Source organism: Leifsonia sp. Root227, assembly GCF_001428745.1.
GTDB lineage: Bacteria > Actinomycetota > Actinomycetes > Actinomycetales > Microbacteriaceae > Leifsonia.
Map to the genome: position 1 here is coordinate 338,324 of NZ_LMIO01000001.1, position 56,738 is coordinate 395,061.

Sequence of the window (56,738 nt, forward strand, 5' to 3'; positions counted from 1 at the left end):
GTGGGTCGAGGAGAACATTCCGGACGTGGTGGGCTCGAACGCCATTGTGGACTTGACCTTTCCGCGGGATGTGCACTACTTTCAGTATACCCACGTAGGACATCAGACGTCCGATCTCAGGAGAGGCAGTTCAATGTTGAGAGATTCACTCCAGAAACAAACGAGCAGACGCACCTTCCTCGCAGCCACCGGCGCCGCCGGAATCGTCGCGGCTCTCGCGGCGTGCAGCGGTCCGCCCTCGACCACCGGAAAGGCCGGAACCGCAGCAGCAGCGGGATCGGTCGACAAGAACGGAACGATCACGGCGGGCATGTCGTACGCGCTCGGCACCGGCTTCGACCCGATGACCACCACCGGCGCGCTCACGATGGCCGCCAACTGGCACACCCTCGAAGGTCTCGTCGAGCTCGACCCTGTGACCCGCAAGGCGTACGCCGCCCTCGGCAAGGCCCTGCCGAAGCAGGTCGACAGCACCACGTACACCGTCGCCCTCCGCGACGGTGCGACCTTCCACGACGGAAGCAAGGTCACCGTCGACGACGTCCTGTTCTCCTTCCAGCGCGTGCTCGACCCCGCCAACGCCTCCCTGTACGCCGGATTCCTCCCCTTCCTCTCGGCCGACAGCGTCACCAAGGTCGACGACACCACCGTGCAGTTCAAGACGGCGTACCCCTTCCCGCTGTTCGCCGAGCGCATCTCGGTCGTGAAGGTCGTTCCGAAGGCCATCGTCACCGCAGACCCGAAGGCGTTCGACGCCCTCCCCACCGGCACCGGCCCGTACAAGATCACGGCGGCCACCGCGAACGACAAGCTCAGCTTCGAGCGCCACGACGCGTACAACGGCTCACGCCCCGCCCTTGCCGCGGCGATGACCTGGAACCTGCTGTCCGACCCGTCCGCGCGCGTCAGTGCGATGCAGTCCAAGCGCGTCAACGCCATCGAGGATGTGCCGTACCTCAACGTCGACGGGCTCTCCCGCGTCGTGAAGACCGAGTCTGTGCAGTCGTTCGGCCTGCTCTTCATGATGTTCAACACCACCGTGAAGCCGTTCGACGACAAGCGCGTCCGTCAGGCGCTGTTCTACGCGATCGACATGGACAAGCTGATCAAGAACGGGATGCTCGGCAACGCGGAGGCCGCATCCAGCTACGTGCAGAACGACCACCCCGACTACGTCAAAGCCAAGACCGTCTACAAGCACGACCCCGCCAAGGCGAAGTCGCTGCTCAAGGCCGCCGGCGTCTCCAACCTGTCGATCACGCTCCTGACCACCGACACCGGCTGGGTCAAGGACGTGGCGCCGCTCATCAAGGAAGACCTGGATGCGGTGGGCGTCAGCACCACGCTCGACATCGGCCAGTCGGCCGGGCAGTACAAGAAGGTCGACAACAACCAGTTCGAGGTGATGGTCGCCCCAGGCGACCCCTCGGTCTTCGGAAACGACGCCGACCTCCTGCTGCGCTGGTTCTACGCGGACAACATCTGGTCGCAGAAGCGCTACCGCTGGAACTCCGGCGCCGAGTTCGACACGCTCCAGAAGCTCCTCGACCAGGGCGCGCAGGAGACCGATCGCAAGCAGCAGCTCGCCACCTGGAGCGAGATCTACAACCTGGTCTCGGACGAGGTCCCGCTCTACCCCCTGCTGCACCGCAAGCTGCCGACCGCCTGGGACTCCAGCGCCCTCGCGGACTTCAAGCCGATCTCGATGACCGGCCTGTCGTTCCTCGGCGTCGGCCCGACGAAGTAGCGCCCAACGGTGGGGCCGGTCGACCCCGGCCCCACCGCCTCCCTCCAGCCCCCTTTAGGAGTCACGCATGGTCGCACTCGTGCGCCTCGCCGGACGGCGTCTGATCGCCCTGCCGTTCATGATCCTCGGGATCACCCTCTTGGTCTTCATCGTGCTGCAGTTCGCGCCGACCGACCCGGCCACGAACGCGCTCGGTGAGAGCGCGAGCGACGCGGCCAAAGCCACCTGGCGGCAGGAGAACGGATACAACGATCCGCTCATCGTCCGCTACCTCGCCTTCCTCGGCCACCTCATCCAGGGCAACCTCGGCAACACGGTCCCGCCGAGCCAATCGGTCAGCGGCCTGATCGGCACGGCGTTCCCGCTCACCCTGCAGCTCACCTTCCTTGGCCTCATCATCGCCATCGTGCTCGCCGCCGTGCTCGGCGTGACGGCCGCCCTCTACCGCGACCGCTGGCCCGACCAGGTGATCCGCGTCGTCTCGATCGCCGGGATCGCGGTGCCGTCGTTCTGGCTGGCGATCCTGCTCATCCAGCAGTTCGCCCTCACCTGGCCGATCTTCCCGACCGGTGGATACACGTCCCCCCAGGACTCGTTCGGCGGCTGGCTGCAGTCGATGTTCCTTCCCGCCCTCGCGCTCGCGGTGCCGGTCGCCGCATCCCTCACCAGGGTCGTGCGCACCTCGATGGTCGAAGAGCTCGACCGCGACTACGTGCGCACCGCGATCGGCAGCGGCCTCCCGCGCAGCGTGGTGATCGGCAGGAACGTCTTCCGCAACGCCCTCATCACCCCGATCACGGTTCTCGGACTGCGCGTCGGCTACCTGCTCGGCGGCGCCATCGTCATCGAGGTGATCTTCGACCTGCCGGGGATGGGCCAGCTCATCCTCAACGGCGTGACGGCGGGCGACACCAACCTGGTGCAGGGCGTCACCATCACGATCGCGCTCACTTTCGTGATCGTCAACACGATCGTCGACCTCCTCTACCTGGTGGTCAATCCTCGAATCAGGACGGTGTAAACGATGCGTCGCACACTCGCCGATCGCCTCTCCGCTCCCGGACTGCGCTTCAAGGCTCTCCCTCTGTCATCGAAGATCTCGCTGGTCTTCTTCCTCATCGTGGTGCTGGCGGCGATCTTTGCCCCGCTGGTCGCTCCGCACGACCCGCTGAAGTCGGGCGTCCCAGCGCAGCCGCCGTCGTTCGACAACTGGTTCGGCACCGACCGCAGCGGACGCGACATCTTCTCCCGCCTCATCTACGGCGCAAGGTCGTCGCTCGCCATCGGCCTCGGCGCAACAGCTCTCGCTCTCATCGTCGGCGGCATCATCGGCGCCGTCGCCGCCACGGCGCACCGCTGGGTCAACGAGGGCATCATGCGCATCCTCGACGTCATCATGTCGTTCCCCGGCATCGCGCTCGCCATCGTGTTCGTGGCCGTGTTCGGCAAGAGCCTGCCTGTGCTCATCGCGACGATCGCGTTCCTCTATGTTCCGCAGTTGGCACGCATCGTGCGCGCCAACGTCCTCAGCCAGTTCGGCGAGGACTACGTGGCGGCCGAACGCGTGCTCGGGGCGCGCACCTCGTACATCCTGCTCAAGCACGTCTTCCGCAACTGCGCGGCGCCCATCCTGGTCTTCGCGACCATCCTTGTCGCCGACGCGATCGTGTTCGAGGCGAGCCTGTCGTTCATCGGCGCCGGCGTGCAGGAGCCCGCCCCGTCCTGGGGCAACGTGATCTCCAGCGGCAAGAACCTGCTGCTGGCCGGCGGCTGGTGGGCGACCCTGTTCCCCGGCCTCCTCATCCTGATCACAGTGCTCGCCCTCAACGTGCTGGCCGAGGGGCTGACGGATGCGATGGTCAGGCCGAGCATCCGCCGCCGCGCCACAGCGCCGGAGTCCATCCCCACCGACGCCGGCACCGCATCCGTCGTCACCGCGGAGTCGCTGGACAACGTCGGAGCACTGGAGGAGGACGAGGAGAGCAGCATCGCGGCCGACCCGCTCGACCCTGTCGCCCCCGACCCCGCCCTCGTGCTGCACCTGCAGCACCTCGGCGAGGCGGAGCGCCGCCGGACCGACCGGCTGGTCTTCGACGCCGACGTGCCCCCGCTCCTGGAGGTGCAGAGCCTCAGCATCCGGTTCCCCGACCGCCACGGAGACGTGGATGTGGTCGACAGGCTCAGCTTCTCCGTCCGTCCGGGCGAGACGATGGCGATCGTGGGAGAGTCCGGATCGGGCAAGAGCCTGTCGAGCCTCGCGGTGATGGGACTGCTCCCCGCCAACGCCGAGGTGACGGGCCGCATCCTGTTCGAGGGTCGCGATCTGCTCACGATGACCGAGCACGAGCGCAACGCCCTCCGCGGCCACGAGATGTCGATGGTGTACCAGGATGCGCTCAGCTCTCTGAACCCGTCCATGCTCATCAGGGCGCAGCTCAAGCAGCTCATCCGGCGCGGAGGGACACGCAGTGCGGAAGAGCTCATGGAGCTCGTCGGACTCGACCCTGTGCGCACCCTCAAGAGCTATCCGCACGAGCTGTCGGGTGGTCAGCGGCAGCGCGTCCTCATCGCGATGGCGCTCACCCGCAGCCCGAAACTGGTCGTCGCCGACGAACCGACCACAGCGCTGGACGTGACGGTTCAGGCGCAGATCATCGACCTGCTCAACGACCTGCGCGCCAAGCTCGGCTTCGCCCTCGTGTTCGTCAGCCACGACCTCGCGCTCGTCGCCGAGGTGGCGCACTGCATCACCGTGATGTACGCGGGCCAGGTGGTCGAGAGCGCGCCGACGGCCGAACTGCTGCTGCACCCGCAGCACGAGTACACCCGCGGCCTCCTCGGCTCCGTGCTCTCCATCGAGTCCGGCGCCACCAGGCTGCACCAGATCCCCGGCACCGTGCCGACGCCGCGCGACTTCGCGAAGGGCGACCGGTTCGCATCCCGATCGGTGGAGCGGCCTGGGGCAGGGATCGACGTGCGGCCGGAGCTGCGGCTCGTCGACGGCACGACAGACCACTACGTCGCCTCCCTCCCGGAGACGGCGAACGCGCAGAAGGGAGCGGCACTGTGACAGGAGCCGACATCCTCACCCTGGACCACGTGCACGTCGTGCACACCGCCAGGACGGGCAAGCTGTTCAAGCCGGACAAGGTGCACGCCGTCAACGACGTGAGCCTGACGATCCGTCGAGGAGAGACCATCGGCATCGTCGGCGAGTCCGGCTGCGGCAAGTCCACGCTCGCCCGCGTGCTCGTCGGGCTGCAGCAGCCGACGGACGGCGACGTGCTCTACCAGGGGCGGAGCGTCCTCACCAAGGATCGCGCCACCAGGAAGGCGCTCGGCAAGGCGGTCTCCATCGTCTTCCAGGACCCGTCCACGGCGCTCAACTCCCGCATGACCATCCACGACATCCTGCGCGACCCGCTGGATGTGCACGCGATGGGCACCGGGGCGCAGCGCGAGCGCCGCATCCTGGAGCTGCTCGACCTGGTGGGGCTGCCGCGCTCGGCGGCGGAGGTGCTGCCGAGCCACGTCTCGGGCGGTCAGCGCCAGCGCGTCGCCATCGCCAGGGCGCTCGCGCTCGAACCCGACCTGATGGTCGCCGACGAGCCGACCAGCGCGCTCGACGTGTCGGTGCGCGCCCAGATCCTCAACCTGCTCAGCGACCTGAAGGAACGCCTCGACCTGGCGATGGTCTTCATCTCGCACGACATCCAGACCGTCCGCTACGTCTCCGACCGCATCGTCGTCATGTACTACGGCCGGATCGTCGAGGAGGGCACAGCCGCCTCGGTGTTCGACAACCCGAGCGACGACTACACCAGGAAGCTCCTCGGCGCGGCGCCATCGCTGCTCTGACCATCCATCCTTCGAGAACCACACCATCAGCACCACGAGCATCACCATTGGAGAGAACAGTGAGCAAGCCCAGTTTTTCCGGAGTCATCCCGCCCATCGTCACGCCGTTCGCCGAGGACGGCTCGCTCGACGTCGCCTCCTTCGAGCGCCTGATCGAGTCGCAGATCACCGCGGGCGTCAACGGGCTGTTCGCGCTCGGCTCGTCCGGTGAGGTCGGCTTCCTGACCGACGCCGCGCGCTCCGCCGTGCTCACGGAGGCGGTCAGGATCGCGGGGGGCAGGGTGCCCGTGCTCGCCGGCGTGAACGACATGTCGACCGCCCGCGTCATCGAGCAGATCCGCATCGCAGAGTTCGCCGGTGTGGATGCGGTGGTCGCCACTGTTCCGTTCTACGTGCGCCCGAACATCGTCGAGATCGAGTCGCACTTCCGAGCGCTCGCCGCGGCGACCAGCCTGCCGATCTTCGCATACGACGTTCCCGTCCGCGTGAACCTCAAGCTCGAACGCGACCTCCTCATCCGCCTGGGCCTGGACGGCGTGATCGCGGGGGTGAAGGACTCCAGCGGCGACGACGTCGCCTTCCGCCGCCTGGTCGCGGCAAACGAGGCGGCAGGCCGCCCGCTGGTGCTGTTCACCGGGCACGAGATCGTCGTCGACGGCGCGCTGCTCGCCGGGGCGGACGGTGTCGTCCCCGGCCTCGGAAACGTCGATCCAGCGTCGTACGTCCGCCTCTTCGAGGCGGCGAAGGCGGGGGACTGGGCGGAGGCCAAGCGCATCCAGGACCAGCTCGCCTCGCTGTTCGAGATCGTGTTCCAGGCGCAGGGCGTGAGTGGAGAGGCCGCAGGGCTCGGCGCGTTCAAGACGGCACTGCAGGCCATCGGCGTCATCGACAGCAACCGCATGGCGCACCCGGTGCCGACGTTGGAAGGCGAGACGGTCGACCGCATCCGCGCCATCGTGGAGGAGTCCGGGCTGCTCGTCCGATGAGCGGCACGGTGGGCGCGGGTGCGCGCGCTGGCGCCGGTGTGCGCGCCGGCGCTGGTATGCACGCCGGTGCGGGCGCTGACGCGGGCGCGGGCGCTGGCGCGGACGCTCCGGTGGCGGGCGGGAGGTTCGCGGTCGGCATCGACATCGGCGGCACCAAGACGGCCGCCGGCCTGGTCGACATCGCGACCGGCGCCGTCGTCGTGCGGAGCGAGGCTCCCACCCCTTCCGCCGCAGGCCCCGATGCGGTGCTCGCCACCGCGATCCGCCTCGCCGAATCGGTGATCGCCTCCGCACCGTCCCTGTCCCGCGTCGTATCGGCGGGCGTCGGAGCGGCCGGCGTCATCGACCCCGTCCGCCGCGTGGTGGTGTCCGCGACCGACACGTTGCCCGGCTGGGCAGGCACCCCGATCGGCGAGGCTGTCGAATCCGCCATCGGCGTCCCTGTCGTCGTCGAGAACGACGTGCACGCCCACGCCATCGGCGAGGCGCGCTCCGGCGCCGGCCGTGGCCGCGGAACGGTGTTGCTGGTCGCAGCCGGCACCGGCATCGGTGGAGCGCTCATCGCCGACGGTGCGCTCGTGCGCGGCGCCGGCCACGTCGCTGGGCACTACGGCCACCTGCCGTCCGTGGAGGCGCATGGCCTGCCGTGCACCTGCGGGCGGACTGGGCATGTGGAGATGATCGCGGCTGGGCCGGCGATCCTCGCGGCCTATCTGCGAGCGGGCGGATCGTCTGTGCCGGACACTCGGGCGGTATTCGCTCTCGCGGACGCCGGGGACGAGCTCGCTGCCGCGACGATCACGCTGGCCGCGACCGCCCTCGGCCGCACGATCGGCGGACTGGTGAACGCCATCGACCCTGACATCGTCGTCATCGGCGGCGGTTTAGCGGCGACCGGCGCCCGCTGGTGGAACCCGCTGCGCGCCGGAATCGACGCGGAGACGATCCCCGCAGCGACGGGCCTCCCGGTCGTCGCCGCCGAACGCGGAGGGGATGCGGCCATCGTCGGGGCGGCGCTGGCGTCGGCATCCATTCCTCCCCTTGTGCCGAACGAACGACCAGCTTCTGGAGAACCATGTTGAGAATCGCCCACACCCTCGAAACCCTGGCCGGCGGTCTCATCGTCTCCTGTCAGGCATACCCTGGCGAGCCCATGCGCAGCCCGGAGACCATGGCCCAGGTCGCCCAGTCGGCTGTCATCGGCGGCGCGGTCGGCATCCGCGCGCAGGGTCCGGGCGACATCGCGCTCATCCGCGACAGGGTGGACCTCCCCCTGATCGGCCTCTGGAAGGCGGGCGACGCCGACGTGTTCATCACGCCGACCCTTCGGCACGCAGTCAGCGTGCACGCAGCAGGCGCGACGGTCGTCGCGATCGACGGCACCCGCCGGGAACGGCCGGACGGCCTCACGCTCGCCGAAACGATCCACCGGCTCAAAGATCTCACCGGCGCCACCGTGATGGCCGACGCCGGCTCGCTCTCCGACGCCATCGCCGCCGTGGAAGCGGGGGCGGACTGCGTCGGAACCACGCTGGCCGGTTACACCGAGGAACGCCGGAAGACGGACGGCCCCGACCTCGAGCTGCTGGCGGAGGTGGTCGCAGCGGTGGACGTGCCGGTGATCGCCGAGGGCCGCATCCACACCCCGGCGCAGGCCGCGGCGGCGATGGATGCCGGCGCATACGCGGTCGTGGTCGGCACCGCGATCACGCACCCGGCCACGATCACCCGCTGGTTCGCGGACGCGGTCGCACGGTGACCGGAGTTTCTGCTGGGGTGTTCGTCGGCGCATATGCCGCATCCCCCGCCCACGCGACGTGGAATGCGGCACTCGAGTCGGAGTTCTTCGCCGGGCTGGACGCGCTGCCGGAGGTCCGCGGACTGGAGCTTCCGTGGATCGGCGGCCTCCACCCGCACGACGACGCGTGGCTGCTCCGCGCCTTCCCGCGCCGGTTCGATGCGGTGCTGACGAGCATCCCCGGCACGATGAAGCGGCTCGGCTCTGCTCCGTCCTACGGCCTCGCGTCCCGCGACCCGGACGGCCAGGCCGACGCTGTTGCGGAGGCCCGTCGCATGCGCGACGCCGTCCGCCGCCTGAACGACGCGGTCGGACGCCAGGCGGTGACCGCCGTCGAGCTGCACAGCGCTCCGTCCGCCCTTCGTGGAGACCGTGCGTCGCTCGCCGTGTCGCTGGCCGAGCTGGCCGGCGACGCGAACGCTTGGGACGGCGCAGCCATCGTGGTCGAGCACTGCGACGCGTTCCTGCCTCGGCAGCAACCGGAGAAGGGCTTCCTCGACCTGGCAGACGAACTCGCCGCCATGGACGGCCTCCCGCAGTGGGTCGGCCTCAGTATGAATTGGGGCCGCTCCGCGATCGAGCTGAGGGACGGAAGCCTGGTCACCGAGCAGCTCCGAATCGCCGCAACCTCCGGACGCCTCCGCGGCCTGATGCTCTCCGGCGCCTCTGCACAGCAGTCGCCGTTCGGCGCGCCCTGGGTGGATGCGCACCACCCGATGACCCCGACGCCCGACTTCGCATACGGCGAACCGACCTCGCTGCTCACCCCGGACCTCCTCACGGACGCCGTCACTGCGGCAGACGGCGTGGACTGGCTGGGCTTCAAGTTCGGCTGGGCGGAGCGCACGGCCCCGGTCGCGCCTCGCGTCGACATGATCGCGACCGCGGCTCGCCTGGTGATCGCCGCTGTCGCTGATGCCACCGCCTCTCAGGGAGCTGGAATGCAGGGCGGCGCGGTGCCGCCTAAGCTAGGGGGGTGAGTAAGGCCGACCTCAGTAAACAGCCCGCGCAGGTCGCCGCCATGTTCGATGAGGTGTCGACGCACTACGACAGGACCAACAACGTCCTCTCGATGGGCAACGCGGCTCTCTGGCGTGTGGCGACGACCAAGGCCGTCGGCCCAAGGGCGGGCGAGACCATTCTCGACGTCGCTGCGGGCACGGGGACCTCGAGCGCATCCCTCGCGAAGAACGGCGCGACCGTTGTGGCCGCCGACTTCTCGGAAGGAATGATCGAGGTCGGGCGCCGCCGCCAGGCAGACAACCCGTTCGTCCGGTTCGTCCAGGCGGACGCCACGCAGCTTCCGTTCGACGACGACCAGTTCGACGCCGTCACCATCTCGTTCGGCCTCCGCAACATCGTCGACCCGAAGAAGGCGCTCGCTGAGTTCTACCGCGTGACGAAGCCGGGTGGACGCGTCGTGATCTGCGAGTTCTCCCAGCCCCCCGCATCCATTGTGCGCACCGGATACTCCGCGTACCTCCGTTTCGGGATGCCCGTGCTGGCCAAGCTGGCGAGCTCCAACCCCGCCGCGTACGAATACCTGATGGACTCCATCGAGGCATGGCCGTCTCAGCCCGTGCTCGCCGACTGGCTCCGCGAGGCCGGATTCGAGCACGTCGCGTACCGCAACCTCACCTACGGAATCGTCGCCCTGCACCGCGGGTACAAGCCACGGGATGCGGGTGGAGCGCGCGCGACGGAGGCCGCCGGCGCGACGTCGTCGACCCCCGGCCCCACGCCCCCTGCCACCAAGCCCGCCGACGCGAAGTCTGCTGAAGTGAAGGCAGCGGCTGCCGCGAAGCCTGCCGCCGCCGCGAAGCCGGCTGGTGCGAAGCCTGCTGCTGCGAAGCCTGCCGCTGCTGCGAAGCCTGCCACTGCGAAGTCCGCTGCCGCGAAGCCCGCCACGGCAAAGCCCGCGGCCGCCAAGCCCAGCACGGCAAAGAAGCCAGCGCCTGCAAAGCCCACCACCGCGAAACGCACCACCGCAGAACCCACCACCGCCAAGCCCGCGCGCTCCAACCGAGCAGCGGGCGCCACGGGGTCGTCGGATTCGTCCGGCGTCCCACCCGAGGGGGAGTAGTGCCACCAAGCGTCCCCGCTGTGCGACGCACCGCGTCGCTGTCCAGCCAAATCGGCCTGACGGAGCGGATCTTCTCGTCCGGTCAGGACAGGGAGCTCGCTTCCGCTGTCGACGCCGGGCTCGCGCTCGTCGAAGAGGGTCTGCACGCCGAGATGCGGTTCGCCGACAATCTCGCCGACGTCACCGCCCGCTACCTGCTGGAGGCCGGCGGCAAACGGGTGCGTCCCATGCTGACCCTGCTCACGGCGCAGCTCGGGCTCGGCAACACCCCGGAGGTGCTGCAGGCAGCGGAGGCCGTGGAGATCACGCACCTCGCCTCGCTCTACCACGATGACGTCATGGACGACTCGCAGATGCGACGTGGTGTGCCGAGCGCCCAGTTCGTCTGGGGCAATTCGGTGGCCGTGCTCACCGGCGATCTGCTGTTCGCGAGGGCGAGCAAGATGGTCTCCACCCTGGGCGAGCGCGCCATCCAGTTGCAGGCGGACACGTTCGAGCGGCTCTGCCTCGGGCAGCTGCACGAGACGATCGGTCCGCAGGACGGCGAAGACCCCGTGGAGCACTACATCCGCGTGCTGGAGGACAAGACAGGTTCGCTCATCGCCGTCGCCGCCCAGATGGGCGTCGTGTTCGCGAAGGCGCCGGAGGAGTACGAGCAGCCCGTCGTGACGTTCGGCGAGAAGATCGGCGTCGCCTTCCAGATCATCGACGACGTGATCGACCTGTCGTCGCAGGGCGTCAAGGAGACGGGCAAGACGCCGGGCAACGACCTCCGCGCCGGCGTCGCGACGCTCCCCGTGCTGCGCCTGCGCGAGCTCGCAGAGTCGGACGCGGACGCGCGCGCCCTGCTCGACCGCCTCGAGCGCGACGTGATCGGCACGGCGGAGGACGGCGAGATCACTCCGGCCGCGACCGCCGCCATCGCCGCGCTGCGCGACCACCCGGTGACCGCGCAGACGCTGGAGGAAGCCCACCGCTGGGCACGCGAGGCCGTCGAAGCGCTCGAACCGCTGCCGACCGGGCCCGTCAAGAAGGCGCTGATCCGCTTCGCGGACACCATCGTCGAACGTTCCAGCTGAGCAAGAAAGACACAACGAATGACCAAATTGCGACTGGCCATCGTCGGTGCGGGCCCCGCCGGCATTTACGCGGCAGACATCCTCCTGAAGGCGGAGCGTGCCTTCGACGTCTCCATCGACCTGTTCGAGGCCCTTCCCGCGCCGTACGGCCTCGTCCGTTACGGCGTCGCTCCCGACCACCCGCGCATCAAGGGCATCATCACCGCTCTGCGCGAGGTGCTCGACCGCGGTGACATCCGCATCTTCGGCAACGTGACGTACGGCGAGGACATCACCCTCGACGACCTCAAGCGCCACTACAACGCTGTGATCTTCGCGACAGGCGCCGTGCACGACGCCGACCTGGACATCCCTGGCGTCGAGCTCGAAGGCTCGTACGGCGCTGCCGACTTCGTGAGCTGGTTCGACGGCCACCCGGATGTGCCGCGCACCTGGCCGCTCGAGGCCGAGTCCGTCGCCGTGATCGGCAACGGCAACGTGGCGCTCGACGTGTCGCGCATCCTCGCGAAGCACGCCGACGATCTGCTCCCCACCGAGATCCCGGACAACGTCTACGAGATCCTCAAGAACTCGCCCGTCACCGACGTGCACGTCTTCGGGCGGCGCGGACCAGCGCAGGTGAAGTTCACGCCGCTGGAGCTCCGCGAGCTCGGCGAGCTGCGCGATGTGGACATGATCCTCTACGACGAGGACTTCGACTACGACGAGCAGTCCAAGGCGGCCATCACCAGCAACAAGCAGGTGATGGTGATCGACCGCGTGCTGCAGCAGTGGCGCCAACGCGAGGTGGGGACCGCATCCCGCCGGCTGCACCTGCACTTCTATGCCAAGCCACTCGAGATCGTCTCCGACGGCGACGGCCACGTGGCGGCGTTCCGGTACGAGCGCACCGCCTCCGATGGCGAGGGCGGCGTGCGCGGCACCGGGGAGATCCGTGAGGTGCCGATCCAGGCGATCTACCGCGCGGTCGGCTACTTCGGCTCGCCGCTGCCGGGCATCCCGTTCGACAAGAAGCACGGCGTGATTCCCAACCACGAGGGCCAGGTGCTGCGCAAGGGCGACAACGAGCGCATGTACGGCGTGTACGCCACGGGGTGGATCAAGCGCGGGCCGGTCGGCCTCATCGGTCATACCAAGTCGGACGCCATGGAAACCATCAAACATGTGATCAATGATCAGGGGAACTGGTGGGCCCCCACCGATCCCTCCGAGGAATCTGTGGAGAACCTGCTGCGCGAGCGTGGTGTGGAGTACACGAACCTCGACGGCTGGCACAACCTCGACACCCACGAGCAGGCGCTCGGGGCGGAGCGCGGTCGCGCCCGCGTCAAGGTCGTGCCGCGCGACGAGATGGTCCGCGTCTCGAACGCGACGAACGCGACACCCACGGAGACGCCGGCGCAGGACTGACGCTCGCGCGATCCCGTCACGCCTGCCACGCTGGGGTGATGACGCACGCGCAGGGGTGGACGCAGGATGTGCTCGGGGATGCATTCGAACAGCTCACGCTGCCGTTGAAGCCGGATGCGGAGGGCGAGGTCGTGGCGACCCTGGTGCGCTACGTCCCGCCGCCGCACCTCGCCGACCTGCGCCTGCACAGGCCGGTGGCCGCCGACACGGATGTGCTGTACGTCCACGGCTGGTCCGACTACTTCTTCCAGAAGGAGCTCGCAGCGTTCTGGCACGAGAACGGCGCGCGGTTCTTCGCCATCGACCTGCGCAAGTACGGCAGGAGTCTGCGGCCGTGGCAGACCCCCGGGTTCGTCGACGATCTCGCCACCTATGACGAGGAGTTGGATGCGGCCATCGCCATCATCGCGGAGAGCGGCCAGAAGGGCCGCAAACTGGTCCTCCTCGGCCACTCGACCGGCGGATTGACGCTCAGCCTCTGGGCGGACCGCCACCCTGGACGAGCGGATGCGCTGGTCCTGAACAGCCCGTGGCTCGAGTTCCAGGCGCACTCGGCCGGGCGGGCGGCGCTCGCCCCGCTGATCGGCCTTCAGGCCCGCGTGGATCCCCGTGCCCCACTCCCGAACGTCGACCTCGGCTTCTACACCAGGAGTGTGTCGTCGACCATGGAGGGTGAGTGGGACTACGACCTGAACTGGCGCCCGGTCAGGGGTTTCGCCGTGCGCCCTGTGTGGCTGGCCGCGGTCATGGCCGGACACGCGCGCGTGGCGTCCGGTCTGGCGATCGACGCTCCCGTGCTCACGATGGTGTCGGCGCGCTCCACGATTCTGCCGAGGTGGACGCCGGAGATGCTGAGCTCGGACATCGTCCTCGTGGTGGACGAGATCGCCCAGCGCGCCCTCAAGCTGGCCCCGACCGTGACCGTCTCCCGCATCGACGGCGCCCTGCACGACATCTTTCTGTCCCGCGAGCCGGTGCGAAGGCACGCGTACGCTGAGCTGCGCCGCTGGCTGCACGGCTATCTGCGCTGAGCACCGGACGAACGGGATGCACGGGATGCGCGCGCCCGCCGGCGCAGGACACCGCGCATCCCGGACCGGCTAGCGGAAGTTGACGAACTGCAGGGCGACGTCGAGGTCGGCGCCCTTGAGCAGGTTCATCGTGGCCTGCAGGTCGTCGCGGCTCTTGGAGGAGACGCGGAGCTCGTCGCCCTGGATCTGCGACTTGACGCTCTTCGGTGCTTCGTCGCGGATGAGCTTGTTGATCTTCTTGGCGGCGTCCTGCTCGATGCCGTTCTTGATCCCGGCCTCGATGCGGAACTCCTTGCCGGACGCATACGGCTCGCCGGTGTCGAGCGACCGGAGGGAGATGCCGCGCTTGATCAGTTTCGACTCGAACACCTCGAGGACGGCTTTGACGCGCTCCTCGGTGTTGGCCTTCATCAGGACCTTTTCACCGCTCCACTCGATGGAGGCGCCGACGTTCTTGAAGTCATAGCGCTGCTCCACCTCTTTGCGCGCCTGGTTGAGGGCGTTGTCGGCCTCCATCTTGTCGACCTTGCTGACCACGTCGAACGATGAGTCTGCCATTCGTCGCCACCTTCCTGAGAGAACCACGGGTGCCGTGCGGCACCACACAATTCAAACAGGGTCGGCCGCGAACGCCAATACGGGGCGACTACGCGGTCTGCTGCAGTTCGGCCAGATAGGTCACGTGGCAGCCGTCTCCGCTGCACTCCACGCACACCGTGACCTCTTCGTCGTGCTGGAACGGGTCGGCGCCGGTTCCGTCGCACCGTTCGCAAATCTCCAAGGTTCTCATGCCGACGATTCTGCGCCGCACCACCGACATTGCGGGCAGTGGATGCGGGGTGTCGCGGATCGGCGCAGAGCCCGCAGTGCGCATCTCCTCCTCCGGTCGAACCGCACGTGGTACGAGGGTCCGACGACACGCCGCCGCGCGCTTCCTAGGCTCGGGGGCATGCGACTCACATACGACCCGGAGCTCGACGTCGCGCACTTCCGCCTCGACGTCCCGACCGATCCGTCCCTGCCAGACCGCTCCGCCGTTCCGGATGCTCCGGCAGCAGGGGCGCATATCGATGCGGAGTTCGACGCGGCCGGGTTCCTCGTGGGGTTCGAGGTGCTCGGGGCGCACCTCGTGCTGCGGCCGGACGTGCTCGCTGCGGCCGAGCGCGCGAGCCGCGCCTAGCTCGGGGACGCTCCACCCGCATCCATCGGGCGCACCAGCGGCAGGTAGATGGTGTCGATGATCTCGGCGACCGTCTCCGGCGGCACCGGCTTCAGCGTCATGATGGCGTCGTGCCGGAAGAGGTCGAACGGCAGCGCAGCGATGCGCGGCGTGAGGCGTGCAGGGTCGATCTCACCGCGGGCGATCGCCCGCTCGAGGATGACGTCCATCGCCGTCGTGCTGCCACCGAGGAGGACCTCGCGCAGGTCGGCGAGGCTCGTTCCCGTCTCGGCGAAGTAGCCCCCGAGGTGCACGCTGAGCGCTGCGGCGAACCCGAGCCTCGTCCGGTTGGCGATGTCCAGCAGCGCGATCAGGTCGCCCCGGAGACTGCCCGTGTCCGGGGTGGCCGGACGGTCGCGGGTGCCGGCGCGGGCGATGGCGGCCCGCACGAGTTCCTGCCTGGTCGGCCAGCGACGATACACCACGGGGCGGCTGGTGCCGGCGCGGGCGGCGACGGCGTCGATGGTGAACGCGGCGTAGCCGTTCTGCACCAGCTGGTCCCAGGCGGCGTCGAGGATCGCGTTCTCCAGCTCGACGCCTCTGCGGCGGCGAGCGGGTGCTTCCTGCTCGACAAGATCCATTTGCGTATCTTATCGCGTCGGCCTATGATCGCCATAAGATACAGTCGCGTACCTTAAGGAGACATGGTGGCGGAGAAGACCAAGCTCGATCCGGGGGTTGTCCGCATCGCGGTCGTGGTGATCGTCGGCGCGCTCGCCGTGATCTTCGACACGACGATCGTGAGCGTCGCCCTGCACACGCTCGCGACGGAACTGCACACCTCCGTCGACACCATCCAGTGGGTCAGCACGGGATACCTGCTCGCCCTCGGCGTCACCATCCCCATCGTCGGCTGGGCACAGCAGCGCATCGGCGGCAAGCGGCTCTGGATCATCGCCCTCGCGATCTTCCTGCTCGGCTCCGTGCTCTGCAGCCTGGCCTGGGACGCGCCCAGCCTGATCGGGTTCCGCGTGGTTCAGGGGATCGGCGGCGGCATCATGCTCCCGCTGATGTCCACCCTGGTGATGCAGGCGGCGCACGGCCAGAACCTGGGCCGCATCATGTCGGCGGTGAGCCTCCCCGCGGTGCTCGGCCCGATCCTCGGACCGGTGCTCGGCGGCCTCATCCTCAGCTTCCTCGACTGGCGCTGGCTGTTCTGGGTGAACGTGCCGTTCTGCGCCGTCGGAATCGTCCTCGCGATCCGGATGCTGCCCAGGGACACGCTCGGCGCGCGTCCCAAGCTCGACTGGGTGGGACTCGTGCTTCTCTCACCGGCGGTCGTGGGACTGCTCTACGGGCTCTCGAACGTGAGCAAGGACGGCGGCTTCGCGCGCGGCGACGTGCTCGTGCCCGTGATCGCCGGCGCGCTCCTGCTCGCTGCGTTCGCGTTCTGGTCGGCGCACCGTGCCGGCGCAGCGCTCGTGGACGTCCGGCTGTTCCGGCACCGCCCCGTCTCGTCGGCGTCGGCTCTGCTGTTCCTCTCCGGCGCATCCCTGTACGGCGCGATGCTGCTCCTACCTCTCTACTTCCAGGAGGTCAGGGGGACGGACGCGCTCGGCGCGGGCCTGCTTCTCGTACCGCAGGGAATCGGCACGCTGTTCAGCCGGGCGGCGGCAGGGCGGTTCACGGATCGCTTCGGCGCCCGCTGGGTGTCCGTGATCGGGTTCGCGATCGTCGGCATCGCGACGGTGCCGTTCGCATTCGCCACACCGACGACGAACGAGTGGATGCTCATGGCAGCGCTCCTCGTCCGCGGCTTCGGGCTCGGGGCGGTCACCATCCCGCTGATGACGGTCGCGTTCGTCGGGCTGGAGCGCTCGGACGTTCCGCACGCGAGCATCCTGACCAGGATCGCGACGCAGCTCGGCGGATCGTTCGGGGTGGCGCTCCTCGCGGTCGTCCTGCAGGGCGCCGCGGTGGGGGCGCACTCGCTGGCCGGGATCGCAGACGCGTTCGACCAGGCGTTCTGGTGGGCGATCGGGTTCACGGTGGTGGCGATCGGACTGTCGCTGCTGCTCCCCGGCAGGCCGGCGGCAGCAGACGTGGCGCCCACCGCGGCCGCCGTCGCCACCCCGCCCGCCGTAGCCACCGCCCCCGCAGCCCCGGCGCAGGCACCCGTACCCACACCCACCGGGGATATCCCCCTGCGGTAGGGGGCACGAAGTACCGCCGGGTGACGCGCCGCGCATCCCGTCTTCCTAGCCTCGGATATGGGCGGAATCCTCCGTCCGTATCCGAGGGGAGCACGGGATGGACGCAGTCAACGAGCTGATCGCACAGACGGTGTCATCGCCGTGGATCTATCTGGTGGTCGCCGTCGTCGTCTTCGTCGACGCGTTCTTCCCTCCGGTGCCCAGCGAATCCGTGGTGATCGCGGCGGCCGCCGCGAGCATCACGCTCGGCCAGCCGAACATCGCGCTCATCGTGGCGTGCGCCGCGGTCGGTGCGATCGTCGGCGACAACGTCACGTTCGCGATCGGCCGGGGCGTCGGGGTCACCCGCTTCGGGTGGATGCGCCGGCCCAGGATGCAGGCGGCCGTCGGCTGGGCGCGCGCCGGTCTCGACCGCCGCGCCGCCGTGCTGCTGCTGACCGCGCGCTACATCCCGGTGGGCCGCGTCGCCGTGAACTTGGTGGCGGGGGCGTCCGGCTTCCCGCGGCGCCGGTTCTTCGGGCTTTCCGTCCTCGCCGGGCTGTCCTGGGCGGCGTACTCGGTTACGGTGGGACTGCTCGCAGGGCACTGGCTGCACGGCAACCCGCTACTCGGGATGCTCGCAGGCATCGCGATGGGAATGGCGACCGGTGTGCTCGTCGACGTGGGGATGCGGGTGGCCGCACGCAGGCGGGCGAAGCGGGCGGGCCGGACGGCGCCGGAAACGGAAACGGAGACGGAGCCGGGACTGGAGCCGGTCCCGGGCACCCGCCCCGCGGCAACGCCCCCCGGCGCACACGCAGGGGACCGCACGACGGGGTGGCAGCAGGCGGAACTGACGTCAACGCGACGTGCAGGACAGACGGAACGACGATGAGCGGATTGACGATGACGACCAACCAGCCCCCTCTGCGCAGCAGACTCGACGGCCCGCTCGTCCTCCTCTGGGGCGTCGGCTCGACCGCCGCGGTGGTGATCCTGGTGCTGACCTCCGCGCTCGGCTCCGCCGTCTATGGCATCCCCGTCGTCCTCGCGCTCGGTCTCGGCCTGGCGCAGGCGGCGTCCATCGTGCTCGCGATCGTCGCTCCGCGACCGGCCGTCGTGGTCTCCGTGGTCGCCTTGGTCGCTGCCGCCTTCGCATCCGTCCCCGACGGCGCGAGCCCATGGCCGATCGCCGTCCCATCGATCGTGGCGCAGTGCTTCGTGCTCGCGATCGCCACGCTGCGCTCGGATTGGCGGGTCGGCCTGGTCGGCTGGGCAGGGGGAGCCCTCGGCGGCATCCTGGTCGCGCTCATCGCGGCGCGGCCCCCTGCGACGTCCGGTTCTGTCATCGCCGACCTCATCGTGTTCGGCTCGGTCAGCGCTGCCGTGCTGCTCGGCGCGGTTCTCGTGACGAAATGGCAGGATGTCCGCCGCGAGCTGATGAGGGAGCAGCGGATCTCTGCCGCTGAGCTGTCGCGCCGCGAGCTCGCGGAGGAGCGCACCAGGATCGCCAGGGAACTGCACGACGTCGTCGCCCACGGCATGTCCGCCATCCAGGTGCAGGCCTCGAGCGCCCGTTACCGCATCCCGTCGTTGAGCGAGGAGGCGGCGGAGGAGTTCGACGACCTCGCGGCGACGGCCAGGGCCGCGATGGCCGAGATGCGCAGACTGCTCGGCGTGCTGCGCAGCGAGGACACCGTGGTGGAGACGGCGCCGCAGCCGGGGATCGGCGAGATCGCCGGCCTGGTGAGCCGCGCATCCCGTGCCGGCGGCAGCGTCGTCTTGGAGGACCGCCTGCCGGACACACCGCTCGACCCCGCGGTCTCACTGACGGTGTACCGCATCGTGCAGGAGGCGCTCAGCAACGTGGCCAGGCACGCCACGGGAGCCGCGACCGTCGTGCGGCTCGAACGGACGACGCAGACGGACGGCTCCGGCGACACGCTCGACGTCTCCGTGCGCAACGAGCGCGCCCCAGGACGCCCAGCCTCCGCCCCAGCGCCGGACTCGGGTGGACACGGGATCAGGGGGATGCGCGAGCGCACCGCTCTGCTGGGTGGCAGGCTGGAGGCGGAACGCACGGACGACGGCGGCTTCGTCGTCCTGGCCAGCATCCCGGTCCCGTTGAAAGGAAGAGCATGACCATCACCGTGCTCATCGCCGACGATCAGGCGATGGTGCGGGCAGGGTTCGCCGCCATTCTCGACGCGCAGGACGACATCACGGTCGTCGGCCAGGCGGCGGACGGCGAGGAAGCCGTCGCGCTCGCCAGACGCCTGAAGCCGGACCTGGTGCTGATGGATGTCCGGATGCCCGGAATGAACGGCATCGACGCCACGAGGGAGCTCGTCCACCCGACCACCAGGGGCGAACCGCATCAGCCGCTCGTCCTGGTACTCACGACTTTCGACGCGGACGACTATGTGCACGAGGCGCTGTCGGCCGGCGCGAGCGGGTTCCTCCTCAAAGACGCGACACCGGGCGACCTCGTGCAGGCGGTGCGGGTGGTGGCGGCAGGGGATGCGCTCCTCTCGCCGCGCGTGACCAAACGCCTGCTCGAACGGTTCGCGGCGCAGCGCCCCGCCGGGACGCGGCACGCGCTCCAGCTCGCCGACCTCACCGAACGGGAGCGCGAGATCCTGGTGCTGATCGGCAGGGGCCGCTCCAACGGCGAGATCGCGGCCGAGCTGTTCATCGCGGAGCAGACGGTGAAGACCCACGTCAGCCGCATTTTCAGCAAGCTGGGCCTGCGCGACCGCGTGCACGCGGTGATCCTGGCGTTCGACGCCGGGCTGGTCGAGCCGGCGCCGTAGCCACGTCGCGGAGTCCACGCACCCCATACGGCGGTACGGGATGCGATTGGCTCCGCGGACGGACGACCCCGCCGAAACCCCGTTGAGACGCTTCCCCCGACGGCCCACCGCGGGCCGGACGGGAGAGATGGCATGTCGCGCTCGATGGTGGCGGAGGAATCGCGTGCTCTGCACGGCGGGGTTCCGGATGGGGTGCACGCTGGGGTGTCCGGCGGGGTGGGGGTCCGTGGTGAAGCTGGAATCGAGCGTGCCGCATCCACTCGGGACGCGGCGGTCGACATCGCCAGGGCGGGGTGCCTGGTGGTCGTCGTGCTGCTGCACGCGCTGATGGTCGGGGTGAGCGTGTCCGGTGGCGCCCCCGTGCTGCAGAACGCACTCGACGGCTGGCCAGGGCTCGCACCGCTGACCTGGCTGGCGCAGGTCATGCCGCTGTTCTTCGTGCTCGGCGGGTTCTCCAGCTTCCTCCACTGGTCAGGGATGCGCGACAGAGGCACTGCGCCGGCCGCATACCTCGCCGGGCGGATGCGACGGCTGCTGCTGCCGGCCGTGGCCGCCCTCGCCGCCTCCGCCGTCGCGCTCTCGGTGCTCACGCTGTGCGGGGTGCCGTCGTCGATGGTCGCCACGGCGGGATTCCGGCTGAGTCAGCCGCTCTGGTTCCTCGGGGTGTACCTGCTGTGCACCGCAGCAGTGCCGCTGATGGTCGCCGCGCACCTGCGGTTCCCGATCCGGACGGTGGCGGTGCTCGCGGCGCTCGCGGTGGGCGTCGACATCGTTCGCGCATCCACGGGGCTGACGGCGATCGGCTTCGCCAACCTGCTGTTCGTCTGGCTCCTGGTGCAGCAGCTGGGCTTCTGGCTGGCGGACGGCACGGTCGCTTCGCTTTCCCGCCGGACGCGCGGCGCGATCGCCGTCGGCGCTCTCGGGACGCTGGTCGTGCTCGCGGCCACGGGCGTGTACTCCTTCGACCTCCTCGCCAACCTCAACCCGCCGACGTTCGCCCTGGTCCTGCTCGGCGTCGCCCAGCTGAGCGTCTTCGACCTCGCCCGTCCTGCCCTGCGCCTCCTGGCGGGCACCCGGATGCTCGCCACGGTCGTCCGCGCGATCAATGCCCGCGCGATGACCATCTACTCCTGGCACATGCTCGTGCTCATCGCGCTCGCCGGAGTGCTCCTGCTGTCCGGGATGCCGCTGCCACAGCCGCGCACGGCGGACTGGTGGGCGACGCGCGGGCTGTGGCTGGCGGTCGTGGCCGTCGCGGTGACGGCGGTGGTCGCTATCGCGGGACGGCTGGAGGCTGGGCGGGTGCCGTCTGGTCAGCGGACGGCACGGGTGCCGTCTCGTGCGGTGGGGGGCGGCGCTGGTGGACGATGGCCGTTGGGCCGGTGCGCCGCGCGTCTGGCTGTCCGTCGCATCCGGAGCCGGAGGCGTTCTGGTGGTGCTGCTGGCCGGGTCGGCGGTGGCGGGCTGGGTCATCGGCTGCGCGCTGGTCGCCTGCGCCATCGTGCTGGCCAGGTCGGGCACGCCAGCCGCCGCGACCGCTGCGCGGATTCTGCCGTGAGCAGAATCCGCTGGAGGTGCGGGCGCGTCGGGGAGAGCGGGCCTAGGCTGGCGGACACGTCGACGAGACGAGGAGGGGACATGCTGCTCAGACATGCGATCGGGGCCGTGCTCCGGCGGTTGCGGCTGGAACGCGGAGAGACCCTGCGTCAGCTGTCCGAGACCGCCAGCGTCTCCATCCCGTACCTGTCGGAGATCGAGCGCGGCCGGAAGGAGGCGTCGTCCGAGATCCTCGCCACGCTGTGCCGCGTCTTCGACATCAGCGAGGGCGAACTGCTCACCAGAGTCGCCGCCGAATTCGCCGCAGCGGACCTCGTCCGTCTCCATCCCGCCCACACCACGCCTGTGCGCGAGCTCGCCCCTGCCGGGCACCTGGTCGCGTCCGCGCCAGGTGAGCTGCGTATCGCCGACGACCTGCGCACCGCCGACGAGCTGCGCATCGCCGACGAACACGGCCTCGCCGTCGGCGCTTCAGCCGACGTCCTGCTCGCGGCCTGACGGTCCTGCCCCGCCTGGCGCGCATCCACCACCGGACGCGCATCCGCCTTCGGGCTCGCGTCCGCGGCCTGGCCCGCATCCTCGGCCATGCGCTCGTCGGGGCGCGGCCTCTCGTCGCCCGAGTCGACGTGCAGCATAGGTCACCCTCTCGGTAGCGCCAGCGTCGAGCCGACCACGTGGTCGACGAAGCCGTATGACAGGGCTTCGTCGGCGGTGAACCAGCGGTCGCGGTCGCCGTCCTCGAGGATCTGCTCGATCGGCTTGCCGGTCTGGATACTGGTCAGCTCCGCCATGCGCCGCTTGAAGTAGAGGATCTGTTTCGCCTGGGTCTGGATGTCCGCCGATGTTCCGCCGAACCCGCCGTGCGGCTGGTGCATCACGACGCTCGCGTTCGGCAGCGCATACCGTTTGCCGACGGCGCCGGAGGAGAGCAGGAACTGTCCGGCCGACGCCGCGAAGCCGAGGGCGACCGTCGCGACGTCCGCCTGCACGAAGTTCATCGTGTCGAAGATCGCGAACGCCGCGGTGATCGAGCCGCCCGGAGAGTTGATGTAGAGGTAGATGTCCCTCTCCGACTCGATCGAGTTGAGGATGAGGAGCTGGGCGCAGATCTCGTTGGCCGAGTCGTCTGTGACCTCGCTTCCGAGGAAGACGATCCGCTCCTCGAGGAGGCGTTTGAAGATCAGCTGATCCGGTGTGTTGTCGGTCATTGTGCTCATGGGCCAATCCTGTGAGCGGAGGCTGCGCGGGCGCCAGCGTTTCTGCCCGGCGCGAATCTGCCGACGGCAGAGGGGACGAGCGCGAGGCAGGGAGCAGGCTGGATGAGCGCTGATTTCCGCTGCGGGCGTTGGAACAGTATCCTTGTCGAGCGCCTTCGATCACGAGAACACTGGTGGTCGGGAGCGCCAACGGCGAGTTACCCAAGCGGCCAAAGGGATCTGACTGTAAATCAGACTGCTCAGCATTCGGGGGTTCGAATCCCTCACTCGCCACATCAGCCGAAAGCCCCGGTCAGCGCGACCGGGGCTTTCGCGTTCTCCTTCCCGCATCGCGTCCCCCGTCTGCCAGGCTGTCTTCATGCCTTCCAATGCCGAACTCCGGGATATCGCGCTCACCGTCGCCCGTCGCGCCGCCGACCTCGCATACCTGCGCAGGTCGGAGGGGGTGGAGATCGCCGCATCCAAGTCGTCGCTGACCGACATCGTGACGCGGGCGGACCGCGAAGTGGAGCAACTGGTGCGGGAGGCCATCGCGGCATCGCGGCCGCGCGACGGGTTCCTGGGGGAGGAGTCCGGCGGCGGTGAGGGGACGAGCGGGCTCACCTGGGTCGTCGATCCGATCGACGGGACCGTCAACTACTTCTACGGCATCCCCGCGTATGCGGTGAGCATCGCGGTCGTCGAAGGCGACCCCGATCCCGCCACCTGGCGCACCATCGCCGGCGCCGTCGTCAATCCGGCGAGCGGCGAGGCGTTCACGGCCTCGGCCGGGGGCGGGGCCAGGCTGAACGGCCGGGAACTGCACGTCAACCGGGATGTCCCTCTCGAACTCGCCCTCGTCGGCACGGGGTTCGGCTACGACGCCCGCAAACGGGAACGGCAGGCGGCGTTCGTGGCGCAGCTCATCGGTCAGGTGCGGGATGTGCGGCGCATCGGGGCGGCGTCGCTTGATCTGTGCAGCGTCGCGGCCGGGCGACTGGATGCGTACTTCGAGCGCGGACTCAACCCGTGGGATCACGCGGCGGGGGCCCTCCTCGCGCGCGAGGCCGGGGCGCTGGTCGGCGGGCTGGGAGCCGGACCTGAGGGGGAGGACCTGCTGGTGGCGGCGCCTCCCGGACTGTACGAGCAGCTGCATCCGCTCGCCGACGCCTTCTACTCGGAGTGGCGCTGATATACCGATCTGGCTGGATTTCTTGCGGAACGGTTTGGGAAGTCGGTTATCTTTTCGTTACATTGGGTGGGTTGCCCAGCATCAGTGCAAGGGCATTCCCCTGTGAACGTCTGAGAAAGATCGAAAGCCGACCGCTCCGTTGACTCCCGACCGCCCGACCTCCCCGATGCCCGCGCGCTCCAGCGAGACGTCGGCGACTCCGGATGCGGGCCAGCCGACCCGGCGGGAGCTCAGGGAGAAGGAGCGGGAGCTGGCGGCAGCTTCCGCGAAGGTCCCGCGTCGATCCCGCCGCGAGCAGCCCCCGGCCCGGTCGACCCCCTCCAGCACGCGCCCCCGCGCCCGCACGGGCCTCAGCGTCACCGCCATGACCTTCGTCATCGCCATCGGCGTCGCCACCTCGGTCCCAGCTATGGCGCTCCTCACCGAGGAGGACGTCCGCATCCAGGCGCTCAAGGCCGAGTACGTCGCTCCGAGTGCGCCGTCCGGCTCTGTGCAAGACCTGGCCATGCCCGTGGAGGTCGGCGTCGCATCCATCGCCCGCGACGGCGTGCAGGTCAGCCCGAGGGAGAAGGTCGCCGGGCTCCGCTCGATGCGCATCGCCGACACGTTCACGAACAACCCCGGCGGCGCCGTCCAGTGGCCGTTCCCCGTCGGCGTGCCGATCTCCGACTGGTTCGGACCGCGGTCCGCGCCGACGGAGGGCGCATCCACGAACCACATGGGGGTCGACTTCACGCCGGGGTCCGGCGTCCCCATCCAGATCATGGCGGATGGCGTCGTACGCGAGGTGGTCAGCGGAGACAACGGCGGATGCGGCGTCAACGTCACGATCGACCACATGATCGGCGGTCAGCTCGTCAGCAGCAAGTATTGCCACATGCAGTCCGGCTCTGTCCGGGTGAGCGTCGGTCAGCAGGTTCGGGTGGCGGAGACGGTGGGGCTCGTCGGCAACACCGGTGTGTCGACCGGAGCGCACCTGCACTTCGAGATCCTGCTCGACGGCACCCGTCAGGTCGACCCCTATGCGTGGCTGAAGGCCAACGCGTCCTGACAACGACGAGATGCCAGCAACTGTGCTCGCATCTCGGGGATGCGGCGCAGTCACTGGCATCTGGCCAGGTCGGTGGAGATTCTAGGCGCGGAGCCAGACCGTGGTGTCCTGGGGAAGCTCGCGGCCGATGAGGTCAGCACTCGCGAGGAGCACCTCACCGTCCGGTAGCGCCACCGGCTCTGTGCCGACGTTCGCGATCACGAACACATTCCCCGAACGGAATGCGAGCACATCCTGTCCCAGTTCCGCCCACTCCAGCGTGCCGAATGCGAGGTCGTGCTCGCGGCGCGCGGCCAGCGCATCCTGGTACATCGTGAGGGTCGAGCCCGCGACGCCCTCCTGGGTGTCGCGCGTGTACGACGCCCAGGATGCGGGCTGCGGCAGCCAGCTCGCGGCTCCCGGCCCGAAGCCGTACGAGGGCTCCGTGCCCTCCCAGGGCAGAGGAACGCGGCAGCCGTCGCGGCCGTACCGCTCGCCGTTGGTGCGGAACCAGGTCGGGTCCTGGCGCGCGGAGTCCGGCAGGTCGATCGCCTCAGGCAGCCCGAGTTCCTCGCCCTGGTACAGGTACGCAGAGCCCGGCAGTGCCAGCATCAGCGCTGTCGCGGCACGTGCCCTGCGGAGCGCGAACGCCGTGTCGGGGATGCCCGAGGACTTCGGGCCGATGCCGTGACCCTGCAGGTTCTCGCCCTCGAGGGCGAGCCGGGTGGCGTGGCGGACGACGTCGTGGTTGGACAGCACCCAGGTGCTCGGAGCACCGACGCTCGCGAACACCGAGATGGAGCGGTCGATCACCGTGCGAAGCGCTGCGGCGTCCCACGGCGTTTCGAGGTAGCCGAAGTTGAAGGTCTGCTGCATCTCGTCCGGGCGCACCCAGCGGGCCAGCTTCTCCAGCGGCTCGACCCAGGCCTCGCCGCAGAGCACGCGGTCGCCCTCGTACTCCTCGAGGACCGTGTGCCAGTCGCGGTAGATGGCGTGGACGCCGTCCTGCGCGAAGTACGGAGGAGTGGGCGGCTCCGTCGACGCGTGCGCGCCGATCTCGGGCTCCAGGGCGACGCCGCCCATGCTGCCCGCGTTGGCAGGGGGCGTGTAGTCGGGGAGGCCGGCCTCCTTGACCATGCCGTGCGCCACATCCACCCGGAAGCCGTCGACGCCGCGGTCGAGCCAGAACCGCAGAATGCTGCGGAACTGCTCCCACACCCAGGGGTTCTCCCAGTTGAGGTCGGGCTGCGACTTGTCGAACAGGTGCAGGTACCACTGCCCGGGGGTGCCGTCCTGCTCGGTGATGCGGGTCCAGGCCGCGCCGCCGAAGATCGACTCCCAGTTGTTCGGCGGCAGCTCTCCGTGCTCGCCATTGCCGTCGCGGAACATGTACCGCTCGCGCTCTTCGCTGCCGGGAGCAGCGGCCAGTGCGGCCTGGAACCAGGCGTGAGCGCTGGAGCTGTGATTCGGGACGATGTCGATGATGACGCGCAGGCCGAGGCTGTGCGCGCGCTCCAGCATCGTGTCGAAGTCGGCGAGCGTGCCGAACAGCGGGTCGACGTCGCAGTAGTCGGCGACGTCGTATCCGCCGTCGTTCTGCGGCGAGGTGAAGAACGGGGACAGCCAGACCGCATCCACCCCCAAGCTGCGGAGCGCAGGCAGGCGGTGGGTGATGCCGGGCAGGTCGCCCATGCCGTCACCGTCGGCGTCGGCGAACGAGCGCGGGTACACCTGGTAGATCACGGCGGAGCGCCACCACTCCCTGCCGGGGCTGCTCGGCGCCAGCGCGCCAGTGGATGCGGTCGGCACAGCGGACGCGTTCTGTTCGGGCGCGGATGCGGGGGACGTGATGGTGATCACCTGTCTCGGAAGTGTGGGATGGATCGCGGCTCCGTTGGCGCTCACCCGACATGCTAGCTGCCCCCACCTCAGCGCTGGATGTGCGCCGCCTGCCGGGAGTGGATGCGGTCTAGTCGCGCCAGTGCGACGGCCGGAGCAGGCCCTCGGGGAGGAGCGTGCGCGCATCCCCTCTGGAGGCGTTGACCTGCACCTGCGTGAGGTAGATCGCGGTGCGCAGGTCGGCGCCGGCGATGTTCGCGTCGCGCAGGTCGGCGCCGATGAGCTCGGCGAACGAGAGGTCCGCCCCGGACAGGTCGGCGGCGATCAGCAGCGCGCCGCGGAGTTCTGCGCCGCGCAGGTCGCGCCCGGCGAGTTTCGCGCCGAGCAGGTCGGCGCCGGGAGAGATGCGCCGATCGGGCACTGTGGCGGGCGCATTGGCCTCGCGGGTGAGGCGGCTCGCGATGCGCAGCAGCTCGGCGACGGGCGCGCGCAGGTCGTCGACGTCGACGCCCAGGATGCGGTCGGCCGGCGCGTCAGCGACCAGCGCCACCTCGTCGCGCGCCGCATCCAGCTGGAGTCGCAGGGCGGTGGCTGCCGGCATCCGCGCGGCCTCGTCGATGTACCAGAGCAGTTCGTGAAGCTGGCGCATGATCGGGAAGACGGCGAACATCTCGCCGCGAAGCTCTGGGCGTTCGCGCCAGTCGCCGCCGCCGAAGGTGTGCTGGGTGACCTGCTGGCCCGCCCCGAAGCAGTCGAACACCGTGCACCCGCTGAAGCCGCGCTCGCGCAGCTCGGGGTGGATGCGGCAGCGGTGGTCGTCGTCGAGGTTCACGCACGGTTCGCCTGCCGCTTTGTCGAAGGCGAACTCGGAGGAACGGGCGAACGCGAGCGCGACGCAGCAGAGTCCGACGCACCGCGCGCAATCGGCGGCGAGGTCGGCGCGGTCGCCCCGTTCGATCGTCTGCATTTCTCCACACTATTCACACCGCGTAACTTCTCCACATCTTCAGGCGTTCCCGGAATAGGGCACAGGCACCCGCGTTAGCGTGAGAGCACGGTCAATCGACGCCATCGAAGGAGAACCACGAATGACAGCACCCCGCCGCACCATCGGATCGTCCGACCTCTCGGTCTTCCCCCTCTCGCTCGGGGGCAACGTCTTCGGCTGGACGGCCGACCAGGCCACCTCGTTCTCCGTCCTCGACGGCTATCTGGATGCCGGCGGAAACTTCATCGACACGGCAGACGGATACTCCGCCTGGGTGCCGGGCAACACGGGCGGCGACAGCGAGCGCATCCTGGGGCAGTGGTTCCAGGCGCGCGGAAACCGCGACGACGTCGTGCTCGCCACCAAGGTCAGCCAGCATCCCGACTTCAAGGGTCTCGCCGGCGACAACATCCTGCGCGCGGCCGACGCATCGCTGGAGCGCCTCGGGTCCGACCACATCGACCTCTACTACGCCCACTTCGACGACCAGACGGTTCCGCTGGAGGAGACCGTCGCCGCGCTGTCGAGCCTGGTCGACGCGGGCAAGGTGCGCTACATCGGCATCTCCAACTACTCCCCGGAGCGCATCGAGGAGTGGTTCTCGATCACCGAGGCGAACGGCCTCCACCGCGCGGTCGCCCTGCAGCCGCACTACAACCTGGTCGAGCGCGACTTCGAGGAGAAGTACCGTGCTCTGGCCGAGCGCGAGAATCTCGGCGTCGTGCCATACTTCGCGCTCGCCGCGGGGTTCCTCACCGGCAAGTATCGTGACGGCGTCACGGTCGACAGCGCCCGCGCGGCCGGGGCGTCGAAGTACCTCGACGACCGTGGCCGCTCCGTGCTCGACGCGCTCGACGAGGTCGCCGCCGCACACGACGCCTCCGTCGCCTCGGTCGCTCTCGCCTGGCTCGCCGCGCAGCCGACCGTCGTGGCGCCCATCGCGAGCGCACGCACCATCGACCAGCTACCGGACCTCCTCGCCTCGGTGACTCTCGAGCTCACCGCCGACGAACTGGACGCGCTCACCGGCGCCTCCGAGGAGCGCGAAGCGGCCTGACCTGCGCGCGATCCGCCGGGCCTCGGCCAGGGGCGGCCCCCGCTCCGAACCGCGGCCCGGCGGGTGTACGAAGCACCCTCGCGCAGATGGTATTCTCTTACGGTTGCCAAAAACGCGAAGCGAAAGCTCGCAGGCTTCGCCCCCTTAGCTCATTGGTAGAGCACTTCCTTGGTAAGGAAGAGGTAGTGGGTCCGATTCCCACAGGGGGCTCCCTCCTCCCGACACACGTCAGCGGGAGGCAGCGGCGGGGTAGCTCAGGTGGTTAGAGCACACGGCTCATAATCGTGGTGTCGCGGGTTCGAGTCCCGCTCCCGCTACTAGCCCCGAGATCTCGCCATCTCGGGGCTTTTTTGCTGTCTGCTGCCGGACGAACTCCACGTCGTCGCGCCTTCGCGCGCAACAATAGACCCATGTCCGAGCTCACGTCGTCCGGTCTCAGCCATCGGCTGGTCAGGATGCGCGGCCGCGACCCCGAGGAGCAGCATCGGGCGGCGACGCCGCTCGAACTGCTCTTCGACCTCGCGTTCGTGGTCGCCTTCGGGCAGGCGGGCGACCAGCTCTCGCACCTCGTCGCCGGCGGGCACGTGCTGCCGGGGCTTGGCGCGTTCGCGTTCGCGATGTTCGCGATCTGCTGGGCGTGGATCAACTTCTCCTGGTTCGCGTCCGCCTACGACACCGACGACTGGTTCTACCGGGTCACCACGATGGTCCAGATGATCGGGGTGGTCGTGCTGGCGCTCGGCCTGCCTGCGATGTTCGCGTCCGTCGAGCACGGCGACGCGTTCGACAACGGTGTGATGGTCGCCGGGTATGTCGTGATGCGCATCGCGATGGTGGCCCAGTGGTTGCGGGCAGCCGCGCAGGACGAGAGCAGGAGGAGCGTCGCGCTGACCTACGCGGGCTTCGTGACCCTCGCGCAGATCGGCTGGGTGCTGCTGGCGTTCGCCGCCGTGCCGTTCGACACCGTCCTCATCCTGGCGCCGCTGCTGTTCATCGTCGAGCTGGGCGGGCCGATCATCGCCGAGGTGAGGCTCGGAGGCACGCCGTGGAACGCATCCCACATCGCCGAACGGTATGGACTGTTGACGATCATCGCGCTCGGGGAGGTGCTGTTCGGCACCGTCACCTCGGTGGCCGCGCTGGTGGCGAAGCAGGGGTGGAGTGTCGACGCCGTGCTCGTCGTCGTCGCGGGGGTCGGGCTGACGTTCGGGCTGTGGTGGTCGTACTTCATCGTGCCGTCCGCGCAGGTGCTGCGCCGCCATCGACGGCGTGCTGTCGGATGGGGATACAGCCACATCGTCCTCTACGCGTCGATCGCGGCGACCGGCGCAGGGCTGCACGTGGTCGCCTACCTGGTGCAGGGCGATGCGGCGATCGGCGAGACCGGCGCCATCCTCAGCGTCGCGATTCCCGTGCTGGTGTTCTCGATCGTCCTGTTCCTGCTCTACACGTATCTGATGCACGAGGGCGACCCGTTCCACCTCGGACTGTTCGCCGGGACCGTCGCGATGCTCGCCGCCGCCGTCCTGGTCGCCGCCGTCGGTGGGCCGATCGGGGTGAGCCTCGTGCTGATCACGCTGTCGCCCGCCGTGGTGGTCGTCGGCTACGAGCTGGTCGGCCACCGGCACCAGGCCGCAGCCCTCGCGAGGCAGGCGCGGTAGAGCCACCGTGTCGAATTGAGTCCGGCGCTCTGTACAGTGCGTATAGCCGCGGTGATCTCGGCCGCACCTACGATCGCCGTGAGTCGAAGAACGAACAACACCGACTGAACGGGACGGAAGACGGACTATGAGCAGCATCGAACGTGACGTGGTGATCGTGGGCGCAGGCGCCTCCGGTCTGACAGCGGCCACCGAACTGAAGAAGGCCGGGCTCAGCGTCGCCGTGCTCGAAGCGCGCGACCGCGTCGGCGGACGGCTCTGGACCGACGACGTCGACGGCGTCACCCTGGAGATCGGCGGCCAGTGGGTCTCCCCCGATCAGGATGCGCTCATCGGCACCCTCGACGAGCTCGGCCTCGAGACGTACGAGCGCTACCGCGAAGGCACCAACATCTACATCAGCCCGACCGGAGAGCGCCGCACCTTCGACGGCGAGATCTTCCCCGTCCCGCCCAAGACCGAGCACGAGATCGTCAGCCTGATCGACAAGCTCGACGCGCTGGTGGCCGAGATCGACCCCGACCGGCCATGGGAGCACCCGAGAGCGGAAGAGCTCGACGAGATCTCGTTCCGCCGCTGGCTGGAGACCCAGACCGACGACGAAGAGGCCCGCCTCAACATCGGGATGTTCATCGCCGGCGCCATGCTCACCAAGCCTGCCCACTCGTTCTCCGCCCTGCAGGCGCTGCTGATGGCCGCATCCGCCGGAAGCTTCTCCAACCTCGTCGACGCCGACTTCATCCTGGACAAGCGGGTGAAGGGCGGTCTGCAGCAGGTGCCGCTGCTGCTCGCGGAACGACTCGGCGACGACCTGCACCTGAACGCGCCTGTGCGCGTGCTGCGCTGGGACGATGCGGGCGTGACCGCCGTCGCCGACGGCGTCGAGGTGAAAGCGCGGTTCGCGATCCTCGCCCTCCCTCCCGTGCTGATCAGCCGCATCTCATACGAGCCGCCGCTTCCCCGCCGCCAGCAGCAGCTGCACCAGCACCTGTCGATGGGCTTCGTCATCAAGGTGCACGCCGTCTACGAAACGCCGTTCTGGCGCGAGGACGGATACTCGGGAACGGCCTTCAGCCCGTACGAAGTGGTGCACGAGGCGTACGACAACTGCTACGACGGCGATCCCCGCGGCACCCTCGTCGGCTTCGTCTCCGACGAGGCGGCGGATGAGGTCTTCCGCCTGTCGCCAGAGGAGCGCAAGGCGCGCATCCTGGAGTCGCTGTCGCACTACTACGGGCCCAAGGCGCTCGACACGGTGGTCTACTACGAGAGCGACTGGGGCAGCGAGGAGTGGACCCGCGGTGCGTACGCCGCGAGCTTCGACATGGGCGGGCTCGCGCGCTACGGCGCCGATCTGCGCACTCCTGTCGGCCCCATCCACTTCTCCTGCAGCGACATGGCAGGCAAGGGCTACCAGCACGTCGACGGCGCGATCCGCGTCGGCCGCGAGACCGCTGCGGCCATCATCGCGAAGGCGTAGCGACTGCTCGCCTTCGCCCCAAAGCTGGGCGCGGCCCGTCGTGGAGTGCCGCGCCCGCCCCGGTCGCGTCCCGTCCGTCCGCGGACGGGGCGCGACCTAGACTGACCAGGTGGAAACGGGTCAGGTCATCGTCACGCTGCAAGATGTCGCCGACCGTGCTGGAGTCTCACGTTCCACGGCGTCGCTCGCCCTCGCAGGCAAGGGCAGGATGTCGGACACCACGCGTCAGCGGGTCCGCGCCGCGGCGGACGAGCTCGACTACGTCGTCAACATCATCGCCAGGAACCTGCGCACCGCGCGGTCCGGCGCTGTCGGACTGTATGTGCCGGACCAGACGCTGAGCTTCCGGTACTACATGGATGTGGCCTTCGGGGCCGTCGAGCGCGCCCAGGAGTCCGACCTGCTCGTCACCCTGATGCCCACTGCGTTCACACCGCGGTCGGGGATCACGGAGCAGCTGGACGGCTTCCTGGTCATCGACCCGGTCGACGACGACCTGATCGTGCAACGGCTCCTCGCGGGGCGCAGCCCCGTCGTCGCAGGCGAGCACGTCTCCGACGAGATGCGCGAGCCGTGGGCGACGGTGTTCGGCGACCACCGGGCCGGCATCAGGATGCTGCTCGACCACCTGTGGGAGCGCGGCAGCCGCAGACCGGCCGTGATGCTGCCCGACCCCGCCATGGCGTGGGGGCGCGAGATGGCGGACGGCTACTACGCCTGGTGCGCGGAGAAGGGCGTCGAGCCGCAGCGGCTGCTCGGCTGGTTCGACACGACGATGGATGAGGTGCGCGACGCGCTCGACGCTCTCCTGGCGGGGGAGGGGCGACCGGATGCGGTGATCACCGCACCCGAGGGGGTCGCGATCGTGGCGCTCGAGTCCATCCGTGCGGCGGGGCTGGAGCCCGGCCGAGACGTTCTGATCGCAAGCTATGTCGACAGCGATTCCCTGGCGGTTACGCAGCCCTCGATCACCGCGTTGGATCTCCGGCCGCGGGAGATGGGACGGCGGTGCATGGAGCTGCTGGTGCGCGCTCTGGAGGGCGGCGAGCGGGAGGACGTCGAGATCCCGATCAGCATCATCGAGCGCGGCTCGACAGCAGACGGCGTCCCCACCGCCTGATCGCACCCGGGTGACAGCGTACATTCGGTGCGCTCACAGCTTCGGAATCAGTTGTGAAGAATCGGTTTTGCAAAACGATTCTTTCGTGCATAATCGATTCACTTCACGAAATCGATCGAAACCTGTGACGCGCTCGAAACACGGGCTCCATACAGTCGGCTTACCGAATCGACCCAGAATCGACACCGAGCCGTTCAGATCACAGAATCAGCACTGACGCCTCGAGCAAAGGAGCCGGGCCCATGGGCCTCACCGACACCACCCCGACAGAGCCCGCCGACGTCGGCGGAGCATCCGGAGCATCCGCCGCCCCCGCCACCGGCAGCCTGCGCACCAACGCGCTCGGCACGGGCGGCATCGTATTCATGGTGATCTCCGCCGCGGCGCCGCTCACCATCGTCGCCGGAATCGCACCCCTCGCGATCCTGATCGGCGGCATCGCAGCGCCCCTGGTCTACACCGTGGCAGGAATCGTCCTCGGCATCTTCGCCGTCGCATTCATGGCCATGACGAAGTACGTCAGGGCCCTCGGCGGTTTCTACACCTACATCAGCGAGGCCCTGGGCAAGGCGGTCGGTCTCGCCTCCTCGTTCGTCGCGCTGTTCTCGTACAACGCTCTGCAGATCGGCCTGTACGGGCTGCTCGGAGCCCAGGGGCACGACCTGCTGAAGAACGAGTTCGGCATAGACGTGCCGTGGTGGGCCATCGCGATCGTCGGCGTGCTCGCGGTGTTCTTCGTCGCATACCGGGGCGTGGACGTCGGCGCGAAGGTGCTCGGTGTACTCCTCAGTTGCGAGGCGCTCATCCTGGTGATCTTCGCGGTGGCCGTGCTCGTCCAGGGCGGCGCGGAGGGCATCACCTTCGGCACCTTCAGCTGGGACGCGCTGCTCAATCCCGGCCTGCTGGGGATCTTCGGCTTCGGGTTCGCCGCCTTCATGGGTTTCGAGTCCACCACGCTCTACCGCGAGGAGGCGAGGAACCCGGAGAAGACCATCCCTAGGGCCACGTACATCTCGGTCGCGTTCATGGCGATCTTCTACGGCTTCGTGGTGTGGGCCGTCATCGTCGCGGTCGGAGAGTCGCACGTTCAAGAGGCGGCGTCGAAGGACGCGGCCGGACTCGTGTTCGCTCAGGCGGGGCACTATCTGGGGCCGTGGGCCGAACTCACGATGTACCTCCTCGTCATCACAAGCGTCTACGCCAGCCAGCTCGCGTTCCACAACGCGATCAACCGGTACACCTTCTCGCTCGCCCGCGACGGCGCCCTGCCGCGCATCCTGCACCGCACCAACCGCGCGGGCTCTCCGTGGATGTCCGGGCTCCTCCAGACGGCCATCGCGCTGGTCGTGATCGTATTCTTCGCAGCCATCGGCGGCGACCCGTACCTGCAGTTGCTGCTCTGGGTGAACAGCCCCGGCGTGCTCGGCGTGATTGCCCTGCAGATCATCACCTGCGTGGCCGTCGTGGTGTTCTTCGCTCGCAACCGCTCGCTGCCGCGGAAGTGGTACGTCATCCCGAGCGCCGTGGTCGCCGGCCTCGCAATGCTGGCCGTGCTCTACATCCTCTGCGCCAACCTCGACCTGCTGACGGCGGGCGGTCCCGTCGTCAACGCGATCATCCTGGCGTCCGTCGCCCTGGTGTTCGTGGTCGGACTGGTGCTCGCACTCGTCTGGAAGCGCACCCGCCCCGGTGTCTACCAGCGCATCGGCGGAGCATCGGAGGCGGCAGATGTCTGAGCGCTTCGATCTCGTCATCGTCGCCGAGACGGTGCTCACCCCGGACGTCATCGACGGCGCGGCGCAAGCCGGCAGGCTCGCCGTCGCCGTGCGCGACGGCCTGATCGCCGGGGTCGCCCCAGAGCGGGAGGCACGCGACGCCGGGTGGTTCGACCTCGCCGGCCGCGTGGTCGACGCCGGCGACGCCACGGTCGCAGCAGGCTTCGTGGATGCGCACATCCACCCGGTCATGGGGCTGCGGCTCACCAGGGGTCTCGACCTCTCCGGGATCACCGACCGTGTTGCCGTGCGCAGCGCGATCGACGATTACGTCGCCTCCTTGGACGGCGCCGGTTCCGACGCCGCCTCCGGCGACTGGGTGCTCGCCTGGGGGCTCGACCCCGCCGTGTTCGACGGCGGCGCGTTCGGCAACGATCTGCTCGACGGCGTCGACGGGGGCCGTCTGCTGTTCATCACCCTCTTCGACGGTCATTCCGCCCTCGCATCGACGGCGGCCGTCGCGGCCGCAGGCATCCGCGGCGACGAGGTGTTCCCCGACGCGTCGTCGCTCGGCCTCGACGAGGCCGGCCGCCCCAACGGGATGCTGTACGAGTTCGCCGCTCAGCAGCTCGTGCTCGCGCGCATCCCCGACCTGACCTTCGACGACAGGGTGGAGCAGTTGCGGCGTCTCCTGCGAGGGATGGCGGAGACGGGCATCGTGGCAGGGCAGATGCTCGACCTGATGGACCCGGATTCCTTCGACCTGTTCGCAGAGGCGGAGCGTCGCGGCGACCTGCCGATCTCCGTGCGGATCTCGCCGTCCCTGTTCCCTGGCTTCACGGACGCCGACCTGGAACGCTACGTCGGGTTCCAGTCGCTGGCCGGTCGCCGTTGGCACGTGCGCGGCGTCAAGCTGATGATCGACGGCACCATCGACAACGGAACGGCGTGGCTGTTCGAGCCGGACACCCGCGGCGAGTCGACGGAGTCGATCTGGCTCGATCCATCGGAATATCAGCGCGCGGTGCGCTTCTTCCACGAGCGGAGCATCCCGACCACGACGCACGCGATCGGCGACAAGGGCATCTCGTTCGTCGCAACGACGCTCGGCACGCTCACCCCGAACGGCACGCAGCACAGGATCGAGCACATCGAGACGCTGCCGGACGACGTGCTGGATCAGTTCATGGCCGCGGGCGCAGCGGCGAGCATGCAGCCGACGCACTGCACGCACTACACGCGAGCGGACCACACCGACAACTGGTCGCAACGGCTCGGGGACGCACGCGCGGCATTGGCCTGGCGCACGCGTGACCTCAGGGAGCGCGGGGCGATCGTCACGCTGGGCTCCGACTGGCCGATCGCGCCGTACGATCCGCGCGGCATCCTGGCGGCCGCGCAGCTCCGGCGTCCTGCCGGTCGCCCCGAGATCGAACCGGTCGTCCCCGACCAGGCGCTCACCGCCCGCGCATCCCTGGAGGGGTACACCAGCGAGTACTGGCGCTCGGTCGGAGAGGCGGGCGGGATCATCGCGGTGGGGATGCCGGCGGACCTCACGGTGTTCGCCGACGACCCGCTGCACACCGACCCGGATGCGTTCGCCGAGACGGCTGTGCTGCTCACGGTGGTCGGCGGCGAAGTCGTGGTGGATGCAGTGGCGCTGGTGGATGCGGTGGCGCCGGCAGATGCGGTGGACGCTGGCGTGGGGGCGGCCGGGCAGTAAGCCGGCCGCCCCAGGGCGTCAGGCCGTCACGGCGTGTGGAACCGCCCGGCCGCCGCGTCCTCTGCCGACTGCTTCTTGAGGATGAAGTGCTGCTTCTTGCCCGTCGCCGTGTACGGCAGCTCGGTCACGAAGGCGTAGCGGCGCGGCCGCTTGTAGTCCGCGAGCGACACGCTCGCCCTGCAGTGCGCATCCAGGGCAGCAGCCGCCGACTCCGGATCCTCCAGCCTGCCCGTCCGCGGCTGCACGTACGCGACCACGATCTCGCCCCACTCCTCGTCGGGAAGACCGACGACGATGCTGTCCGCCACGTCGGGATGCGCCGCAAGCACCTCCTCCACCTGCACGGGATGCACGTTCTCACCGCCCGAGATGATCATGTCGTCCTTGCGCCCGATGATCGTGACGATCTCGTTCTCGTCCCAGCTGGCGAGGTCGCCCGGATACATCCAGGCCCCGCGGAACTTCCTGGCCTGCTCCTCGTCGTTGTGCATGTACGCGTAGCCGCTCTTGACCGTGCGCATGATGACCTCGCCGATCTCGTGGCCGTCCTTCTTGGCGAGGTCGTCAGGGGCGGCGATCCGGTCGTCGCCGTAGACCTTCACCACCGCCACGTCGTCGTCGAGGCAGGCGCGCCCTGCCGCTCCTGCCGCGTCCGGCAGATCCTCCGGACGCAGGTAGGTGTTCCAGAACGCCTCGGTCGTGCCGTAGCCGTTGGCGATCCGCTGGGTCAGCACCCGCTGGTAGCGGAGCGCCGCAGCCCGGTCGAGCGGGGCTCCCATCGTCACGATGCCGTGCAGGGACGACAGGTCGCGAGGACGCGCATCCTGAGCGTCGGCGAGCCGTTCCAGGTTCGTCGGCGCCCCGATCACGTACGTCAAGCGGTGGTCCTGGATGCTGTCCAGCACGAGGTCGGCGTCGAAGCGGGGGAGCGCGACCACCTCGGCGCCGACGTAGAACGCCGTGTTGGGGCCGGCGCAGTAGTTCCCCCCTCGGTGGAACCACGGCGACATGTTCATGGTCTTGTCGGTCGGGGCGAGCGGGAAGTGCATGATCACGTCGTGCGCCGTCAGCACCTCGTTGAGGCTGGTCAGCGGAACCGCCTTGGGCATCCCCGTGGTGCCGCTGGTGTAGAGGCGGGAGGTCTCGTCCCACACGGTCGCGCCCTCCGGCGCGCGGAACGACGGAGCGTCCGGCACGAGCAGGTCGTCGAACCGGATCGCGCCGTCGATGAGGCGGCCGTCTCCGACCCCTGCCAGGACGGCCGGGCGGTGCGCGGCGATGGCGAGCGCCGTCTCGACGTCGTCGGCGGCCGCCGTGTCGTAGACGAACACCGCTGGGCGGGAGTCGTCCAGGATGTGCGCCGTCTCACCGGGTGCCAGGCGGAAGTTCATCGGCGAACTCACCGCACGCAGGCCTTGAGCCGCGACGTACAGGAAGGCGAACTCCGGGGTGTTCATGAGCTGGTACGCGACGATGTCGCCGACGCCGACGCCGTGCGCGGCCAGCCCGGCGACGAGGCTTCCCGTCACGCGCCCGAGTTCCGCGTATGTCCAGCTCCGGCCGGTGGGCGGGTCGGTGAGCGCCGGTCGGGACGCGTAGCGGTGGGTGTTTCGCTCCACGGCCGACGCGTATGTGAAGTGCTGTTCGAACACGGAACGGAGCGTGCTCGGGTCGTACTCGGTGTTCGGCTCCGCGACGGCTGGGTGCGATGGGTCGGTGAGGGTCATGTCTCTCCTCGGGTCGTGGCGTGGGTTCAGGCGTCCGTCGGGCGTCGACCCCGTTTCTCTTCTGTGGGGGGCGTGTTCCGTCCGAACTCGGACCAGAACGGGGGTGCGACGACGGTGAGCCCGCCGTCGACCACGAGCGTGTGGCCGGTGATGTAACCGGCGCCTGGGGATGCGAGGAAGCGCACGGCCTCGGCGATGTCGTCGACTGTGCCGAGCCTGCCGAGCGGGATGCGGGAGGTCATCGTGTCGAGGTCCGGCACGCCGTCGTGGCCATAGAAGTAGTGCAGGGAGTCGGTGTCGACGAGCCCGCCGTTCACCGCGTTCACCGTGATCCCGTCCCGGCCGAGCTCGGCGGCGATGTGTCTCGTCCACGATTCGACGGACGCCTTGTCGGAACCGATCGAGCCGTAGAGCGGGAACGCGCGGTGGCTGCCGTAGCTGGTGACGGCGACGATGCGTCCCCCGCGTCCTGCACCGGACCGTTCGTCCCGCATCCGTTCTGCTGCGCGCTGGGCGAGGAGCACGAACGAGCGAACATTGGTCGCCCAGGAGCGTTCGAGGTTCTGCGCGCTCAGTTCGGTGAACGGTTTGAACGCGGACGCCGCCGCGCTGGCGACGAGGACATCGAGGCCGGAGCCGGGCGGGAACTCATCGTCGAAGAGACGGTCGATGTCCTCCAGGCTCTCCAGCTCCAGCCGGTGAGCTCGCGCGGAGCCGCCGTCCGCCGCGATCCGCGAAACGAGTGCCTGGGCCTCGTCTTCCGATCGGCGGTACGTGAAGACGACGTCGGCACCGTCTGCGGCGAGCGACTCCACGATCCGGCGGCCGATGCCGCGCGACCCGCCGGTGACCAGCGCCCTGCGCGCTGGCGCGCGATCATTCGCGTTCTGCGCTCGGTTGGCGCGGTCGTTCGTGCCGTCAGTGCCGGCGGATCGGGTGTCGTTCGTCGTCGCTCCCGCTGAGTGAAGATGGGTCGTCGCGATGCTGCGTCGGCCAGTCTAGTCTCGGCGGAGGGTGCCTCCGCAACCGGCGGGTCAGACCGCGGGCTGCTGCTGCGTGATGCAGTGGATGCCGCCACCGCGGGCGAACAGCGGGCGTGCATCCACTGCCACGACGCGGCGGCCGGGGTATGCGTCGGCCAGGATCGCTGCCGCTTGGTCGTCGCGCTCGTCGCCGAAGCTGCAGGCGATGACGCCGTCGTTGACGAGCAGGTGGTTGATGTAGCTGTAGTCGGTCCAGCCGTCGTCGTCGCGGAGCGTAGCCGGCGCGGGGACCTCGATGATCTCGAGGGACCGGCCGGCCGCGTCCCGTGCCGCTTCGAGCGTCTCGCGGATCTCGCGCGTCACCGCGTGATCGGGATGCGCCTGGTCCGTCTGAGTGTGCAGCAGCACCACGCCGGGCCTGGCGAACGCGGCGACGATGTCGACGTGACCGCGCGTGCCGAAGCGCTCGGAGTCGCGGGTGAGGCCGCGCGGAAGCCAGATGGTCGTCGTCGCGCCGATGGTGCGCTCGAACTCCGCCTCCACGTCGCCGCGGGTGATGCCGGGGTTCCGTCCAGGGTCCAGCTGGACGGTCTCGGTCGCGAGCACGGTGCCCTCCCCGTCGACGTGGATGCCGCCGCCCTCGTTCACCAGGGCGCTCGAGACGATGGATGCTCCTGCCAGCTCGCCGACGACCTCGCCGATCCTCGCGTCCAGGTCCCACTGGGCCCAGTCCTGCGCACCCCAGCCGTTGAACACCCAGTCGACGGCGCCGAGACGGCCGTCGCCGACGACGAAGGTCGGGCCCATGTCGCGCATCCACGCGTCGTTGAGCGGCGCCTCGTGCACCTCGATCTCCCCCGACAGGTAGCGCGGGGCGATGGCGCGGTCGCGCGGGTCGATCACGACGGAAACCGGCTCGAACCCTGCCGCGGCGTTCGCTACGGCCGCCCAGGTGCTGCGCGCCTCCTCTGCGTCCTCTTCTGTGTCGCCGAGGGTGTAGCCGGCGGTCGGGAAGGCGAGCCAGGTGCGCTCGTGCCGCGCACCCTCGTGGGGCATCCGCCAACTCATCGGGTGGCCTCCGCTCCGAGCACGCCGTACGTGTCAGGGCGGCGCGTGGCGAGGAACGGGAACAGCTCCAGCCAGTCGCCGCGCTGCGGCAGGTCGAGGTCGACGACGAGCACCGACTTCTCATCGCGCGGCGCCTCCGCCAGGATGCGGCCGTACGGGTCGCTCACGAACGACGAGCCGTAGAAGGTGTTGCCAGGGGTACCGTCCGGTCTGGTCTCCGACCCTGTGCGGTTCGGGACGACCATGAAGGTGCCGTTGGCGATGCCGTTGCCGACGATCACCTGGCGCCAGAGCGGCTGCGTGTCGAACTCCGGATGGTCGGGCTCCGAGCCGATCGCCGTCGGGTAGACCAGCACGTCGGCACCCTGCAGGCTGTACGCGCGGGCGACCTCGGGGAACCACTCGTCCCAGCAGGTCGGCAGGCCGAGACGGGCGGGAATGCCGGCGACCTCGTGCACGGGGTACGGCTGGTCGGCTGGACCGGCGCGGAAGTACTTGTCCTCGTAGTATCCGGCGGTGACCGGGATGTGCAGCTTGTGCGTGGTGGCGACGATCTCGCCGCTCGGGGCGACGATGATCGCGGTGTTGAGACCACGGCCGTCGTCGTCGCCGGTGCGCTGGTAGAGCGACGCGTGCACGTAGACGCCGTTGGCTGCGGCGGCGCGCGCTGCCCAGGTGCGGGTCGGACCGGTCGCGAGGTCTTCGGCGAGCACGTCGGCGCGTCCGTCCGGAAGCGTGTCGGCCGGGTAGCGGGAGAGCGTCAGCTCGGGGAGGAAGACGATCTGCGCGCCCTCCTTCGCCGCCAGGGCCACCGCACCGTCGAGCTCTGCTTCGAGCGCGGCGATGTCGGGCTGCCAGGCGTGCTGGACGACGCCGATGCGCAGGGGAGCAGCGTCGTCGCGGCTTCCCTGCACGCGGGCGAGGGAGGTGGGAGGGGTCGTCGCGCGGACGAGGGCGAAGGTCATCGTGGCCATCCGGTTTCTCGGGGAGCAGGTGCTAAAACGAATAGTGTTCGTTTATTATGCACAGGAGACGTGAATGATGGAAGAGGGGCGCCGAGATGCCGCGACCGACATCGCCGATCCTGAGTGCCGAGCGGATCGCAGACGCCGCCATCGACCTGGTCGACGCCGGCAAGCCGTTCGGCGTCAACGCCCTCGCGCGGCAACTGGGCGTCACGCCGTCGTCGCTCTACAACCACGTGGACGGCCGGGATGCGATCGTCGAGCTGATGCGCGGACGCCTCGCCGAGCGTGCGGCCATCGTCGTTCCTGCCGGGCTGGCGTGGGATGCGGTGGTCGAGTACGTGGTGCGGGAGCAGCGTGCGATGTTCGCCGCGCATCCACTGGTGCTGCCGCTGCTGGTCGGCAAGCCCGTCACCGATGCGCTGGTGCTCGGCTACTACGAGGCGCTCGCCGAAGCGCTGCTTCGCGCCGGGTTCCCCGACGAGGACGTGCTGGTGATCGTCGCCATCCTGGATGCGTTCGCCCTCGGTTCCGGGCTCGACCTGTCGGCCCCTCCCGACGTGTGGCGGGCACAGTCCGGCACTGCTCTCGCCCGACTGGTCGAGAGCGGGGAGCTGGGAAGCGTCCGTGCCGATCGAGCGTTCGACCTCGGCGTCGAGCTGCTGATCTCCGCGCTGCGCGCCCGCCTCGCAGGGCATTCCAGCCCGGCGCTCCAACGCCCGCAAAGGCTTTCATAGCACAGGACCGGACCATAAAATTTGGCATTCGGCATGTAGGATGGCACCACGAGGCCGTGAGTGATCCGGCATCTCGTGCGGACGGATCGCCTGAACGGGTACAGGCGCCGCCCGGATTACGCGAGCGTCCTAGCGCGCCGCGTCGGTGCCCCCAGCTGTTTCGGGTTCAGCTGGGGGCATCTTTCCGTCCCGCACCAAAAGAACGAGCCCGGACTTCTTCAGGCGACACCCCGGAGGGCACCGTGAAGAAGTTCGGACTCGATGGCTTCGGTGGATTGGATCAGACGGCGCGGATCGTCCAGCCCGCGGTGGCGGAGGCGCCGGGGGAGAGGACGACGAGGTCCGTGCCGGAGTTGAAAGCGTCTGGCGGGCAGGTCATCGGCTCGACGGCGAGGCCGATGCGGTCGGTCGCCGGATCGTCGGTGTCCGCGGTGTGCACCTGCACCCACGGGCACGCGCTGTCCCAGCTCATCGAGACCCCGCTGCCGTCGGCGGCGTGCAGCCAGACCGTCGCGGTGTCGGACTCGTCCCTCTGCAGCCCGGTGAACGCGTGGTCGATGAACGTGTCTTCGATCGGGCGCGGCACGCGGAAGTCGAACACCCCGTCGCCCTCCGTCGCCACGTCGGCCAGGCCGACGGGGATGAGGCGGTCCTCTGTGACGGTGAGCACCGTCGCCGCGGGCAGGGTGAGAGTCCAGTCGTCCACGCGGCCGTCGCCCGCGACCAGGTACGGATGCGGTCCGGTGCCCCACGGCGCGTCATCGTGCCCGGTGTTGGTGGCCGTGACGGTGGTGTGCAGGCCGTCCTCGTCGAGCTCGAAGGTCACGACCACGTCGACGCGGTGCGGATATCCCGCCTGCGCCTCGACGGTGGCGGAGAAGGTGACACCGCTCCCCGAGCGCGCGACGGCGGCGAAGTCGAGCCAGCTCGCCAGGCCGTGCAGGGCGTGGCCGCGGCCCGGCTCCGTGAGGGGGAGCTGCTGCTCGATCCCGGCGAAAGTGTACCTCCCGTCGACCACGCGGTTCGGCCACGGGGCGAGCGTCGCCCCGCGATAGGCGGGCCGCACCTCGTCGGCGTCGAAGGGGACGATGAGCGGCCGGCCCTTGTACTCGAGGGTGCGCAGCGACGCGCCGACGGACGCGATGGTGGCGTGGTAGTCGCCGGCGGTCAGGCCGAAGTGCGTTCCGGAGATGGGGGTGGTCATCCGTCCATTCTGTTGCACCGGATGCGTCCCCGCATAGCGGCAGGGATCGCGAGCGCTGCGCTGGACGTTGCGGCTGTGCTCCCGGCCCGGCAGCTCGGGCGACGTCGAGCCGTCCACCCCGCTCTTGTCATTCGTCGGATCAGTCGCGCGAGCGCGTCGCGGCGCGCAGCGCGGCGTACAGGTCGGCGCGCGCCGCGAAGCTGCCCAGGTCGACGCCCAGGATGCGCTCCGCCTCGGCGACCCGTGTGCGGAGCGTGTGCCGGTGCATCCCGAGCTCGCGGGCGGCCACGTCGTAGACCCCGTTGTGGTCGAGCCAGACCCGCAGGGCGCTGGGGAGGTCCTGGTCGGCGTCGGCGAGCGGGGCGATGGCGGCCGTCGCGACGGCGCGGGCGTCCGGGGTGTCCAGCAGGGCGAGCATCCCGCCTCCCGCGATGTCGTCGAAGCCGCGGAGCGGCCGGTCGGCGTCCGCACGCTCGCGCGCCGCCGACGCCTGCGCGAGAGCCGACGACAACTCCGTGAGGGGCCCAGCGGCGGAGATGCCGCCGCGGAGGTCGAACCGGGCAGCGAGCTCCGGCAGCCCGGACGGGGCGGCGTCGTCTTCGAGGACGACCAGGTCGTGTCCGTCGCGGGCGAAGAACAGGCCGGGCCGTGTCTCCAGCACGTCGGCAGCCGCCGCGATCGCGGTCCCGCCGAGCACGGCGACGCGCACCGGCCCTGACGGCAGTGCACCGAGCACCGGCTCGGCCACCGTCTCCGCCAGCGCTCGGTCGCCGGCGAGCAGCGCGCGCCACACCGCCGTGCGCAGGCGGGCACGGGCCGCGTCGGTCGCTCTGCTCTGCTCGAGCGCGAGACCGGCCAGCGCGACGACGCCCGTGACCACCTGCTGCGCCGCCTGATCGAGTCCCGCAGACCCGACCGCGAGCACACCGCGCAGACGTCCGGCCGCCCCGAGGGTCTGCAGCGCGAAGGTCTCGCTGCCGTCAGCGCTGCCTCCTCCATCGACGTCGGCGCCGCCGTCGGCTCCCGCCCCGCCGCCCCTGCCGCCGCCCGCGGTGCCCGCGGCACGGCGGCGGGCCCGCAGCAGCGGCTCGGCCGCCGCCGTGATCGCGTCGCGTTCGACCGCCGTGAGCGCACCGGCCGGATACGCCCTGTCCAGTTCTCCGTCCGCCCCCACCAGGGCGACGGGCCGCTCGATCTGGCGGGCGAGCTCCGAGAGCACGGCACCGAGCGCATCCGGTCGCAGCGCCGCCAGCGAAATGGCACGCGAGGCGCGGAGCGCCCAGGTGTTGCGCGCGTAGGTGTCCGCCGCCACCCGATCGGCCACGAAACGCGCGATGGCGATGAAGGGTGTGCGGTACGGCACCTCGAACAGCGGAAGCCCGAGCCGTGTGCACGCCTCGACCAGCGCATCAGGGGTCCCTGCGCGCACCACCTCGGTGCCGAAGCCGAGGCCCGCGATCCCGTGCTCGACCAGGCGGGACACATACGACTCCACCTCCCCTGGCTCTCTGGTGATGAGAAGCACCTGGCCGGGGGCGAGGAACGGCGTCGGGTCGTCGATGTCGGAGCTGTGCGCCCAGTGGATGCGCGCATCCAGTGCAGCAGACACGTTCGGGGTGAGGAGGCGCAGGCCGAGATCCGGCCTTGCGAGCAGCTGGGCGATGGTGGCGGGCACGATCCACTCCGATCCGCCAGGCTGTCCAGCACTGGCGAACAGATTGTACACGGTGGTTAATTGACGACGGGGTCGGCCTCCATACGATTCCCCCATGACCATCCTCGACTCCTCTCCCACCGTCACCGGCGGCCCGGCTCTCCCGCAGGAGCGCAGGCTCGTCACCGCCATCCCCGGCCCAGAGTCGCGCAAGCGCGCAGAGCGCAAGGCGCAGGCCGTCGCGGCGGGCGTCGGCACCACCCTCCCCGTGTACACAGTCGCCGCTGGCGGCGGGGTGATCGTCGACGTCGACGGCAACTCGCTCATCGACTTCGGCTCCGGCATCGCCGTCACCGGGGTCGGCAATTCGGCTCCGCGCGTCGTCGAGGCCGTCACCGCGCAGGTGGCCGCGTTCACCCACACCTGCTTCACCATCGCGCCGTACGACTCATACGTCGACGTGGCAGAGGCGCTCAACCGGCTGACGCCCGGCGATCACGCCAAGCGCAGCGCCCTGTTCAACTCCGGCGCGGAGGCCGTCGAGAACGCGGTCAAGATCGCCAGGCACTACACCGGCAAGCAGGCCGTCGTCGCCTTCGACCACGCCTACCACGGCCGCACCAACCTCACGATGGGCCTCACGGCGAAGAACCAGCCGTACAAGAACGGCTTCGGCCCGTTCGCTCCGGAGATCTACCGCGCCCCGCTCAGCTACCCGCTGCGCGACGGCGGGCTGTCCGGCGCCGAGGCGGCCAAGCGCTCCATCACCATGATCGAGAAGCAGATCGGCGCGGCCAACCTCGCCGCGATCATCATCGAGCCGATCCAGGGCGAGGGCGGCTTCATCGTCCCGGCCGACGGCTTCCTGCCGGCGCTCGCCGACTGGGCGGCAGCGAACGACGTCGTCTTCATCGCCGACGAGGTGCAGACCGGCTTCGCCCGCACCGGCACCATGTTCGCCTCCGAGCAGTTCGGCATCGTGCCCGACCTCATCGTCACCGCCAAGGGCATCGCGGGCGGCCTGCCGCTCTCCGCCGTCACCGGCCGTGCCGAGATCATGGATGCGCCGCAGCTCGGCGGCCTCGGCGGAACGTACGGCGGCAACCCGCTCGCCTGCGTCGCCGCGCTCGCCGCGATCGAGACATACGAGACCGAGGACCTCGCCGCCCGTGCCCGCGCGATCGGCGCGATCCTGTTCGACAAGCTCGGCGCCCTGCGCGACGCCGACCCCCGCGTCGCAGAGGTCCGTGGCCTAGGCGCGATGGTCGCCATCGAGCTCGTCGACGAGAACGGCGAACCGGATGCCGCGCTCACCTCCAAGGTCGCGGCAGCCGTCCACGCCGCGGGCGTCGTGCTGCTCACCTGCGGCACGTACGGCAACGTCATCCGGTTCCTCCCGCCTCTGAGCATCCCGGACCACCTCCTCGTCGAAGGCCTCGACGTCGTTACGGAAGCACTGGTGAACGCATGAGCATCGCAGAAGAGACCACGACCGCCACGCTGACAGAGCGCGAGAGCGACCTGCTCTCCCGCGTGCCGGACGGCCTGTACATCGACGGCCGCTGGGAAGCGGGAACCCGCGACCCCATCGAGGTCATCGACCCGGCCACCGGCCGCGTGATCAAGCGCATCGCCAACGCCACGCCTGAGGACGGCATCCGGGCGCTCGACGCGGCAGACGCGGCGGCGGAAGCGTGGGCGGCGACCCCGCCCCGCACCCGCGCGGAAATCCTGCGGAAGGCGTTCGACCTGCTGCAGGAGCGCCGAGACGACTTCGCGCTGCTGATGACGTTGGAGATGGGCAAGCCGCTGGCCGAGGCCAACGGGGAGGTCACGTACGGCGGCGAGTTCCTGCGCTGGTTCAGCGAGGAGGCCGTGCGCATCGGCGGTCGCTACGGCCAGAATCCGGAAGGCACGGGCACGATGGTCGTCTCGCAGCGCCCGGTCGGCCCGTGCTTCCTCATCACGCCGTGGAACTTCCCGCTGGCGATGGCGACCCGCAAGATCGCCCCCGCTCTGGCCGCGGGATGCACGGTGGTCGTCAAGCCCGCAGAGCTCACTCCGCTCACCACCCTGTTCTTCGCGAAGCTGCTGGAGGACGCCGGGGTTCCCGCCGGTGTCGTCAACGTGATCCAGACCAGCACGTCGAGCACCGTGTCAGGGCCGATCATCGCGGACCCGCGCCTCAGGAAGCTGTCCTTCACGGGCTCGACCCCTGTCGGGCAGCGGCTGATCGCCCAGGCGGCGCAGAACGTGCTTCGGACCTCGATGGAGCTCGGCGGCAACGCGCCGTTCGTCGTGTTCGAGGACGCGGACGTCGACAAGGCGGTCGAGGGCGCGATGCTCGCGAAGTTCCGCAACATCGGCCAGGCGTGCACGGCGGCCAACCGGTTCATCGTGCACGAGTCCGTCGCGGAGGAGTTCGCCGAGAAGGTCACCGCCAGGGTGAACGCGCTCCGGCTCGGCCCCGGCACCGAGGAGGGCGTGACCATCGGCCCGCTCATCGACGCCAAGGCTGTCGCATCCATGGTCGAGCTGGTGGGGGATGCGGTCTCCCGCGGCGCCCGTGTGCTCACCGGAGGGAACGCGCCGGAGGGCGACGGCTTCTTCTTCGAGCCGACAGTCATCGTCGATGTGCAGCCGGGCAGCACGATCCTGGCCGAGGAGATCTTCGGACCGGTGCTCGCGATCACCACGTTCGCCACAGAGGACGAGGGCGTCGCCCGCGCCAACGAGACGGAGTACGGCCTGGTCGGCTACGTCTTCACCGAGGATCTGGCGCGCGGTCAGCGCATGATCGACCGCATCGCCACCGGCATGATGGGCCTGAACACCGGCCTCGTCTCCAACGCCGCCGCGCCGTTCGGCGGCATCAAGCAGTCCGGCCTCGGCCGCGAGGGCGGCGCGGAAGGCATCCACGAGTACCTCTCCACCAAATACACCCTCATCCCCGCCTGACCCCCCCCGCGAAACAATCGAGTCCGGACTTGTTCACACTCGTGACGGCGTGTCGCGTGCATAAGTCCGGACTCGATGGTTTGGGGGAGGCGGTTCAGAGGGCGTTGGCGCTGGCGATCCCTCCGAGCCAGGCGAGGGAGGGCTTGGGGGTGCGGACGAAGGTCTCGCGGTCGACGGCGATCAGGCCGAAGGTCGGGCGGTATCCGCTCGCCCACTCGTAGTTGTCGAGCGCGCTCCAGTGCAGGTAGCCCTCGAGCCGGATGCCGTCCTGGATGGTCGCGTGCAGCTCCCGGAGAGCCGCATCCGTGTACGCGATCCTGCGCTCGTCGTCACTCGTCGCGATCCCGTTCTCGGTGATCATGACCGGCACACCGCCGGAGAGCTCCCAGGCGCTGCGGACGCCCTCCGCGGCGGCGGGCGGGTAGAACTCCCAGCCGGTCAGCGTCGTCTCGACGTCGTCGGCCACCGGAAGAGGACCTTCCGGGCCGATGAACGTGCGCGTGTACGCCTGCACGCCGACGAAGTCGTCGCCCGCGGACTGCTCCAGGTACCAGTCGTCGCGCGGATAGCCGTACTCGCGCAGCTTCTCCTCCGACCCCGGCTCGCCGTTCGAGCGGAACGCCTGCGTCGCGATCGTCCAGCCCGACTTGAGCCCCGGCACCTGCGACAGCACCTCGCGGGAGCGCTTGTGCGACGCGAGCAGAGCATCCGCGACTCCGAGGTCCGGGTTCGGCAGGCCGTAGGCGACGAGGTTGGCCGCGTCCTCTCCGCCGGCGAGCATCGCCGCGATGTTCGGCTCGTTGATCGTGCAGACGTAGTCGACGCCGTCGGAGACGATCGGAAGCGCCAGCTCGGTGTACCGCGCGAACAGGTCCGCCGCATCCGGCGCCCGCCAGAAGCCGTCGCGCTCGAACCAGCGCGGCACGGTGAAGTGCATCAGGGTCACGACGGGGTTGAGGCCGAACTCGTGGGCCGCGTCCACCATGCGGCGGTAGTGGTCGATCTCGGCGCGCGAGACGAAGCCGCGCTCCGGCTCGATGCGCGCCCACTCGACGCTGAACCGGTAGGTGTTGAGGCCGGCGTCCGCCAGCAGCTTCATGTCCTCGCGGTAGCGGTGGTAGCTGTCCATCGCGTCCCCGGACGGCTCGACGATGGAGGTGCCAGGCGTGTGCTCGTGCACCCACCAGTTGCTGTTGATGTTGTTGCCTTCGATCTGGTGCGCCGCGGTGGCCGCGCCCCAGAGGAATCCATCGGGAAAGGTGAGCACGTTACTCCTGTGGTGTTTCGGTTGACGGTCGGGAGGAAGTGATGGTCGAGAGGAAGGCGTCCAGCGCGGAGAGGGTGGCCTCCGGGGCTTCGAGCTGCGGGGAGTGGTGGCCGCCCTCGATCACCGCGTAGCTCGCACCGAGCCGTTCGGCCATGTGCTGCTGCATCGGGATGGGCCACGCGTCGTCGAACTCGCCGTGCGCGACCAGCACTGGGACAGCGGATGCGCGGAGCGCGTCGGTCGTGTCGTGGTCGGCGCGCAGGATCTCGGCCCCGGCGAGCAGGTTGTCGCTGGACGTGCGCTCGGCGCGGAGCCGGAGGAACGCCTCGTCCGGGCTGAGCGCGGAGTCCGGCTGTCCCACCGTGTGCGGGTTGTCCCGGTTCCAGAGGCCGATCGAGCCGGACTCGGACACCGTGTCCGTGGTCTGCTGGTGGCGGCCGGGCCAGCCGGTCGGGCCGGAGCAGAGCATGGTGAACGACGCGAACGCATCCGGAGCCGCGATGGTCGCCTCGCGCGCCACGACACCGCCCAGACTGTGCCCGATGAGGTGCACGGGGCGACCGTCGCCGATCAGGCGGGACACCTCGACCGTGTCAGCAGCGAGTGCGTCGAGCCGGTAGTGCTCGACGCCGGAGGGCGCTGCAGAGTCAGCCTGACCGCGCTGGCTGTACGCCCACACATCCCAGCCCTCCGCGGCGAGCAGGGGAAGGAAGGTGCGGAAATCCTCCTTGGAGCCGGTGAAGCCCGGCACGAAGAGGACAGTGCCGCGCGCATCCGTGCCGGTTCGCGCATCCCGTGCCGGCGCGTGCAGCGCGGTGAGTGTGCCGACAGCAGCGGGGAGGCCGACGACCTCGACGCCGTCCGGGATGGGCATGGCGCCGAACGGGGCGATGGGGGCGAACGCGGTCATGCCAGTGCCTCCCTCGCGCGAGCGGGGTTGGGCACGGCGTCGAGCAGTTCGATCGTGTACGGGTCGGACGGGTGCCGAAGCACGTCGGCCGTCTTCCCTCGTTCGACGACGCGTCCGGAGTTCAGCACCATGATGTCGTCGGTGACCAGCCGCGCGGAGAGCAGGTCGTGCGTGATGTAGAGGAGCGAGACGCCCCACTGTTCGCGCAGGTCCTCCAGCAGGGCGAGCACTCCGGCGCGCAGCGTCACGTCGAGCATCGAGACCGGCTCGTCGGCGATGAGCACCTGCGGGTCGCTCGCCAGCGCGCGCGCGATGACGACGCGCTGGCGCTGACCGCCGGAGAGCTGGTGCGGGAGCTTGGAGGCGAACTGCTCCACCGGGGTGAGGCCGACGGTCTCCAGCAGTTCGAGCACCCGGTGACGGGCATCCTTGCCGCGGAGGCCGGTGAAATTGACCACGGGACGGGTGAGCGCGTACTCGACCGTGTGCAGCGGGTTGAGGGCGGCGTACGGGTCCTGGAACACCATCTGGACGTTCTTGTGCAGGTCGCGGATGCCGCGCCTGTTCAGCTTCGCCACGTCGGCGTCTCCGAATCGCACCGTGCCGGAGGTCGGCTTCTCGACGCCGGTCAGCAGCTTCGCGATGGTCGATTTGCCCGATCCGGAGGCGCCGACGAGCGCGAGCGACTGGCCGGGCTCGAGCGTGAACGAGACGGCGTCGACCGCCGTCACCTCGCTTTCGCCGCGCCGCGGGGCCGGGTACACCTTCGAGACGCCGTCGACGACGATGGCCGCCTGTGCTGCGCGTCCTTCGCGCTGGCGAACAGCCGTGGATGCACCGGGTGCGGCCACGGATGCGCCGGCGCCGGATGCAGTCGCGTGGGCCGCGCTCGCGTCATCGCGTCGCGCCGGGAACCCCGGGAGCTCCACCACCTCGGCGCGCGGGTCGGCGTAGTGGCTCAGCAGCATCCGCGTGTACTCGTGCTGCGGCGCCTCCAGGATCTGCCTGCTCGACGCGTCCTCGACGATGCGGCCGTCGTGCATCACGAGCACGCGCTGGGTCGCTTCGAGCACGACGCCGAGGTCGTGGCTGATCAGGATGGCTGTGAAGCCCTCCGACTGCTGCAGCTCGGTGATCGTGTCCATGATCGCGTGCTGCACGAGCACGTCGAGCGCGGTGGTCGGCTCGTCGAACACCATCAGGCGGGGTTCGAGAGACAGGGCGAGCGCGATCGAGACGCGCTGGCGCATCCCACCGGAGAGCTCGCCGGGGAAGCGGGCGAGCACCTGCTCGGTGAGGCCGACCTTGCCGACGAGCTCGCGCATCCTGTCGTCCCAGCGGCCCTTGGGGACGTGGCCGTGGGCGTGGAAGATGTCGGCGAAGTGCTTGCGGATGGTCCGCACGGGATTGAGGGCGTTCATCCCGGACTGCAGCACCATGGCGAATCCGCCCTGGCGCTGGCGGCGCAGCTCCTCGTCGCCGAGTTCGCGGATGTCCTGGCCGCCGAACAGGATCTCGCCTCCGTTGGTGCGCGCCGGCGGCTTCTGCAGCCTGGTCAGCGCGAAGCCGAGCGTCGACTTGCCGGAGCCGGACTCGCCGACCAGGCCGACGAACTCGCCTGCGCCGACCGTGAACGACACGTGGTCGACGGCCTGCACCGGCGTCTGGCCGGCCGATTCGTAGATGACGGAGAGGTCGCGGACCTCGAGCAGCTCGCTCATCGTGCGCTCTTTTCTTTCGCAGGGCGTCCTTCTCGGAGGCGCGGGTTGCTGATCGCGTCGACGCCGAAGTTGATGAGCGTGAGGCTCATCGCCAGCAGCGCGATGCACAGACCGGGAGCGAACAGCAGGATCCACTGCCCGGTGAGGAGGGCGTTCGAGTTCTGCGCCCAGTAGAGGATGGTTCCCCAGCTCACGATTGACGAGTCGCCGAGTCCGAGGAACTCCAGACCGGCCTCCGCGAGGATTGCGGCCGTGGCCGCACCGAAGAAGCTGCCGGTGATGAGCGAGGTCATGTTGGGCAGGATCTCGTTGAACACGATCCGGAACGGCCGGTCGCCGGAGAAGCGGGCGGCAGTGACGAAGTCGCGCGAGCGCAACGACTGGGTCTGGCTGCGCAGCACGCGGGCGCCCCACGCCCATCCGGTGATCACGATGACCGTCACGATCATGAACAGCCCGCCGTTCTGCAGGTAGGCGGCGATCACGATCATCAGCGGCAGGCCGGGGATGACGAGGAAGAGGTTCACGAAGAAGTTGACCACCTCGGCGCCGAAGCCCCTGATGTATCCCCAGCTCAGGCCGATCAGCACGGCGACGACCGTGGAGAGCAGGCCGGCGATGAAGCCGACGGCCACGCTCACACGGGCGCCGTAGATGAGCTGGCTGAGCACATCCTCGCCTGCGGCCGTCGTGCCGAACCAGTGCTCAGGGCTCGAGTCCGCGTTGCGCGGGAAGCCGTCCTGCGTCGCGCCGTACGGGGCGAGCAGCGGCGCGAAGATCGCGACGAGCACGAAGAACGCCAGGATGATGAGGCCGAGCCTGGACTTCCAGTTCGACCACAGCGTGGATGCTGCCCGTCCGATGAATGCGAGCCTGTGCGGCGGCTTCGCCCCTCCCGAGGTCGAGGCATCCGTGGAGATGGACTTGAAACTCTGTGTCGTGGTCATCGGCGGGTCCTTGGGTCGAGTACGCCGTACAGAATGTCGACGAGGAAGTTGGCGACGAGAACGCTGACGGTGATGAGGAGGAACAGCGCCTGCATCAGCGGGTAGTCCTGGCCGATCACCGCGTTGAACAGCAGGAAGCCGATGCCGGGGTAGCCGAACACCTGCTCCACCAGGATCGAGCCGCCGACCACGCCGCCGAGGGCGAGGCCGAAGCCGGTGAGGTTCGGCAGGATCGCGTTGCGTGCGGCGTACTTCATGGCGACGGTGCGGCCCTTGAGGCCGTTCGCCTCGGCGAACGTCACGTAGTCGTCGCCGAGCGTGTTGATCATGGCGTTGCGCATCCCGAGGATCCAGCCGCCGATCGACGTGATCAGGATGGTGACGGCCGGGAGGATGGCGTGATACGCCACGTCGACGATGAAGTCCCAGCTCCACGACGGCGTGGCCGTCGGCCCGAAGGCGCCGGAGGTGGGGAACCAGTGCAGCACGTAGCCGAGGAAGAACAGCAGCAGCAGCGCCGTCCAGAAGTACGGGAACGTGCTGGCGAAGGTGCCGGTCAGCGTCGGCAGCGAGTCGAGCCAGGTGTTGCGGCGCCAGGCGGCGAGCACACCGAGCAGCGTTCCGAGCACGAATGCGACGATGGTCACGATGCCGAGCAGCACGATCGTGTACGGGAATGCCTGTCCGACCAGCTCGGACACGGTCTGCGGATAGAAGGTGTACGAGACGCCGAAGTCGAACGTGACCACCTGGTGCAGGTAGCTCACGTACTGGTCCCACAGGTTGCCGCCCGGCACGCCGAGCTGGGCCTCGATGGCCGCTCGGGTGGCGGCCGTGACGGGTCCGTTCTGCGACAGCTTCGCGATGGCGGCGTCGGTGGGGGAGCCGGGCATGAGCCTCGGCAGGATGAAGTTCAGCGTGACCGCCGCCCACAGAGTGAGGACGAACAGGCCGAGTTTGCGGAGCGCGTACGCCATCGGCCTACTCACCGTCCTTCCTGAGCTTGAGATGCGTGAACACGAGCAGCGGGGTCTGGTCGTAGGTCTGCGGCGGCGCGTACGGGTTCTTCGCGTCTGGCCAGCCGGTGAACTTCGCGTCGTTGTACAGACCCCAGAGTCCGCCGTAGTACAGACCGATCACCGGGAACTGGTCGTACACGACGCGCTGCAGCTCGTGGCTGAGCTGGAGCCGCTTCGCCTCATCCGTGGTGACCTTGTACTCCTGCAGCAGCTCGTCCGTGGCTGGATCGCTGTAGCGGCCGAAGTTGCTGGCGGTCGCCTTGCCCATCGGGGTGGCGAACTCGCTGGAGAGCAGGCCGTTGTACGCCTGGAAGATGATGCCGCCTCCCATGCCGCCCATCGCGACCTGGAAGTCGCCGTTCTGGATGGCCGCCTGATACCCGGGCGGCTGCGGCTGCTTGATCGACACATCGATGCCGATGGCGCCGAGCTCCTTGCGGACCTCCTGCACGGCACGGAGCCAGTCGGAGTAGCCGTTGGCGGTGGTGATGGAGAAGGAGAACTGCTTGCCGCTCGCATCCACCAGCTTGTCGCCCTGCTTGGTGTACCCTGCGGCGGCGAACGCGTCGAGGGCTGCTGCGGTGTTCTGCTTGATGATGCCCTGATCCGGGATGCTCGGGTCGAGCTCGTCCTTCTGGTTCGGCAGCATGAGCCCGGTCTGGCCGGCGGCGGTCATGTAGCCTTCCGTGGCCGCGTCGGCGATCTTGTCCTTGTCGAGCGCGAGCGAGATGCCGCGCCGCACATCCAGGTTGTCGAAGGGCTTGACCGTGAGGTTGGGCATGAGACTGATGACGCCGCCCGGTGGGAACCAGTACTTGTTGTTCTTGTTGGCGGAGACCCAGGTGCCCTGCACGTCGCTCATGAAGGCGTACGCCCAGTCGAAGCCCTTGGTGGCGATGTCGAGCTCGCTGGTGGCCGAGGGGAGCACCAGGTGCTTGACCTGCACCTTGTCGGCCTGCCAGTACGACTCGTTCTTGTCCATCGTGTACTGCTGCGAGGAGAAGTTGCCGAGCGTGTACGGGCCGGTCCCGACAGGGTTCGGGTCGCGCCAGGTGTCCGGGTTCTTGACGTCCTTCCAGATGTGCTGGGGGACGATCAGCGTCTGCGAGATGATGTCGGACGCCGGGGCGTCCGCCTCCTTGAGGTGGACGATCAGGTGGTCGCCCTTCACCTCGAGAGTCTTGATGTGCTGCCAGGCGCCCTTGAGGTCGAGCGTCGGGAACTTCTTGATCAGGTCGAGCGTGAACTTCACGTCCTGGACCGTGAACGGCTTCCCGTCCGACCACGTCGCACCGCTACGGATGGTGTAGTCGATCGTCTGCGGGTCCGGCAGCGCGATCTTCGACGCCAGCCAGGGCGTGCCCTTTCCGTCGAGCACGTTGATGACCACGAGCGGCTCGTAGATGTAGCTCGCTGCTGCTCGCTTGTTGACGAGATACGGATTGAAGTTGCGCTCCATCATCGGAGTGCCTTTGTCTGCGGCGAGCAGCATCGTGTCCGCCGGGATCGACGGGTCCTGCTGGCTCTGGATCTTGATGCTGCAGCCCGAGAGGGCGAGAGCGGCCGCAGCCAGCGTCGCGAGCATCGCGAGTCCCCGGCGTCTGGTGCCGGTGTGTTTCGTGTGCGTCATTGCCACCATCCTTGCTTGGTACGCGGACCACTGTAAGCGCATACATTCACTTTTGCAAGGTGTCCCCCAAAGTGGGGTCCCCCGGAATGAGGACAGACCGGTATAGTCGGGGTACGCCATCGGCTTCCCGAAAAGCCGGCGGAGTCCTCTCGGCACCGTCGAGAGCGTTTACCCGCTTCGCCTGTCGATGCGGTGCATGGGGGATCGTGCTAGGGAAGCGTCTCCGTGACCCGTTGTCGGGCGTGTATGTATGGAAAGTACCCGACTTCCATGTCCACAATCTCTGACACCCCTATGCCCGCACCCCTTCTGTCGGTGGTCGACGACGTCGCCCCCGGCCGCTGGATCGCCATCTCATCGCTCGACGCCTCCCGCAGCGTCGGACTGGCGAGCGGCGCCACTGTCGAACGGCTGACCGCCGCTCTCTTCGGCGTGCTCCCGATCAGCGCTGCGACGGCGACCCCGCTCATCGGCTGGCTCGCCGACCCAGGCGACGACGCCAGCATCGACGCGTTCTACACGGTGCAGGGCACCGCACGGGACGCCGAGCGCCGCACCTTCGAGATGCTCAGTCTCACCGCCGTCCCCGACGACGCCTGGCACGCAGTGGATGCGGTGATCACCGTCGACGCGCCGCAAGACTTCGTCTTCTTCGTCTGCGTCGGCGGCCGCGAGCCGCACACCGTCGTCGACCTGCTCCGCGAGCGGGTGACGCTGGCCGCGTGACGCGCGCGCACATTCGGCAGGAGTCTCGCGGCTCGCTACGGCGCGTCGCTCCGTCCCGACAGAGTTCTCGCGCCATCCGCCCGCTTTCTCCTTCCGAACGGAGAAGAGCAGGCGGCGGCACACTTCTCCTGCCGGACGGAGATTCCGTCGCCCGTAGGCGCGTTCTCCTGCGGAACGGAGTTTCGCGCGGCGAGTCGTGCCGGTTCACCTGCCGAAGCACGCCGCGACCCCGCGCTGCAGCGGGGTCAGGCGGGCTCTGAGCTCTCCCGGAGGTAGACCTCAACCGGGAGGCGCACCGAACCGGCCGGGCGATCCGGGTCGGCCAGGCGCCGCACGAGGAGTTGCACCGCGGCGCGGCCGAGCAACTCCATCGGCTGCTTCACCGTGGTGAGTCTCGGGGTCGACAGGCGTCCGGCGTCGATGCCGTCGAAGCCGGTCACAATCAGGTCGCCTGGCACGTCGACGCCGCCGATGCGGGCGGCGTCGATCACGCCGAGCGCCATCTGGT

General features: G+C 69.3%; 49 protein-coding genes and 3 tRNA genes (1 of these 52 cut by a window edge). 33 read left to right on the forward strand and 19 right to left on the reverse strand.

The features are described from left to right. Nucleotides 1-133: 133 nt before the first annotated feature. The 12 genes from ASE16_RS01630 (at nucleotide 134) to ASE16_RS01685 (ending at nucleotide 13,992) form a co-directional block, all read left to right on the forward strand. Entirely contained in the window at nucleotides 134-1,747 is a 1,614-nt protein-coding gene (locus ASE16_RS01630) for an ABC transporter substrate-binding protein (protein WP_055889838.1), read from the forward strand. A gap of 67 nt (nucleotides 1,748-1,814) precedes the next feature. Further along, nucleotides 1,815-2,768 (forward strand): ABC transporter permease, encoded by a 954-nt coding sequence (locus ASE16_RS01635; protein ID WP_055889842.1) that lies wholly within the window; start codon nucleotides 1,815-1,817, stop codon nucleotides 2,766-2,768. A 3-nt stretch (nucleotides 2,769-2,771) separates the two neighbouring features. Beyond that, nucleotides 2,772-4,817 carry a dipeptide/oligopeptide/nickel ABC transporter permease/ATP-binding protein gene (locus tag ASE16_RS01640; protein WP_055889846.1) on the forward strand — a complete coding sequence of 682 codons (2,046 nt, stop codon included), beginning with the start codon at nucleotides 2,772-2,774 and terminating at the stop codon, nucleotides 4,815-4,817. Next, complete coding sequence (locus ASE16_RS01645) at nucleotides 4,814-5,605, forward strand: ATP-binding cassette domain-containing protein (protein WP_055889850.1); 792 nt, start codon at nucleotides 4,814-4,816, stop codon at nucleotides 5,603-5,605. The genes ASE16_RS01640 and ASE16_RS01645 overlap by 4 nt, the downstream gene beginning before the upstream one ends. A 59-nt stretch (nucleotides 5,606-5,664) precedes the next feature. After that, nucleotides 5,665-6,591, forward strand: coding sequence for a dihydrodipicolinate synthase family protein (locus ASE16_RS01650; RefSeq protein ID WP_235500239.1), 927 nt, complete (start codon nucleotides 5,665-5,667; stop codon nucleotides 6,589-6,591). Then, nucleotides 6,588-7,673 carry an ROK family protein gene (locus ASE16_RS01655; protein WP_235500242.1) on the forward strand — a complete coding sequence of 362 codons (1,086 nt, stop codon included), beginning with the start codon at nucleotides 6,588-6,590 and terminating at the stop codon, nucleotides 7,671-7,673. Before ASE16_RS01650 ends, ASE16_RS01655 begins: the two co-directional genes overlap by 4 nt. Next, nucleotides 7,667-8,350 carry an N-acetylmannosamine-6-phosphate 2-epimerase gene (locus ASE16_RS01660; RefSeq protein ID WP_055889859.1) on the forward strand — a complete coding sequence of 228 codons (684 nt, stop codon included), beginning with the start codon at nucleotides 7,667-7,669 and terminating at the stop codon, nucleotides 8,348-8,350. The genes ASE16_RS01655 and ASE16_RS01660 overlap by 7 nt, the downstream gene beginning before the upstream one ends. Beyond that, nucleotides 8,347-9,369 (forward strand): DUF4862 family protein, encoded by a 1,023-nt coding sequence (locus ASE16_RS01665; RefSeq protein WP_162255948.1) that lies wholly within the window; start codon nucleotides 8,347-8,349, stop codon nucleotides 9,367-9,369. The genes ASE16_RS01660 and ASE16_RS01665 overlap by 4 nt, the downstream gene beginning before the upstream one ends. Beyond that, the gene (gene ubiE, locus ASE16_RS01670) at nucleotides 9,366-10,472 is read left to right on the forward strand and encodes a bifunctional demethylmenaquinone methyltransferase/2-methoxy-6-polyprenyl-1,4-benzoquinol methylase UbiE (protein WP_055889868.1); all 1,107 of its coding nucleotides are present in this window, start codon (nucleotides 9,366-9,368) and stop codon (nucleotides 10,470-10,472) included. Before ASE16_RS01665 ends, ubiE begins: the two co-directional genes overlap by 4 nt. After that, nucleotides 10,472-11,551: a polyprenyl synthetase family protein gene (locus ASE16_RS01675; RefSeq protein ID WP_055889871.1), complete on the forward strand. Its 1,080-nt coding sequence runs from the start codon at nucleotides 10,472-10,474 to the stop codon at nucleotides 11,549-11,551. Before ubiE ends, ASE16_RS01675 begins: the two co-directional genes overlap by 1 nt. Before the next feature lie 18 nt (nucleotides 11,552-11,569). Further along, nucleotides 11,570-12,961, forward strand: a complete 1,392-nt coding sequence (locus ASE16_RS01680; RefSeq protein WP_055889874.1) for an FAD-dependent oxidoreductase — start codon at nucleotides 11,570-11,572, stop codon at nucleotides 12,959-12,961. A 38-nt stretch (nucleotides 12,962-12,999) separates the two neighbouring features. Continuing rightward, nucleotides 13,000-13,992: an alpha/beta hydrolase gene (locus ASE16_RS01685; RefSeq protein WP_055889877.1), complete on the forward strand. Its 993-nt coding sequence runs from the start codon at nucleotides 13,000-13,002 to the stop codon at nucleotides 13,990-13,992. A 69-nt stretch (nucleotides 13,993-14,061) separates the two neighbouring features. Here the strand turns inward: ASE16_RS01685 and ASE16_RS01690 are convergent, their stop codons facing one another. Together ASE16_RS01690 and ASE16_RS19850 are read right to left on the reverse strand one after the other, a co-directional pair. Further along, on the reverse strand, nucleotides 14,062-14,550 hold the full coding sequence (locus tag ASE16_RS01690; protein WP_055889880.1) for a YajQ family cyclic di-GMP-binding protein: 489 nt from the start codon (nucleotides 14,548-14,550) through the stop codon (nucleotides 14,062-14,064). An 88-nt stretch (nucleotides 14,551-14,638) separates the two neighbouring features. Next, nucleotides 14,639-14,782 (reverse strand): hypothetical protein, encoded by a 144-nt coding sequence (locus ASE16_RS19850; protein WP_162255943.1) that lies wholly within the window; start codon nucleotides 14,780-14,782, stop codon nucleotides 14,639-14,641. 159 nt (nucleotides 14,783-14,941) lie between these two features. Between ASE16_RS19850 and ASE16_RS01700 the strand changes: the two genes are divergently transcribed. After that, entirely contained in the window at nucleotides 14,942-15,172 is a 231-nt protein-coding gene (locus ASE16_RS01700; protein WP_055889888.1) for a DUF2283 domain-containing protein, read from the forward strand. Here the strand turns inward: ASE16_RS01700 and ASE16_RS01705 are convergent. Continuing rightward, complete coding sequence (locus ASE16_RS01705; RefSeq protein ID WP_055889892.1) at nucleotides 15,169-15,792, reverse strand: TetR/AcrR family transcriptional regulator; 624 nt, start codon at nucleotides 15,790-15,792, stop codon at nucleotides 15,169-15,171. The two genes, ASE16_RS01700 and ASE16_RS01705, sit on opposite strands and share 4 nt — an antisense overlap. A 63-nt stretch (nucleotides 15,793-15,855) precedes the next feature. Here ASE16_RS01705 and ASE16_RS01710 point away from each other — a divergent pair, with 63 nt between their 5' ends. From ASE16_RS01710 to ASE16_RS01730, 5 genes are all read left to right on the forward strand, one after another. Beyond that, complete coding sequence (locus tag ASE16_RS01710; RefSeq protein WP_055889895.1) at nucleotides 15,856-17,364, forward strand: MDR family MFS transporter; 1,509 nt, start codon at nucleotides 15,856-15,858, stop codon at nucleotides 17,362-17,364. Nucleotides 17,365-17,461: 97 nt separating this feature from the next. Further along, entirely contained in the window at nucleotides 17,462-18,238 is a 777-nt protein-coding gene (locus ASE16_RS01715) for a DedA family protein (protein ID WP_082581132.1), read from the forward strand. Continuing rightward, entirely contained in the window at nucleotides 18,235-19,485 is a 1,251-nt protein-coding gene (locus ASE16_RS01720; RefSeq protein ID WP_235500244.1) for a sensor histidine kinase, read from the forward strand. Before ASE16_RS01715 ends, ASE16_RS01720 begins: the two co-directional genes overlap by 4 nt. Further along, on the forward strand, nucleotides 19,482-20,156 hold the full coding sequence (locus ASE16_RS01725) for a response regulator (RefSeq protein WP_055889902.1): 675 nt from the start codon (nucleotides 19,482-19,484) through the stop codon (nucleotides 20,154-20,156). The genes ASE16_RS01720 and ASE16_RS01725 overlap by 4 nt, the downstream gene beginning before the upstream one ends. A 132-nt stretch (nucleotides 20,157-20,288) precedes the next feature. After that, nucleotides 20,289-22,211: an acyltransferase family protein gene (locus tag ASE16_RS01730; RefSeq protein WP_055889906.1), complete on the forward strand. Its 1,923-nt coding sequence runs from the start codon at nucleotides 20,289-20,291 to the stop codon at nucleotides 22,209-22,211. 140 nt (nucleotides 22,212-22,351) lie between these two features. On the opposite strand, the gene ASE16_RS01735 is transcribed toward ASE16_RS01730, so the two are convergent. Beyond that, complete coding sequence (locus ASE16_RS01735; RefSeq protein ID WP_055889909.1) at nucleotides 22,352-22,921, reverse strand: ATP-dependent Clp protease proteolytic subunit; 570 nt, start codon at nucleotides 22,919-22,921, stop codon at nucleotides 22,352-22,354. A gap of 200 nt (nucleotides 22,922-23,121) precedes the next feature. Here ASE16_RS01735 and ASE16_RS01740 point away from each other — a divergent pair. The 3 genes from ASE16_RS01740 (at nucleotide 23,122) to ASE16_RS01755 (ending at nucleotide 25,152) form a co-directional block, all read left to right on the forward strand. Continuing rightward, nucleotides 23,122-23,203 (forward strand) — tRNA-Tyr (locus tag ASE16_RS01740). A gap of 85 nt (nucleotides 23,204-23,288) precedes the next feature. Beyond that, nucleotides 23,289-24,101: an inositol monophosphatase family protein gene (locus ASE16_RS01745; RefSeq protein WP_055889912.1), complete on the forward strand. Its 813-nt coding sequence runs from the start codon at nucleotides 23,289-23,291 to the stop codon at nucleotides 24,099-24,101. Between the two features lie 166 nt (nucleotides 24,102-24,267). Next, entirely contained in the window at nucleotides 24,268-25,152 is an 885-nt protein-coding gene (locus ASE16_RS01755; RefSeq protein ID WP_082581134.1) for a M23 family metallopeptidase, read from the forward strand. Nucleotides 25,153-25,233: 81 nt separating this feature from the next. Here ASE16_RS01755 and ASE16_RS01760 read toward each other — a convergent pair whose 3' ends face one another. Further along, entirely contained in the window at nucleotides 25,234-26,940 is a 1,707-nt protein-coding gene (locus tag ASE16_RS01760; RefSeq protein WP_055891433.1) for a glycoside hydrolase family 13 protein, read from the reverse strand. 160 nt (nucleotides 26,941-27,100) lie between these two features. Next, nucleotides 27,101-27,937, reverse strand: coding sequence for a pentapeptide repeat-containing protein (locus tag ASE16_RS01765; protein ID WP_055889921.1), 837 nt, complete (start codon nucleotides 27,935-27,937; stop codon nucleotides 27,101-27,103). A gap of 121 nt (nucleotides 27,938-28,058) precedes the next feature. Between ASE16_RS01765 and ASE16_RS01770 the strand changes: the two genes are divergently transcribed. The 8 genes from ASE16_RS01770 (at nucleotide 28,059) to ASE16_RS01805 (ending at nucleotide 36,714) form a co-directional block, all read left to right on the forward strand. After that, nucleotides 28,059-29,015 carry an aldo/keto reductase gene (locus ASE16_RS01770; protein ID WP_055889924.1) on the forward strand — a complete coding sequence of 319 codons (957 nt, stop codon included), beginning with the start codon at nucleotides 28,059-28,061 and terminating at the stop codon, nucleotides 29,013-29,015. A gap of 138 nt (nucleotides 29,016-29,153) precedes the next feature. Then, nucleotides 29,154-29,225, forward strand: a tRNA-Thr gene (locus tag ASE16_RS01775). Between the two features lie 33 nt (nucleotides 29,226-29,258). After that, nucleotides 29,259-29,332, forward strand: a tRNA-Met gene (locus ASE16_RS01780). Nucleotides 29,333-29,425: 93 nt separating this feature from the next. Further along, nucleotides 29,426-30,676 carry a low temperature requirement protein A gene (locus ASE16_RS01785; protein WP_200949529.1) on the forward strand — a complete coding sequence of 417 codons (1,251 nt, stop codon included), beginning with the start codon at nucleotides 29,426-29,428 and terminating at the stop codon, nucleotides 30,674-30,676. Between the two features lie 127 nt (nucleotides 30,677-30,803). Further along, the gene (locus ASE16_RS01790) at nucleotides 30,804-32,156 is read left to right on the forward strand and encodes a flavin monoamine oxidase family protein (RefSeq protein ID WP_055889927.1); all 1,353 of its coding nucleotides are present in this window, start codon (nucleotides 30,804-30,806) and stop codon (nucleotides 32,154-32,156) included. 109 nt (nucleotides 32,157-32,265) lie between these two features. After that, nucleotides 32,266-33,276, forward strand: a complete 1,011-nt coding sequence (locus ASE16_RS01795) for a LacI family DNA-binding transcriptional regulator (protein WP_055889929.1) — start codon at nucleotides 32,266-32,268, stop codon at nucleotides 33,274-33,276. 242 nt (nucleotides 33,277-33,518) lie between these two features. Next, nucleotides 33,519-35,012, forward strand: coding sequence for an APC family permease (locus ASE16_RS01800; RefSeq protein ID WP_082581135.1), 1,494 nt, complete (start codon nucleotides 33,519-33,521; stop codon nucleotides 35,010-35,012). After that, nucleotides 35,005-36,714: an amidohydrolase gene (locus tag ASE16_RS01805; protein ID WP_055889932.1), complete on the forward strand. Its 1,710-nt coding sequence runs from the start codon at nucleotides 35,005-35,007 to the stop codon at nucleotides 36,712-36,714. The genes ASE16_RS01800 and ASE16_RS01805 overlap by 8 nt, the downstream gene beginning before the upstream one ends. A gap of 26 nt (nucleotides 36,715-36,740) precedes the next feature. On the opposite strand, the gene ASE16_RS01810 is transcribed toward ASE16_RS01805, so the two are convergent. From ASE16_RS01810 to ASE16_RS01825, 4 genes are read right to left on the reverse strand one after another with little or no spacing between them, the layout of a single operon-like run. Continuing rightward, a complete protein-coding gene (locus ASE16_RS01810) occupies nucleotides 36,741-38,441 on the reverse strand; it encodes a class I adenylate-forming enzyme family protein (protein WP_055889935.1) in 1,701 nt (566 codons plus the stop codon). A 26-nt stretch (nucleotides 38,442-38,467) separates the two neighbouring features. Then, nucleotides 38,468-39,424 carry an SDR family oxidoreductase gene (locus ASE16_RS01815; RefSeq protein WP_321164217.1) on the reverse strand — a complete coding sequence of 319 codons (957 nt, stop codon included), beginning with the start codon at nucleotides 39,422-39,424 and terminating at the stop codon, nucleotides 38,468-38,470. Nucleotides 39,425-39,475: 51 nt separating this feature from the next. Then, nucleotides 39,476-40,480 carry an agmatine/peptidylarginine deiminase gene (locus ASE16_RS01820; protein WP_200949530.1) on the reverse strand — a complete coding sequence of 335 codons (1,005 nt, stop codon included), beginning with the start codon at nucleotides 40,478-40,480 and terminating at the stop codon, nucleotides 39,476-39,478. Nucleotides 40,481-40,488: 8 nt separating this feature from the next. Then, nucleotides 40,489-41,466 (reverse strand): nitrilase-related carbon-nitrogen hydrolase, encoded by a 978-nt coding sequence (locus ASE16_RS01825; protein ID WP_235500250.1) that lies wholly within the window; start codon nucleotides 41,464-41,466, stop codon nucleotides 40,489-40,491. Between the two features lie 86 nt (nucleotides 41,467-41,552). On the opposite strand from ASE16_RS01825, the gene ASE16_RS01830 reads away from it, so the two are divergent. Then, nucleotides 41,553-42,194: a TetR/AcrR family transcriptional regulator C-terminal domain-containing protein gene (locus ASE16_RS01830; protein WP_055889946.1), complete on the forward strand. Its 642-nt coding sequence runs from the start codon at nucleotides 41,553-41,555 to the stop codon at nucleotides 42,192-42,194. A gap of 280 nt (nucleotides 42,195-42,474) precedes the next feature. Here the strand turns inward: ASE16_RS01830 and ASE16_RS01835 are convergent, their stop codons facing one another. Then, entirely contained in the window at nucleotides 42,475-43,398 is a 924-nt protein-coding gene (locus tag ASE16_RS01835) for an aldose 1-epimerase family protein (RefSeq protein WP_055889951.1), read from the reverse strand. A 139-nt stretch (nucleotides 43,399-43,537) separates the two neighbouring features. Beyond that, a complete protein-coding gene (locus tag ASE16_RS01840; protein WP_055891443.1) occupies nucleotides 43,538-45,073 on the reverse strand; it encodes a PucR family transcriptional regulator in 1,536 nt (511 codons plus the stop codon). A gap of 94 nt (nucleotides 45,074-45,167) precedes the next feature. On the opposite strand from ASE16_RS01840, the gene gabT reads away from it, so the two are divergent. Together gabT and ASE16_RS01850 are read left to right on the forward strand one after the other, a co-directional pair. Further along, nucleotides 45,168-46,523, forward strand: a complete 1,356-nt coding sequence (gabT, locus tag ASE16_RS01845) for a 4-aminobutyrate--2-oxoglutarate transaminase (RefSeq protein ID WP_055889954.1) — start codon at nucleotides 45,168-45,170, stop codon at nucleotides 46,521-46,523. Further along, on the forward strand, nucleotides 46,520-48,010 hold the full coding sequence (locus tag ASE16_RS01850; RefSeq protein WP_055889957.1) for an NAD-dependent succinate-semialdehyde dehydrogenase: 1,491 nt from the start codon (nucleotides 46,520-46,522) through the stop codon (nucleotides 48,008-48,010). The genes gabT and ASE16_RS01850 overlap by 4 nt, the downstream gene beginning before the upstream one ends. Before the next feature lie 94 nt (nucleotides 48,011-48,104). Here the strand turns inward: ASE16_RS01850 and ASE16_RS01855 are convergent, their stop codons facing one another. Genes ASE16_RS01855 through ASE16_RS01880 form a run of 6 tightly spaced genes read right to left on the reverse strand, consistent with a single transcriptional unit; the run spans nucleotide 48,105 to nucleotide 55,504 of the window. Beyond that, entirely contained in the window at nucleotides 48,105-49,277 is a 1,173-nt protein-coding gene (locus ASE16_RS01855; RefSeq protein WP_055889960.1) for a glycoside hydrolase family 1 protein, read from the reverse strand. Between the two features lies 1 nt (nucleotide 49,278). After that, nucleotides 49,279-50,187, reverse strand: coding sequence for an alpha/beta fold hydrolase (locus ASE16_RS01860; RefSeq protein ID WP_055889963.1), 909 nt, complete (start codon nucleotides 50,185-50,187; stop codon nucleotides 49,279-49,281). Continuing rightward, nucleotides 50,184-51,908 (reverse strand): ABC transporter ATP-binding protein, encoded by a 1,725-nt coding sequence (locus tag ASE16_RS01865; protein ID WP_055889965.1) that lies wholly within the window; start codon nucleotides 51,906-51,908, stop codon nucleotides 50,184-50,186. The genes ASE16_RS01860 and ASE16_RS01865 overlap by 4 nt, the downstream gene beginning before the upstream one ends. Then, a complete protein-coding gene (locus ASE16_RS01870; RefSeq protein ID WP_055889968.1) occupies nucleotides 51,905-52,855 on the reverse strand; it encodes an ABC transporter permease in 951 nt (316 codons plus the stop codon). The genes ASE16_RS01865 and ASE16_RS01870 overlap by 4 nt, the downstream gene beginning before the upstream one ends. Continuing rightward, complete coding sequence (locus ASE16_RS01875; RefSeq protein ID WP_055889970.1) at nucleotides 52,852-53,832, reverse strand: ABC transporter permease; 981 nt, start codon at nucleotides 53,830-53,832, stop codon at nucleotides 52,852-52,854. Before ASE16_RS01875 ends, ASE16_RS01870 begins: the two co-directional genes overlap by 4 nt. A gap of 4 nt (nucleotides 53,833-53,836) precedes the next feature. Continuing rightward, nucleotides 53,837-55,504, reverse strand: a complete 1,668-nt coding sequence (locus ASE16_RS01880; RefSeq protein WP_157479974.1) for an ABC transporter substrate-binding protein — start codon at nucleotides 55,502-55,504, stop codon at nucleotides 53,837-53,839. Between the two features lie 294 nt (nucleotides 55,505-55,798). Here ASE16_RS01880 and ASE16_RS01885 point away from each other — a divergent pair, with 294 nt between their 5' ends. Continuing rightward, the gene (locus ASE16_RS01885) at nucleotides 55,799-56,230 is read left to right on the forward strand and encodes a hypothetical protein (RefSeq protein WP_055889972.1); all 432 of its coding nucleotides are present in this window, start codon (nucleotides 55,799-55,801) and stop codon (nucleotides 56,228-56,230) included. Nucleotides 56,231-56,475: 245 nt separating this feature from the next. Here ASE16_RS01885 and ASE16_RS01890 read toward each other — a convergent pair whose 3' ends face one another. Continuing rightward, nucleotides 56,476-56,738, reverse strand: partial view of a LacI family DNA-binding transcriptional regulator gene (locus tag ASE16_RS01890; protein ID WP_055889974.1) — the end only. Its footprint extends 841 nt past the window's final position; the window shows 263 of its 1,104 coding nt (coding positions 842-1,104); its start codon lies beyond the right edge, outside the window — the gene reads right to left on this strand; the stop codon is at nucleotides 56,476-56,478.

Excerpts from the sequence above, each read along its gene's own strand:
- ASE16_RS01640 (WP_055889846.1), top strand. The coding sequence starts at position 2,772 with ATGCGTCGCACACTCGCCGATCGCCTCTCCGCTCCCGGACTGCGCTTC.
- ASE16_RS01690 (WP_055889880.1), bottom strand. The coding sequence starts at position 14,550 with ATGGCAGACTCATCGTTCGACGTGGTCAGCAAGGTCGACAAGATGGAG.
- ASE16_RS01810 (WP_055889935.1), bottom strand. The coding sequence starts at position 38,441 with ATGACCCTCACCGACCCATCGCACCCAGCCGTCGCGGAGCCGAACACC.
- ASE16_RS01680 (WP_055889874.1), top strand. The coding sequence starts at position 11,570 with ATGACCAAATTGCGACTGGCCATCGTCGGTGCGGGCCCCGCCGGCATT.
- ASE16_RS01870 (WP_055889968.1), bottom strand. The coding sequence starts at position 52,855 with ATGACCACGACACAGAGTTTCAAGTCCATCTCCACGGATGCCTCGACC.
- ASE16_RS01805 (WP_055889932.1), top strand. The coding sequence starts at position 35,005 with ATGTCTGAGCGCTTCGATCTCGTCATCGTCGCCGAGACGGTGCTCACC.
- ASE16_RS01705 (WP_055889892.1), bottom strand. The coding sequence starts at position 15,792 with ATGGATCTTGTCGAGCAGGAAGCACCCGCTCGCCGCCGCAGAGGCGTC.
- ASE16_RS19850 (WP_162255943.1), bottom strand. The coding sequence starts at position 14,782 with ATGAGAACCTTGGAGATTTGCGAACGGTGCGACGGAACCGGCGCCGAC.
- ASE16_RS01865 (WP_055889965.1), bottom strand. The coding sequence starts at position 51,908 with ATGAGCGAGCTGCTCGAGGTCCGCGACCTCTCCGTCATCTACGAATCG.
- ASE16_RS01700 (WP_055889888.1), top strand. The coding sequence starts at position 14,942 with ATGCGACTCACATACGACCCGGAGCTCGACGTCGCGCACTTCCGCCTC.
- ASE16_RS01720 (WP_235500244.1), top strand. The coding sequence starts at position 18,235 with ATGAGCGGATTGACGATGACGACCAACCAGCCCCCTCTGCGCAGCAGA.
- ASE16_RS01710 (WP_055889895.1), top strand. The coding sequence starts at position 15,856 with ATGGTGGCGGAGAAGACCAAGCTCGATCCGGGGGTTGTCCGCATCGCG.
- ASE16_RS01745 (WP_055889912.1), top strand. The coding sequence starts at position 23,289 with ATGCCTTCCAATGCCGAACTCCGGGATATCGCGCTCACCGTCGCCCGT.
- ASE16_RS01730 (WP_055889906.1), top strand. The coding sequence starts at position 20,289 with ATGTCGCGCTCGATGGTGGCGGAGGAATCGCGTGCTCTGCACGGCGGG.
- ASE16_RS01755 (WP_082581134.1), top strand. The coding sequence starts at position 24,268 with ATGCCCGCGCGCTCCAGCGAGACGTCGGCGACTCCGGATGCGGGCCAG.
- ASE16_RS01630 (WP_055889838.1), top strand. The coding sequence starts at position 134 with ATGTTGAGAGATTCACTCCAGAAACAAACGAGCAGACGCACCTTCCTC.
- ASE16_RS01765 (WP_055889921.1), bottom strand. The coding sequence starts at position 27,937 with ATGCAGACGATCGAACGGGGCGACCGCGCCGACCTCGCCGCCGATTGC.
- gabT (WP_055889954.1), top strand. The coding sequence starts at position 45,168 with ATGACCATCCTCGACTCCTCTCCCACCGTCACCGGCGGCCCGGCTCTC.
- ASE16_RS01830 (WP_055889946.1), top strand. The coding sequence starts at position 41,553 with ATGCCGCGACCGACATCGCCGATCCTGAGTGCCGAGCGGATCGCAGAC.
- ASE16_RS01790 (WP_055889927.1), top strand. The coding sequence starts at position 30,804 with ATGAGCAGCATCGAACGTGACGTGGTGATCGTGGGCGCAGGCGCCTCC.
- ASE16_RS01685 (WP_055889877.1), top strand. The coding sequence starts at position 13,000 with ATGACGCACGCGCAGGGGTGGACGCAGGATGTGCTCGGGGATGCATTC.
- ASE16_RS01770 (WP_055889924.1), top strand. The coding sequence starts at position 28,059 with ATGACAGCACCCCGCCGCACCATCGGATCGTCCGACCTCTCGGTCTTC.
- ASE16_RS01885 (WP_055889972.1), top strand. The coding sequence starts at position 55,799 with ATGCCCGCACCCCTTCTGTCGGTGGTCGACGACGTCGCCCCCGGCCGC.
- ASE16_RS01820 (WP_200949530.1), bottom strand. The coding sequence starts at position 40,480 with ATGCCCCACGAGGGTGCGCGGCACGAGCGCACCTGGCTCGCCTTCCCG.
- ASE16_RS01785 (WP_200949529.1), top strand. The coding sequence starts at position 29,426 with ATGTCCGAGCTCACGTCGTCCGGTCTCAGCCATCGGCTGGTCAGGATG.
- ASE16_RS01875 (WP_055889970.1), bottom strand. The coding sequence starts at position 53,832 with ATGGCGTACGCGCTCCGCAAACTCGGCCTGTTCGTCCTCACTCTGTGG.
- ASE16_RS01660 (WP_055889859.1), top strand. The coding sequence starts at position 7,667 with ATGTTGAGAATCGCCCACACCCTCGAAACCCTGGCCGGCGGTCTCATC.
- ASE16_RS01800 (WP_082581135.1), top strand. The coding sequence starts at position 33,519 with ATGGGCCTCACCGACACCACCCCGACAGAGCCCGCCGACGTCGGCGGA.
- ASE16_RS01655 (WP_235500242.1), top strand. The coding sequence starts at position 6,588 with ATGAGCGGCACGGTGGGCGCGGGTGCGCGCGCTGGCGCCGGTGTGCGC.
- ASE16_RS01635 (WP_055889842.1), top strand. The coding sequence starts at position 1,815 with ATGGTCGCACTCGTGCGCCTCGCCGGACGGCGTCTGATCGCCCTGCCG.
- ASE16_RS01715 (WP_082581132.1), top strand. The coding sequence starts at position 17,462 with ATGGACGCAGTCAACGAGCTGATCGCACAGACGGTGTCATCGCCGTGG.
- ASE16_RS01850 (WP_055889957.1), top strand. The coding sequence starts at position 46,520 with ATGAGCATCGCAGAAGAGACCACGACCGCCACGCTGACAGAGCGCGAG.
- ASE16_RS01835 (WP_055889951.1), bottom strand. The coding sequence starts at position 43,398 with ATGACCACCCCCATCTCCGGAACGCACTTCGGCCTGACCGCCGGCGAC.
- ASE16_RS01725 (WP_055889902.1), top strand. The coding sequence starts at position 19,482 with ATGACCATCACCGTGCTCATCGCCGACGATCAGGCGATGGTGCGGGCA.
- ASE16_RS01860 (WP_055889963.1), bottom strand. The coding sequence starts at position 50,187 with ATGACCGCGTTCGCCCCCATCGCCCCGTTCGGCGCCATGCCCATCCCG.
- ASE16_RS01880 (WP_157479974.1), bottom strand. The coding sequence starts at position 55,504 with ATGACGCACACGAAACACACCGGCACCAGACGCCGGGGACTCGCGATG.
- ASE16_RS01825 (WP_235500250.1), bottom strand. The coding sequence starts at position 41,466 with ATGGCCACGATGACCTTCGCCCTCGTCCGCGCGACGACCCCTCCCACC.
- ASE16_RS01735 (WP_055889909.1), bottom strand. The coding sequence starts at position 22,921 with ATGACCGACAACACACCGGATCAGCTGATCTTCAAACGCCTCCTCGAG.